At 71.9% G+C, this 57,437-nt stretch carries 48 protein-coding genes (1 of these 48 running past the window's edge); 22 read left to right on the top strand and 26 right to left on the bottom strand.

Annotated features, from left to right (window positions below; genetic code table 11):
* Together EIY87_RS03550 and EIY87_RS03545 are read left to right on the top strand one after the other, a co-directional pair.
* Positions 1-413 carry the 3' portion of a response regulator transcription factor gene (locus tag EIY87_RS03550; protein ID WP_125306195.1) on the top strand. It extends 232 nt beyond the left edge of the window, so only the last 413 of its 645 coding nucleotides appear in the window; its start codon lies beyond the left edge, outside the window; the stop codon is at positions 411-413.
* Positions 414-429: 16 nt separating this feature from the next.
* Complete coding sequence (locus tag EIY87_RS03545) at positions 430-840, top strand: secondary thiamine-phosphate synthase enzyme YjbQ (protein ID WP_086859956.1); 411 nt, start codon at positions 430-432, stop codon at positions 838-840.
* Here EIY87_RS03545 and EIY87_RS03540 read toward each other — a convergent pair.
* Complete coding sequence (locus EIY87_RS03540; protein WP_125306194.1) at positions 778-1,770, bottom strand: YhgE/Pip domain-containing protein; 993 nt, start codon at positions 1,768-1,770, stop codon at positions 778-780. The two genes, EIY87_RS03545 and EIY87_RS03540, sit on opposite strands and share 63 nt — an antisense overlap.
* Positions 1,771-1,871: 101 nt before the next feature.
* Here EIY87_RS03540 and EIY87_RS03535 point away from each other — a divergent pair, with 101 nt between their 5' ends.
* Both EIY87_RS03535 and EIY87_RS03530 read left to right on the top strand, forming a co-directional pair.
* On the top strand, positions 1,872-2,567 hold the full coding sequence (locus EIY87_RS03535; protein ID WP_125306193.1) for an HAD family hydrolase: 696 nt from the start codon (positions 1,872-1,874) through the stop codon (positions 2,565-2,567).
* A gap of 110 nt (positions 2,568-2,677) precedes the next feature.
* On the top strand, positions 2,678-4,801 hold the full coding sequence (locus tag EIY87_RS03530) for a bifunctional lysylphosphatidylglycerol flippase/synthetase MprF (protein ID WP_225439678.1): 2,124 nt from the start codon (positions 2,678-2,680) through the stop codon (positions 4,799-4,801).
* Here EIY87_RS03530 and EIY87_RS03525 read toward each other — a convergent pair.
* From EIY87_RS03525 to EIY87_RS03515, 3 genes are all read right to left on the bottom strand, one after another.
* On the bottom strand, positions 4,779-5,465 hold the full coding sequence (locus EIY87_RS03525) for a hypothetical protein (RefSeq protein ID WP_125306192.1): 687 nt from the start codon (positions 5,463-5,465) through the stop codon (positions 4,779-4,781). The two genes, EIY87_RS03530 and EIY87_RS03525, sit on opposite strands and share 23 nt — an antisense overlap.
* Before the next feature lie 63 nt (positions 5,466-5,528).
* Entirely contained in the window at positions 5,529-6,428 is a 900-nt protein-coding gene (locus EIY87_RS03520) for a hypothetical protein (protein WP_125306191.1), read from the bottom strand.
* Positions 6,428-8,176 (bottom strand): proline--tRNA ligase, encoded by a 1,749-nt coding sequence (locus EIY87_RS03515; RefSeq protein WP_125306190.1) that lies wholly within the window; start codon positions 8,174-8,176, stop codon positions 6,428-6,430. The genes EIY87_RS03520 and EIY87_RS03515 overlap by 1 nt, the downstream gene beginning before the upstream one ends.
* Positions 8,177-8,299: 123 nt before the next feature.
* Here EIY87_RS03515 and EIY87_RS03510 point away from each other — a divergent pair, with 123 nt between their 5' ends.
* Together EIY87_RS03510 and EIY87_RS03505 are read left to right on the top strand one after the other, a co-directional pair.
* The gene (locus tag EIY87_RS03510) at positions 8,300-8,653 is read left to right on the top strand and encodes a VOC family protein (RefSeq protein WP_125306189.1); all 354 of its coding nucleotides are present in this window, start codon (positions 8,300-8,302) and stop codon (positions 8,651-8,653) included.
* A 26-nt stretch (positions 8,654-8,679) separates the two neighbouring features.
* A complete protein-coding gene (locus EIY87_RS03505; RefSeq protein WP_125306188.1) occupies positions 8,680-9,582 on the top strand; it encodes a 2-hydroxyacid dehydrogenase in 903 nt (300 codons plus the stop codon).
* On the opposite strand, the gene EIY87_RS03500 is transcribed toward EIY87_RS03505, so the two are convergent.
* Positions 9,563-10,528, bottom strand: a complete 966-nt coding sequence (locus EIY87_RS03500) for a GNAT family N-acetyltransferase (protein ID WP_125306187.1) — start codon at positions 10,526-10,528, stop codon at positions 9,563-9,565. The two genes, EIY87_RS03505 and EIY87_RS03500, sit on opposite strands and share 20 nt — an antisense overlap.
* Positions 10,529-10,583: 55 nt before the next feature.
* Between EIY87_RS03500 and yaaA the strand changes: the two genes are divergently transcribed.
* Positions 10,584-11,330: a peroxide stress protein YaaA gene (gene yaaA, locus EIY87_RS03495; protein ID WP_125306186.1), complete on the top strand. Its 747-nt coding sequence runs from the start codon at positions 10,584-10,586 to the stop codon at positions 11,328-11,330.
* Here yaaA and EIY87_RS03490 read toward each other — a convergent pair.
* Together EIY87_RS03490 and EIY87_RS03485 are read right to left on the bottom strand one after the other, a co-directional pair.
* Complete coding sequence (locus tag EIY87_RS03490; protein ID WP_125306185.1) at positions 11,317-11,778, bottom strand: GNAT family N-acetyltransferase; 462 nt, start codon at positions 11,776-11,778, stop codon at positions 11,317-11,319. The genes yaaA and EIY87_RS03490 overlap by 14 nt on opposite strands.
* 47 nt (positions 11,779-11,825) lie before the next feature.
* On the bottom strand, positions 11,826-12,896 hold the full coding sequence (locus EIY87_RS03485) for an NAD(P)/FAD-dependent oxidoreductase (protein WP_191983937.1): 1,071 nt from the start codon (positions 12,894-12,896) through the stop codon (positions 11,826-11,828).
* 84 nt (positions 12,897-12,980) lie between these two features.
* Here EIY87_RS03485 and EIY87_RS03480 point away from each other — a divergent pair, with 84 nt between their 5' ends.
* Positions 12,981-13,535: a suppressor of fused domain protein gene (locus EIY87_RS03480; RefSeq protein ID WP_225439675.1), complete on the top strand. Its 555-nt coding sequence runs from the start codon at positions 12,981-12,983 to the stop codon at positions 13,533-13,535.
* Here the strand turns inward: EIY87_RS03480 and EIY87_RS03475 are convergent.
* Positions 13,532-14,395 (bottom strand): LysR family transcriptional regulator, encoded by an 864-nt coding sequence (locus EIY87_RS03475; RefSeq protein WP_125306183.1) that lies wholly within the window; start codon positions 14,393-14,395, stop codon positions 13,532-13,534. The genes EIY87_RS03480 and EIY87_RS03475 overlap by 4 nt on opposite strands.
* Before the next feature lie 82 nt (positions 14,396-14,477).
* Here EIY87_RS03475 and EIY87_RS03470 point away from each other — a divergent pair, with 82 nt between their 5' ends.
* Complete coding sequence (locus tag EIY87_RS03470) at positions 14,478-15,365, top strand: MBL fold metallo-hydrolase (protein WP_125306182.1); 888 nt, start codon at positions 14,478-14,480, stop codon at positions 15,363-15,365.
* 6 nt (positions 15,366-15,371) lie between these two features.
* Here the strand turns inward: EIY87_RS03470 and EIY87_RS03465 are convergent, their stop codons facing one another.
* Positions 15,372-16,904, bottom strand: a complete 1,533-nt coding sequence (locus tag EIY87_RS03465; RefSeq protein ID WP_125306181.1) for a phytoene desaturase family protein — start codon at positions 16,902-16,904, stop codon at positions 15,372-15,374.
* 274 nt (positions 16,905-17,178) lie between these two features.
* On the opposite strand from EIY87_RS03465, the gene EIY87_RS03460 reads away from it, so the two are divergent.
* From EIY87_RS03460 to EIY87_RS03450, 3 genes are all read left to right on the top strand, one after another.
* On the top strand, positions 17,179-18,144 hold the full coding sequence (locus EIY87_RS03460) for an RIO1 family regulatory kinase/ATPase domain-containing protein (protein WP_125306180.1): 966 nt from the start codon (positions 17,179-17,181) through the stop codon (positions 18,142-18,144).
* Between the two features lie 324 nt (positions 18,145-18,468).
* Positions 18,469-20,070 carry a DEAD/DEAH box helicase gene (locus tag EIY87_RS03455; protein ID WP_125306179.1) on the top strand — a complete coding sequence of 534 codons (1,602 nt, stop codon included), beginning with the start codon at positions 18,469-18,471 and terminating at the stop codon, positions 20,068-20,070.
* A gap of 101 nt (positions 20,071-20,171) precedes the next feature.
* Positions 20,172-21,347, top strand: a complete 1,176-nt coding sequence (locus EIY87_RS03450; protein ID WP_125306178.1) for an 8-amino-7-oxononanoate synthase — start codon at positions 20,172-20,174, stop codon at positions 21,345-21,347.
* 21 nt (positions 21,348-21,368) lie between these two features.
* On the opposite strand, the gene EIY87_RS03445 is transcribed toward EIY87_RS03450, so the two are convergent.
* Both EIY87_RS03445 and EIY87_RS03440 read right to left on the bottom strand, forming a co-directional pair.
* Positions 21,369-21,803, bottom strand: a complete 435-nt coding sequence (locus EIY87_RS03445; RefSeq protein ID WP_125306177.1) for a GNAT family N-acetyltransferase — start codon at positions 21,801-21,803, stop codon at positions 21,369-21,371.
* 17 nt (positions 21,804-21,820) lie between these two features.
* Positions 21,821-22,639, bottom strand: coding sequence for a S1 family peptidase (locus EIY87_RS03440; RefSeq protein WP_125306176.1), 819 nt, complete (start codon positions 22,637-22,639; stop codon positions 21,821-21,823).
* Between the two features lie 323 nt (positions 22,640-22,962).
* Between EIY87_RS03440 and EIY87_RS03435 the strand changes: the two genes are divergently transcribed.
* Both EIY87_RS03435 and EIY87_RS03430 read left to right on the top strand, forming a co-directional pair.
* The gene (locus EIY87_RS03435) at positions 22,963-23,646 is read left to right on the top strand and encodes a M15 family metallopeptidase (protein WP_125306237.1); all 684 of its coding nucleotides are present in this window, start codon (positions 22,963-22,965) and stop codon (positions 23,644-23,646) included.
* Positions 23,647-23,745: 99 nt separating this feature from the next.
* Positions 23,746-25,140 (top strand): mycothione reductase, encoded by a 1,395-nt coding sequence (locus EIY87_RS03430; RefSeq protein ID WP_125306175.1) that lies wholly within the window; start codon positions 23,746-23,748, stop codon positions 25,138-25,140.
* Between the two features lie 58 nt (positions 25,141-25,198).
* Here the strand turns inward: EIY87_RS03430 and EIY87_RS03425 are convergent, their stop codons facing one another.
* The 3 genes from EIY87_RS03425 to EIY87_RS03415 form a co-directional block, all read right to left on the bottom strand.
* Positions 25,199-26,983 carry a fibronectin type III domain-containing protein gene (locus EIY87_RS03425; RefSeq protein WP_125306174.1) on the bottom strand — a complete coding sequence of 595 codons (1,785 nt, stop codon included), beginning with the start codon at positions 26,981-26,983 and terminating at the stop codon, positions 25,199-25,201.
* Between the two features lie 85 nt (positions 26,984-27,068).
* The gene (locus tag EIY87_RS03420) at positions 27,069-27,965 is read right to left on the bottom strand and encodes an XRE family transcriptional regulator (RefSeq protein ID WP_125306173.1); all 897 of its coding nucleotides are present in this window, start codon (positions 27,963-27,965) and stop codon (positions 27,069-27,071) included.
* Between the two features lie 51 nt (positions 27,966-28,016).
* Positions 28,017-29,246: a CynX/NimT family MFS transporter gene (locus EIY87_RS03415; RefSeq protein WP_125306172.1), complete on the bottom strand. Its 1,230-nt coding sequence runs from the start codon at positions 29,244-29,246 to the stop codon at positions 28,017-28,019.
* Positions 29,247-29,294: 48 nt separating this feature from the next.
* On the opposite strand from EIY87_RS03415, the gene EIY87_RS03410 reads away from it, so the two are divergent.
* From EIY87_RS03410 to EIY87_RS03390, 5 genes are all read left to right on the top strand, one after another.
* Complete coding sequence (locus EIY87_RS03410; protein WP_125306171.1) at positions 29,295-29,978, top strand: FadR/GntR family transcriptional regulator; 684 nt, start codon at positions 29,295-29,297, stop codon at positions 29,976-29,978.
* 80 nt (positions 29,979-30,058) lie between these two features.
* Entirely contained in the window at positions 30,059-30,547 is a 489-nt protein-coding gene (locus tag EIY87_RS03405) for a hypothetical protein (protein WP_125306170.1), read from the top strand.
* A gap of 73 nt (positions 30,548-30,620) precedes the next feature.
* Complete coding sequence (locus tag EIY87_RS03400) at positions 30,621-31,463, top strand: DUF4097 family beta strand repeat-containing protein (RefSeq protein ID WP_125306169.1); 843 nt, start codon at positions 30,621-30,623, stop codon at positions 31,461-31,463.
* Between the two features lie 27 nt (positions 31,464-31,490).
* On the top strand, positions 31,491-32,447 hold the full coding sequence (locus EIY87_RS03395; RefSeq protein ID WP_125306168.1) for an ATP-binding cassette domain-containing protein: 957 nt from the start codon (positions 31,491-31,493) through the stop codon (positions 32,445-32,447).
* The gene (locus tag EIY87_RS03390) at positions 32,447-33,250 is read left to right on the top strand and encodes an ABC transporter permease (protein ID WP_191983934.1); all 804 of its coding nucleotides are present in this window, start codon (positions 32,447-32,449) and stop codon (positions 33,248-33,250) included. The genes EIY87_RS03395 and EIY87_RS03390 overlap by 1 nt, the downstream gene beginning before the upstream one ends.
* Position 33,251: 1 nt before the next feature.
* Here the strand turns inward: EIY87_RS03390 and map are convergent, their stop codons facing one another.
* From map to EIY87_RS03365, 5 genes are all read right to left on the bottom strand, one after another.
* Complete coding sequence (gene map / locus EIY87_RS03385; RefSeq protein WP_086860015.1) at positions 33,252-34,109, bottom strand: type I methionyl aminopeptidase; 858 nt, start codon at positions 34,107-34,109, stop codon at positions 33,252-33,254.
* A 23-nt stretch (positions 34,110-34,132) separates the two neighbouring features.
* On the bottom strand, positions 34,133-35,926 hold the full coding sequence (locus tag EIY87_RS03380; RefSeq protein WP_191983933.1) for a penicillin-binding transpeptidase domain-containing protein: 1,794 nt from the start codon (positions 35,924-35,926) through the stop codon (positions 34,133-34,135).
* 62 nt (positions 35,927-35,988) lie between these two features.
* Positions 35,989-36,843, bottom strand: a complete 855-nt coding sequence (locus EIY87_RS03375) for a GNAT family N-acetyltransferase (RefSeq protein ID WP_086860021.1) — start codon at positions 36,841-36,843, stop codon at positions 35,989-35,991.
* Between the two features lie 94 nt (positions 36,844-36,937).
* A complete protein-coding gene (locus EIY87_RS03370; protein WP_125306166.1) occupies positions 36,938-37,330 on the bottom strand; it encodes a VOC family protein in 393 nt (130 codons plus the stop codon).
* A gap of 1 nt (position 37,331) precedes the next feature.
* On the bottom strand, positions 37,332-38,132 hold the full coding sequence (locus tag EIY87_RS03365; protein WP_191983932.1) for a helix-turn-helix domain-containing protein: 801 nt from the start codon (positions 38,130-38,132) through the stop codon (positions 37,332-37,334).
* An 82-nt stretch (positions 38,133-38,214) separates the two neighbouring features.
* On the opposite strand from EIY87_RS03365, the gene EIY87_RS03360 reads away from it, so the two are divergent.
* Positions 38,215-38,469: a hypothetical protein gene (locus EIY87_RS03360; RefSeq protein WP_086860025.1), complete on the top strand. Its 255-nt coding sequence runs from the start codon at positions 38,215-38,217 to the stop codon at positions 38,467-38,469.
* Positions 38,470-38,537: 68 nt separating this feature from the next.
* Here the strand turns inward: EIY87_RS03360 and ispG are convergent, their stop codons facing one another.
* The 3 genes from ispG to dxr form a co-directional block, all read right to left on the bottom strand.
* Positions 38,538-39,689, bottom strand: coding sequence for a flavodoxin-dependent (E)-4-hydroxy-3-methylbut-2-enyl-diphosphate synthase (gene ispG / locus EIY87_RS03355; RefSeq protein ID WP_191983931.1), 1,152 nt, complete (start codon positions 39,687-39,689; stop codon positions 38,538-38,540).
* 114 nt (positions 39,690-39,803) lie between these two features.
* Positions 39,804-41,024, bottom strand: coding sequence for a M50 family metallopeptidase (locus EIY87_RS03350; protein WP_125306165.1), 1,221 nt, complete (start codon positions 41,022-41,024; stop codon positions 39,804-39,806).
* A 3-nt stretch (positions 41,025-41,027) separates the two neighbouring features.
* Positions 41,028-42,230 (bottom strand): 1-deoxy-D-xylulose-5-phosphate reductoisomerase, encoded by a 1,203-nt coding sequence (gene dxr, locus EIY87_RS03345; protein ID WP_125306164.1) that lies wholly within the window; start codon positions 42,228-42,230, stop codon positions 41,028-41,030.
* 212 nt (positions 42,231-42,442) lie between these two features.
* Between dxr and EIY87_RS03340 the strand changes: the two genes are divergently transcribed.
* Together EIY87_RS03340 and EIY87_RS03335 are read left to right on the top strand one after the other, a co-directional pair.
* A complete protein-coding gene (locus tag EIY87_RS03340; protein ID WP_125306163.1) occupies positions 42,443-42,700 on the top strand; it encodes a DUF2631 domain-containing protein in 258 nt (85 codons plus the stop codon).
* Between the two features lie 26 nt (positions 42,701-42,726).
* Complete coding sequence (locus tag EIY87_RS03335) at positions 42,727-43,386, top strand: peptidylprolyl isomerase (protein ID WP_125306162.1); 660 nt, start codon at positions 42,727-42,729, stop codon at positions 43,384-43,386.
* 9 nt (positions 43,387-43,395) lie between these two features.
* Here the strand turns inward: EIY87_RS03335 and EIY87_RS03330 are convergent, their stop codons facing one another.
* The 4 genes from EIY87_RS03330 to EIY87_RS03315 all read right to left on the bottom strand — a co-directional run bounded on the left by EIY87_RS03330 (position 43,396) and on the right by EIY87_RS03315 (position 57,110).
* Positions 43,396-43,848 (bottom strand): SUKH-3 domain-containing protein, encoded by a 453-nt coding sequence (locus EIY87_RS03330; protein ID WP_125306161.1) that lies wholly within the window; start codon positions 43,846-43,848, stop codon positions 43,396-43,398.
* Positions 43,836-52,991 (bottom strand): RHS repeat-associated core domain-containing protein, encoded by a 9,156-nt coding sequence (locus EIY87_RS03325; RefSeq protein WP_125306160.1) that lies wholly within the window; start codon positions 52,989-52,991, stop codon positions 43,836-43,838. The genes EIY87_RS03330 and EIY87_RS03325 overlap by 13 nt, the downstream gene beginning before the upstream one ends.
* Before the next feature lie 100 nt (positions 52,992-53,091).
* Positions 53,092-55,029, bottom strand: coding sequence for a tachylectin-related carbohydrate-binding protein (locus tag EIY87_RS03320; RefSeq protein ID WP_125306159.1), 1,938 nt, complete (start codon positions 55,027-55,029; stop codon positions 53,092-53,094).
* Between the two features lie 311 nt (positions 55,030-55,340).
* The gene (locus EIY87_RS03315; protein WP_125306158.1) at positions 55,341-57,110 is read right to left on the bottom strand and encodes an MFS transporter; all 1,770 of its coding nucleotides are present in this window, start codon (positions 57,108-57,110) and stop codon (positions 55,341-55,343) included.
* Positions 57,111-57,437 lie beyond the last annotated feature (327 nt).

Genomic DNA, 57,437 nt, shown 5'->3' with positions numbered 1-57,437 from the left:
CGATCCTGCTGTTCTCCCAGTACGTCGAGACGAAGTACGCGGCGCAGCTGCTGGCCGACCGCGCCGGCGGCGTCGGCTACCTGCTCAAGGACCGGGTCGCGGAGGTGTCGGACTTCCTGGACGCGCTGCGCCGGGTCGCGGACGGCGAAACGGTGCTCGACCCCGAGGTCGTCAGCCAGCTGTTTTCCGCCACACGCCAGACCGACGCGCTCGGCGGCCTCACCCCGCGTGAACGCGAAGTGCTGGGCCTGATGGCCGAAGGCCGGTCGAACTCCGCGATCGCGGCGAAGCTGTTCCTCTCGGCCGGTTCGGTGGAGAAGTACGTGACGTCGATCTTCGGCAAGCTCGGCCTGCCACCGTCCGAAGGGGACAATCGCCGGGTGCTCGCGGTGCTGCGCTACCTCGACTCCTGAGCCTTACGCTGGAGCCATGTACTCCACCGAGATCGAGGTCCGCACCGGCTCCGAAGCCGTCGTCCACGACCTCACCCGCGAAGCCGAAGCCTTCCTGCGCGACGCCGACGCGGCCGACGGGCTGCTGCACGTCTGGGTGCCGCACGCCACCGCCGGGCTGGCGATCCTGGAGACCGGCGCCGGCAGCGACGAAGACCTGCTGACCGCGCTCGACGAGCTCCTCCCCCGCGACGGCCGCTGGCGGCACCGGCACGGGAGCCCGGGTCACGGCCGTGACCACGTGCTCCCGGCACTGGTGCCGCCGTACGCGACGATCCCGGTGCTCGGCGGCGTGCTCGCGCTGGGCACCTGGCAGTCGATCTGCCTAGTGGACACCAACCTCGACAACCCGGTCCGCAAGGTGCGGTTCAGCCTGCTCGCGGGCTGACGGCCACAGCGTCACCACCAGGCCCGCGGCCAGCAGCGCGCCCAGCACCCACAGCCCGGTCGTGACGTCGGGCGCGTCCGGCACGCCCTGCAGCAGGCTGCGCAGGCCTTCGGTCGAGAAGCGGAACGGCGTCCACGACCACAGCAGCGCGCGGTAGGCCGGGTTCAGCAGCTCCGGCACCTGGCCGGCGACCGCGGGCGCGACCAGGTACAGCGGCCCCAGCACGGCCATCGCGCGCAGGCCGAGCAGGCGGAGCAGCCCGGCTTGCACCGCCGCGAACGCCGTCGCCGCGAGGAAGACGAAGCCGAGTACGCCGGCGTCGAGCGGCAGCGCCGAATCCCACAGCGCGAAGAACCCCGCGACGACCGCCGTGAGCAGCACACCGACGCCCACGACCTGCGTGAACCGCGCTCCCGCGCCGGTCCGGCGACCCGTCCGCTTCGCCAGCTGGGTCAGGCCGAGGCCGGCCACCAGCGCGCCGATCCAGGCCAGCGCGGACGCGGCCAGCGGCGCGGTCCGGCCGGCGAGGCTCACCGGGTGCAGCACCTCCTGCTTCGGCGGGCCGGCCAGCGCGGTCGCGGCGCCGGTGAGCGCCTGCTGCGCGACCTGCGTGCCGGCCGGGTTGACCGCGCCGGACGTCACGACCGTCGCGACCGGACCGAGTTCGAGCACGCCGTAGACCTTCTTGTCCGCCAGGAGCTGCCGCGCTTCAGCCGGCGTCGCGACGGTCCAGGCGAGCTGGCCCCCGCCGTGCGCGGCGATGCGCTGGGCGATCTCGGGCGGCCCGGCGACGGCGACCGGGACGCCGTCCGGCGCGACGGTGGCCTGCGCACCGAAGGTGAGGAACCCGAGCACCACGGCCACCAGCGCGCCGGCCACGGCGGCGACCAGGGCGAGCGCCCCGGCGGGGCGCCGGACAGGACCGGTCATGACTACCTCCAAATATTCTTCGCTTGTTGAATTCAACGCTAAGGCCTCGCCACCCTGGAAGTCAACACGCGTTGAATAGTGCCGCCGGTAACCTCGATCTCGTGACGAAGAAGCGGCTGGTGCTCTGGGACATCGACCACACCCTCGTGGACTTCACCGAACTGGGCTCGGCCTGGTACGCGACGGCGTTCACCGCCGCGACCGGGGCCACCCTGCGCGTCAACCCGGTGTTCGGGGGCCGCACGGAGCTCGCCACGACGACCGACCTGCTCACCGCGAACGGCTTCGAGGCCGCGCAGGAGACGATCGAAGCGCTGTTCAAGGCCCTGGTGGCGGAGTCCGAACGCGCGGCGCACCGCTTCCCGGCGGAGGCCCGCGTGCTGCCGGGCGCGGCCGAGGCGCTGACCGCGTTCGCCGGGCACGACGGCGTCGTCCAGACGCTGGTCACCGGCAACCTGCCGGAGATCTCCCGGCACAAGCTCGCCGCGTTCGGCCTCGAGGAGCACCTCGACCTGGAGATCGGCGGCTACGGCACCCTTTCGGTGCACCGCCCGGACCTGGTGCCGCACGCCGTGGGTCTGGCCACGGCCAAGCACGGCACCGGGTTCGAGCCCGGCGAGGTCGTCGTCATCGGCGACACCCCGAACGACGTCAAGGCCGCGCTGGACAACGGCGCGGTCTCCGTCGCCGTCGCGACCGGCCACTTCTCCGCCGAGGAACTGGCCGCGGCGGGCGCGCACACCGTCCTGCCGGACCTGGCCGACACCGACGCCGTCCGCGAGGCCGTGTTCGGCTGATCTCCTCCTGAGGAAGGGGGAACCCTCAGCCGAAAGAACGATTTCCCCTAGGGGAAATCTCGTTCCCTTGCCCGATGCCGCCGGGCGACGCGGCTCGCCAGACTCTTCCCATGACTCAAACAGGGGCGGCGGGCAAGCTCGCCGGAGGGGGACGCGTCCGGGGCACGGTCGCGGTGCTCAGAGCGCGATTGCCGTTCACCAGCACCGTCACGGCGGCGATGCTCGTGCTCGCCGTCGCGACCGGCGCGCTCTGGAACGCGGCCGAAGACCGCGCGGCCTACCCGTTCATCGCCTACGGACTGCCGTCGCTGGAGGCCGGCCGGTGGTGGACCATGCTCACCGGGCCGTTCTTCGCCGTCATCCCCTGGTACTACTTGCCGATGGTCGGCAGCTTCGCGCTCTTCGCCGGCTTCGCCGAATGGCAGCTGGGAACGCGGCGCGCGATGGCCGTGACCATCGGCGGGCAGATCGCGTCCGTCCTCGTCGCCACCCAGTTCCTCGCGCTGTGCCGCAACTCCGGCTGGCTGTGGGCCGAGCGGGTCGCGGGCAGCCTCGACGTCGGGTTCTCCGGCGGCGCGCTCGCCGCGGTCGCGGTCGCCAGCGCGACGCTGCGGCCGCCGTGGGCGCTGCGGCTTCGGGCCGGGCTGTGCGTGTACGCCGGCGTCGCGATCGTCTACGTCGGCACGCTGGCCGACCTCGTGCACTTCTTCGCGCTGCTGCTGGCGATCCCGCTCGGCAAGCGGCTCGTCGGCGGCCGGCGCGCGGACGGGTCTTCCGGCCCGAACCTGCGCGAGTGGCGGCTGCTGACCGTCGCCGGCCTGCTGCTGCTCACCGTCGCCGAGATCGTGATGTTCCTGGTGCCCGGCGACGGCCCGTTCGGCTCGGCCGAAGGCGTTTCGCTGTCGGCGCCGGAGCTGGCGATCCTCGTGGTGCTCGTGCTGCCGATGCTCAACGGGCTGCGCCGCGGCGGGCGCGTCGCGTGGCGCTGGGCGGTCGCGTTGTCGGCTTTCGTTACGCTGCAAGGGCTCGCCGTCGCCACGCTCGTCGGGCTGGCCGACGTCTTCGGCGGGGACTACGACACCGAGGGCCTGCCGCTGTTCTTCGTCGACAATCTCTTGTGGACGGCCGAGCTCGGCGTCCTGATCGCCGCGCGCCACGCGTTCCGGGTGCCTTCTCGACGTCGGCTGCGGCGCCACGCGCAGGGCCCGGGGCCGGCGCTGGCCCGCTCGCTCCTGGGGCGCCACGGCGGCAGCACCCTGTCGTGGATGACGACCTGGCCGCGCAACACCTACTTCGTCCGCGAAGACGGCCGGTCCTACCTCGCCTACCGGCGGCACGCGGGGGTCGCGGTCGCGCTCGGCGACCCGATCGCGCCGGACGGCACCGCGGCGGCGACGGTCACCGAATTCACCACGATGTGCGAGAACTCCGGCCTGGTGCCGTGTGTGTTCTCGGCGACGGAGGCCACCGTCGCGGCGACGCGCGAGCTGGGCTGGCAGCACGTCCAGGTCGCCGAGGACAACGTGCTGGACCTCGACGGCCTCGAGTTCCGCGGCAAGGCGTGGCAGGACGTCCGGTCCGCGCTGAACAAGGCCGCCAAGCAGCAGATCGACTTCCGGCTGGTCCGCTTGGCCGACCAGCCGGAACCCATCCTCGCCCAGGTCCGGGCCCTCTCGGAGGAGTGGATCGCGGACAAGGGCATGCCGGAGATGGGGTTCACCCTCGGCGGGCTCGACGAGGCGATGGACCCGGCCACCCGGGTCGGCCTCGCGGTCGACGCGGAGGGCACGGTCCACGGCGTGACGTCGTGGCTGCCGGTCCACACCGGAGCGGGCAAGATCGGCGGCTGGACGCTCGACGTCATGCGCCGCAGCGCGCACGGCTTCCGCCCGGTGATGGAGTTCCTCATCGCGTCCGCCTGCCTGGCGTTCCGCGACGAAGGCGCGCGATTCGTCTCGCTGTCGGGGGCACCACTGGCCCGCACCGGCTCCGGCCCGGCGCGTCCGGTCGACCGGGTGCTGGAGTCGCTGGGCCGCGTGATGGAGCCGTACTACGGTTTCCGTTCGCTGCACGCGTTCAAGGCGAAGTTCCAGCCGCGGCACGTCCCGCTGTACCTGGCGTTCCGCGACGAGGCCGATCTGCCTCGAATCGGGCTGGCGCTGAGCCGGGCGTACCTGCCGGACGTCCGGTTGCGGGAACTGGCGAAGCTGGTCAGTAGCTCTCGGGCACGCTGATCCGCTGGGGGAAGCGGATCTTTCGGCGGCTGACGACGTTCTGGTCCTTTTCGATCAGCCTGCCGTCGGTCAGCCGGAGCCAGTGGCCGTTCCGCGAATCGGTGAAGGCGAGCATCACCCCCGGCGTCAGGTCCGGGCGCTGCCACTCTTCGCGGATCGGCATCCGCCACTTCCCGGGCGGCAGGATGGCGTAGAGGTACTCGTCGTCTTCGATCACCGGCCCGCGGTGCAGCGTGGATCCGGTCATCGGCAGCTGCCGCACCAGGTCGAACGAGACGACGACGTGGTTGACCGCCTCGGCGTTCGCGTTCGAGACGACCATGTACCCGGCGGCGTCCGAGCCGGCCTCGGCGCGCTCGATCCACGCGGTGACCTTCGCGGCTTGCTCCTGCCGCTCGCGCAGATCCCGTTCCCGCCGGTCCTCGCGCGCGATCCGCCCGTCACGGATGGCGATCCACAACGCCACGACGACGGCGGCGATCGTGCCGATGCCCCCGACCCACTGCCCGGAAGCGCCCCACCAGTCCGCGTCCCGCGGCCGCACGAGCCAGCTCGCCACCTTCGCCAGCAGTGGCCCGAAGAGAAGCAGCACCCCGGCGACCCCCAGCACCGCGAACGCGCCGATCCTGATCCGCGCGAGCCGTCTGTCCGCATCCCCGCTCATGCGGGCAGCCTGCCGAATTCCGGCGCCCGGCGGTAGGTGATTCGACGAGATCCCGGTGTGCGGCTAGCGGTAGGTGGTCGGCGGCGGCGTGGTCGTGCCGCGGTCGGCCGCCGGGACGAACCGGTAGCTGCGAACGATCCCCACCAGGTCGTCGCGCACCGAGGGACCGCCCCGGTCGCGGTCCGCGTACGCCACCACGACCCCGGCCGTCCCGGCGTCGCCGCCGAACGCCATCGCCGCCACCAGCGCGCGCTTGGCCGCGCACTCCCCCGTTTCCGCGGGGACGACTTCCGCGACCACGATCCGCGACGGCGCTTTCGTCCCGTCGGCCTTCGTGAGCTGCGCGTCGGTACCGGCATCGGCGGTCACCGCGGCGAGCGGGCCGTTGTCCGGGCTGAACGCGCTCACGCCGAGGTCGGTCACCGCCTTGCGCGCCGCCGCGTCGAGATCGGCCAGCGGTTCGGTCGTGACGCCCGCACCGCCGAGGTTGCTGTCGCCGCAGAAGTCCTCACCCAGGAACGCGCTCGTGATCAGGCGGATGCCCGGGACCGCGCCGGTCTTGTCCCAGCCGTGCAGCGTGCCGGGCTGGGGCACCCAGTTCGGCGGGACGTCGTAGGCGTACGAGCCATCGCGGCCCGCGACGGACTGCCACCCCGCGACCACCGCCGGGACCGCGGCCCGCGGCGACGGCGTCACCACCACCGGCGACCGCGGCGTCGGCGCCGAGGACGCGTCCCGCGGCTTGCCGACCCCTAGCGCGTTCAGCACCCCGGCGACCAGCGCGATGAAGACCAGGCCGAACCACGGCGCGCGCCGCCACTTGAGCGGCTTCGCGGCGGCGCGGATCCGCTTCGGCCGCGCACGCGGGAGGTCCGGCGCGTCCGCGGGTTCGTAACCGCCGAACCCGCGGAGCGCCGCGTTGTCCTCGTACCCCGGCGTCGGGTCGTCCGGGCGCCGGGCCATCAGGACCGGACGAGCTTGACCAGGTGCTCGGCGACGGCGTCGACCGCGATCTCTTCGCGCTCGCCGGAGCGCCGGTCCTTGACCTCGACGACGCCGTTGGCCAGGCCGCGCCCGACCACCAGGATGGTCGGCACGCCGACCAGCTCGGCGTCGGCGAACTTGACGCCCGGGGTCGCCTTGCGATCGTCGAGGATGACCTCGAGGCCCGCCGCGTCCAGCTCGGCGGCGATCTTCTCGGCGCCGGCCGCGATCGCCTCGTCCTTGCCCGCGATGACGATGTGCACGTCGAACGGCGAGACCTCGCGCGGCCAGATCAGGCCCAGGTCGTCGTGGTTCTGCTCGGCGAGCACGCCGACCAGCCGCGAGACGCCGACGCCGTACGAACCCATCGTGATCCGGATCGGCTTCGAGTCGGGGCCGAGCGCGTCGAGCTCGAACGCGTCCGCGTACTTGCGGCCGAGCTGGAAGATGTGCCCGATCTCGATGCCGCGCGCGGCGACCAGGGTGCCCTGGCCGTCCGGCGACGCGTCGCCCTCGCGGACCTCGGCGGCCTCGATCGTGCCGTCCGGGGTGAAGTCGCGGCCGGCCAGCAGGTCGACGACGTGGTGGTCGACCTTGTCGGCGCCGGTGACCCAGGCGGTGCCGGGGACGATCCGGGGGTCGGCGAGGTAGCGCACGCCGTTGTCCTGCAGCGCCTTCGGGCCGATGTAGCCTTTGACCAGGAACGGGTTCTTCGCGAAGTCGGCCTCTTCGAGCAGCGCCACCTCGGCGGGCTCCAGCGACGCTTCGAGGCGCTTCATGTCCACTTCGCGGTCACCAGGGACCGCCACGCAGACCAGCTCCCACTCCTTCGCGCCCGGCTGCCGCGTCTTGAGCATGACGTTCTTCAGCGTGTCCGCCGCGGTGAACGTGCGGCCCAGGTCCGCGTTGTTCAGGAAGTTGACCAGCGTCTCGATGGTCGGCGTGTTCGGCGTGTGGTGCACCTGCGCCTCGGGACGGCCCTCGATCGGCTGCGCGGGCGGCGCGGGCGTGACGACGGCTTCGACGTTCGCCGCGTACCCCGACTCGGTGCTGCGGACGTAGGTGTCCTCGCCCGTCTCGGCGACCGCGAGGAACTCCTCGGACGCCGAGCCGCCCATCGCGCCCGACGTCGCCTTCACGACGACGTACTCGAGGCCGAGCCGGTCGAACAGCTTCGTGTAGGCCTCGCGGTGGGCCTGGTAGGAGCGCTCCAGGCCCTCGTCGTCGAGGTCGAAGGAGTACGAGTCCTTCATGACGAACTCGCGGCCGCGCAGGATGCCGGCGCGGGGACGCGCTTCGTCGCGGTACTTGGTCTGGATCTGGTACAGCGTGACCGGGTAGTCGCGGTACGAGCTGTACTCGCCCTTCACGGTCAGCGTGAAGAGCTCTTCGTGCGTCGGGCCGAGCAGGTAGTCGGCGCCCTTGCGGTCCTTGAGGCGGAAGAGGCTGTCGCCGTACTCGGTCCAGCGGCCGGTGGCCTCGTAGGGCTCCTTCGGCAGCAGCGCGGGGAACTGGATCTCCTGCGCGCCGATCTTGTTCATCTCGTCGCGCACGACGTTCTCGATGCGGCGCAGCACGCGCAGGCCCAGCGGCAGCCAGGAGTACCCGCCCGGGGCGACCCGGCGGACGTAGCCGGCGCGTACCAGGAGCCGGTGGCTCGGTACCTCGGCGTCCGCCGGATCCTCGCGCAACGTGCGAAGGAACAACGACGAAGTCCTGGTGATCACTGCGGGGCTCCCTGCGCCGGGCGGGTGTGAAAGTCCCGCTCAGGGTAGTCAATCCCCCGGCCGTGACTCCAACGGGTTACTCGGCGGCCCGTTTTTGTCGGGGGTCGCCGCTAGCTTCGGCGCATGGCGATCCACATGGGCATGATCACGATCGACTGCGCGGACCCGCGCGGTCTTGCGGAGTTCTGGACGGCGGCGCTGGAGACGACGGTGGCGCAGGACTACGAGGGCGAGTTCCTCATCCTCGCGCCCACCGACGGCGGCCTCCCGCTGGCGCTGCAACGGGTACCGGAGCCGAGAGCGGGCAAGAACCGGGTGCACGTCGACTTCGGCGGTGACGAGCGCGAGGTCGAGGTGAAACGCCTGGTCGGGCTGGGTGCGAAGGAGGTCGCGGAGCACCGGGTGCCGGGCCTGGCCTGGACGGTGCTGGCCGATCCGGAGGGCAACGAGTTCTGCGTTTCGGGAGGTGAGCACTGAGCGGGGGCGCCGGGTAGAAAGGCGGCATGAGCGCTCGCGTACTGCTGCCCTGGACCGACATCGAGGTGCCGGAGGGAGTCGAAGCCGCGTACTACGACGGTGGCGAGGCCGTGCCGGACGGCCTTGGCGAGGTCGAGTTCTACGTGCTGCCCTACGACCGCGGGCCGGAGCCGCCGAAGCTGATCAAGGAGCTGCCCGCGCTGCGGGTGGTGCAGTCGCTGTCGGCGGGCGTCGAGGCGGTGGTGCCGCTGCTGCCGGCGGGCGTCCGGCTGGCGAACGGGCGCGGGCTGCACGACCTGAGCGTGGCCGAGCACGCCCTCGCCCTGATCCACGCGGCCCAGCGGGACCTGCCGCGCTGGTTCGCGCAGCAGGCGCGGGGCGAGTGGGTGCGCGAGCACACGCGGTCGCTCGCCGACAGCCGCGTGCTCCTGGTCGGCCACGGCTCGATCGGGCAGGCGATCGAGCGCCAGCTCGTCGCGGCGGAGGCGGCGGTGACGAAGGTGGCGAGCCGCCCGCGTCCGGCGGAAGGCGTCCACGGCGTCGCCGAGCTGCCCGAGCTGCTGCCCGCCGCCGACATCGTGGTGCTGATCCTGCCGGACACGCCAGCCACCCGCGGCCTGCTCGGCCGCGCGGAGCTGGCCGCGCTCCCGGACGACGCCCTCGTGGTGAACGTCGGTCGCGGCACGGCGATCGACACCGCCGCGCTGCTGGCGGAGACCCGCACCGGGCGGCTGCGCGCGGGCCTCGACGTGACCGACCCGGAACCCCTGCCCGCCGACCATCCACTGTGGACGTCCCCGGGCGTGGTGATCACCCCGCACATCGCGGGCGGCTCGGCGTCGTTCTACCCGCGCGCGAAGAAGCTGGCGGCCGAGCAGCTGAGGCGGTACGTGCGGGGCGAGGAGCTGCTCAACCTCGTGGATCACTGAGCACGTAGACGTGCCACTCGTCGGCGACGCGGTACCCGCACCGCTCGTAGACGCCGAGCGCCCGGTGCGCGTTGTCGACGTCGACGTTGAGCGCCGACCGGTCGAACCCCGCGGCCTTCGCGGCCCGGAGCGTGTGGCCCAGCAGCCCGGACGCGACCCCGCGCCCGCGCAGGACCTCGCGCGTTCCGACCCAGGTGGCGTGGAGCTCGCGGACGCCCGTCGCCGCGGCTTCGGCCGCGTAGAAGTGGCACAGCACGAACGCCAGGACCTTGTCCCCGTCGAGGATGAGGAACGACAGGTCCGGCCGGAAGTCCTTCGAGCCGGTGACCAGGTGCCGCCACGCCGCCGGCTCGTAGATCGTGCTGCCCCAGTGGTCCGCGAAGGTGTCGTTGCGGGCATCGAGGACGGCGCCGTCGTACTCGAACCCGAACGGCACCGCCTCGAAGCCATCCGGCAGCGGCGGCTGCGGCGGCAGGTCCGCCAAGCCGACGCGCATGGTCACCATGGTCCGGCCGTGCCGGTAACCCGCTCCGGCGAGGACCCCGGCGATCCACCGCTCGTTCTCGTGGAGGCCGTAGTGCAGTTCCAGCGGCGCGCCCGGGAAGGTGCGCTCGTGGACTTCGCGGCTCGTCCGCGAGAACCACTCCGCCAGGTGACCGCCCACGACGTCGTCGCGGTGGTCCGGGTGCACGATCGACTGGAGCCGGATCATGTGCACGGGGTCGGCGGCGTCGCGGCGGCGGATCAGGCCGTACCCGACGAGCCGGTCGCCGTCCCAGGCGCCGGTCGTGGCGCGGGGCAGGTCGATGCTGGGACCTTCCAGCTCCTCGCGGAGGTCTTCCTCGCTGAAGTGCTCACCCGTCCGGTCGACTTCCTCGGCGGCCGTGTATAGGCGGGTCAGGGCCGGTACGTCGGCGAGCGTCAACGGGCGCCAGGTCAGGTCCATGCCGGGAGGCTAGGCCGGACGGCGGCGCCCGCGCACCCCGATTTACGCTCGGCACGTGCTGGTGCTCCTCCCCCCTTCCGAGACCAAGGCCGACGGCGGCCGCGGCGGCCCGCTCGACCTGAGCGCGCTGTCGTTCCCCGAGCTGAACCCGGCCCGCGCGAAGCTCGCCGACGCGCTGGTCGAACTGGCCGCCGACGTCCCGGCCAGCCTGGCGGCCCTGGGCCTGACCGAGCGCCAGTCCGGGGAGGTCGCGCGCAACGCCGAGCTCTGGATGTCCCCGACGATGCCGGCCCTGCGCCGCTACACGGGCGTCCTCTACGACGCCCTCGACGTGAAGAGCTTCACGAAGGCGGGCCTGGAGAAAGCCCACCGCCGCCTGGCGGTGACGTCCTCGCTGTTCGGCGTGGTCTCGGCGACCGACCCGATCCCGGCCTACCGCCTTTCGGGCGGCAACTCCCTGCCGGCGCTGGGAACCGTCCGCGGCCTGTGGAAACCGGTCCTCGAACCGGTGCTGCAGGCGGTCGAAGGTCTGGTCGTGGACCTGCGCTCGGGCACGTACTCGGCCTTCGCCAAGCTCCGCCCGGACGCGGTGACGGTCCGCGTGGTCACCGAAAACGCCCGCGGCGAACGCGTGACGGTCAGCCACTTCAACAAGGCGTACAAGGGCCGGCTGGCCCACGTGCTGGCCGCCACCCGCGCCGAACCGTCCACTGTGGAGCAGCTGGTGAAGGTGATCACGAAGGCGGGCCTGGTGGTCGAGCGCACCGGCGACCACGCGCTGGAACTGGTCACCGAAGGCTGACGGCCCGCTCGAACAAGGCGCCGGAACCCCCGGCTCCATCGGCGATCCGCACCAGCCGGAAGCCCTGCCGCCGGTAGTAGGCGTGCAGGCGGGCGTTGCTCTTCCACGCGTCGAGCCGCAGCCACCGCTTGCCCCGCCGCGCGGCCTCCGCCGCGGCCTCGTCGAGCAACCACGCGCCGACGCCGAGCCCGGCGAACGCGCGGTCGACCGCGAGGTGGCTGAGGTAAAGCGCGGCGGAACGGTCGTCCGCCGGCCGCCAGCAGGGCGCAGCTTCCTCGCCGAGGGTCATGGTCGCGACCGGCACGCGCGGCGGGTCCGCCGTCTCCGCCACCCGGAGCGCGCCGGTCGCGAGACCCGGCCGCAGCTCGTCGGCGCGCCACGGCGATCCCGCCCACTGGTCGAGCCCCTGGGAGCCGAGCCACGAGACCGCGCCGTCGAGGATCGCCACCAGCGCGGTGAGGTCCGCCTCCGTGGCCGGGCGGAGGCGGTGGCCGTTCAGAAGCGGTCCGGGGCGAACGGGGCCAGGTCGAAGCCCGGGTCCTCCCCCACCGCCAGTGCCGCGACGAGCTTGCCCGCGAACGGCGCGTTCGTCAGGCCGCCCGCGCCGAAGCCCGTCGACACCGCCAGCCCGGGCCGGAGCAGGCCGAGGATCGGCAGGCCGTCCGGTGTGCCCGGGCGGAAGCCGACCCGGGTCTCCGCCAGCGTCGCGTCCGCGAGGCCGGGCGCGACCGCCAGCGCGTTGTCCAGGACCTCGCGCTGCCCGGCGGCCGTGACGCGGTAGTCGAAGCCGGCGTCCGCCTCGCGGGTCGCGCCCGCGACGACCCGGCCGCCGCCGAACGCGAGGAGGTAGTGGCTGGTCCGCGGCAGGACCACGGGCCACGCTGCGGTGTCCGTGCCCGGCAGGTCGAAGTGGCTGATCTGGCCGCGGTGCGGCGTCACCGGCAGGTCGATGCCCAGCGGCGCGAGCAGGTCACGGCTCCACGCGCCGGCCGCGACCACGACGCTGTCCGCCTCCAGCTGTCCCCCTTCGCCCGCGACGGTGCCGTCGGCCCGGAACGCGACCTCCCCTTCGACGAACTTCGCGCCCAGGCGCTCGGCGTCACGCAAGAGCGCCCGGCGCAGCTCGTGCCCGTCGACGCGCCCGGCGCCGGCCAAGTGCACCGCACCCAGCCCCGGCGCCAGCGCCGGGAAGAGCTCACGTGCCTGCGCCGGGTCGAGCCGGCGGACCTCGCCGATCTCCGGAGCGCCCGCCGCGCGCTGGTCCAGCCGATCCTGTGCCTCGGCCAGCTCGGCCTCGTCGGCCGACACGATCATCCCGCCGACCACCTCGAACGACGAGCCCTCGAGCTCCGCCGTGAATTCGCGGTAGTAGCGGCCGGCGGCCGAAGCGAGCGGGTACAGCGCGTCTTCCCACTTCGACGTCCACGGGCTGACGATCCCGGCGCCGGCCTCGGTCGCCGTCCCCGGCCGCGCCGCGTCCGCCACGACCACTTCCACGCCGCGGCGTGCGAGGTGCCAAGCCGTCGCCGCGCCGCCGATTCCGCTTCCGATCACGAGCACTCGCATGGTTTCCACCCTGCCCGAACGTGCCGCGCCCGGGCCAGCGGGATTGTTCCGCGCCACTGCCCGGTCGGTCGTATGCTGCGCGCCATGCCGAGCCGTGCCGAGCGGTATGTCGCCCATCTCGACACCCTGACCGGGACCAGCGAACCCCGCCTGCAGCCGATCCCGTCGACCCACGACGGGCTCGACGACGTCATCTCGTTCGTCTACGCCGACGAACCGGAACCGCGCTACATGACGGGCGCGACCTACGGGCTTTCGCTGGCCGAGCACCCGGACTGGCACGGCATGAGACCGGAGCTGTGGATCAGCGTCCGGTCCGACGACCCCACGTGGGCGCTGGCGATCGGCTACCTCGCCGAGCAGCTGCGGGGCACCTGCCCGTTCGTCTACGGCGACACGATCGACTTCGGGCAGCCGATCGCCGAGGAGTCCGCGATGACGGCCTTCGCGGTTTCGGCACCCGCGGGGCTGGACGCGCACCAGTACACGCTGATCGACGTCGGCGGCGCGCCGATCAGCATCGCCGGCTGCTTCCCGGTGCACGACACCGAGCGGAAGTTCATCCGCGAGCACGGCATCGACGCGTTCTGGCAGCTGGACTGGGACCTCTACGACGTACGCCGCGCTCCAGTGGTCTAGACCTCATCGCGGGTGCGGTACGCGGCCATCGCGATGTGGGCGAACGAGCGGACCAAGGGGTTCGCGTTCCCCTGCTGCCACGCCATGACCACCGGGCTCGGCGGCATCGCGGGCAGCGGCACCACGACCAGGTCTCCAGGTGGCTGGTGGCCGAGCGGCATCAAGCCGACCGTGCCGTTCCAGAGGACCGCCTGCAGGCACTCCTGGACCGCGCGCACCACCGGGCCCTCCCGGGGTTCGCCGCCGTGCCAATAGGACTGCCAGCGCGGGTCGGTGCCGTCCGGGAAGCGGAACCAGCGGCGGCCGGCCAGGTCGGCGAGGTCGAGGTGGTCGCGGGCGGCCAGGGGGTCGTCGGCGCGCAGGACCGCGCCCACCGGGTCGGTGCGCAGTTCGTGCACCGACAGGCCGGTTTCGTCGAACGGCCCGCGCGTCAGCGCCACGTCGACCAAGCCCGTGCGCAGGCCGCAGGTGGGGTCGGTCAGGTCGGCGTCGCGGACGCGGACCTCGACGTCCGGGTGGCGCCGCCGGTAGGTGTCGGCGAGCCGGACCGCGTGCGGGTCGGTGCTGTCGCCCAGGATGCCGACGGTGAGCACCGCTTCACCCGCCGCCGCGGCCACGCGCACGCGGGCGCGGTCGGCCTGGTCGAGCAGGGACCGGGCTTCCGCAAGCAGGGCCGCTCCGGCCGGGGTGAGCGTGACGCCCGTGGCGGAGCGCAGCAACAGCACGGCACCGACGTCGCTCTCCAGCTGCTTGATCGCCCGGCTCAGCGGCGGCTGGCTCATGTGCAGCCGCGCGGCCGCCCGCCCGAAGTGGAGTTCTTCGGCGACGGCCACGAAGTACCGCAGCGTGCGCAGCTCCATGACCGGCGACGATAGCCATCCGGTATCGGCGCCACCGAACCGGTCTTGGACGTCCGCCGCCGGCCGGCGGTGGAATCGGGGCATGACCGAACTGACCGATCCCGCCGTGCGCGTCGACGGCGCCGAGGAGATCGCCCCGGACCTGCTGGTGATTCCCAACCACCGGGTCGAGCTGGTGCCCAACATCGGCGTCGTCGGCGGCTCGGAGGCCGTCCTCGTGATCGACACGGGCATCGGCACCGCCAACGCCGAGCAGGTGCTCGCCTTCGCGACCGAAGTGGCGAAGGGCCGTCGCCTGTACCTGACCACGACCCACTTCCACCCCGAGCACGCCTTCGGCGCGCAGGTGTTCGCCGGCGAGGCCACCTACCTGGTCAACCGCGCCCAGGCCGACGACCTCACCACCAAGGGTCCGGGCTACCTGGAGATGTTCCGGGGCCTGGGCGAGGTGATCGCCCGCCGCCTCGAGGGTGTCCGGTTGCCCCTTCCCGACCACGTCTACGACGACGGCTACGACCTCGACCTGGGCGGCCGGACCGTGCGGCTGCGCCCCACCGGCCGTGGCCACACCCGGGGTGACCAAGTCGTCGAGGTGCCGGACGCCGGTGTCCTGTTCACCGGCGACCTGGCCGAGACCGGGCAGTTCGCGATCTTCCCGTGGTTCCCGCCGCACGACACCGATGTCTCGGGCGTCGGTTGGCTCGCCGTCCTCGACCGGCTGGCCGCCGCCGGGCACCGCGTGGTGGTTCCCGGGCACGGAGAGGTCGGCGGCGGTGCCGTACTCACCGACGTCCGTGCCTACCTGCGGGAACTGCGGGACGAGACCTGGCAGCGGCGGGACTCGGCGATGGGCGTGGACGAGGTCGTCGCCGAGGTCCGCTCGCTGCTCGTCGAACGGCACCCGGACTGGGCCGGCCGCGAGTGGATCGAGCCAGGCGTCGCGTGTCTGTGCACCGAACACGACGCCTGACCCGGGTCACCGGGCGCCGAGCACCGCCATGGCCGCGTTGTGGCCGGGGATGCCGCTCACACCACCTCCTCTCGCGGCTCCCGCGCCGCACAACAGGACGCGTTCGTGCGGTGTTTCCACGCCCCAGCGGCCGGCCTGGGCCGGATCCTCGGCGAACGGCCAGGAAAGGTCCCGGTGGAAGATGTGCCCCGCCGGCAAGCCCAGCTCGGCTTCCAGGTCCAACGGGGTTTTGGCTTCCACACAGGGTTTTCCCGCGGGCGTGGACAGCAGGCAGTCCTCGATCGGCTCGGCCAGCACGCTGTTCAGGGAAGCCAGCGTCGCGCGCAACGCCGCTTCCCGCGCCTCTTCGTTGCGCCCCTCGAAGAGCCGCGCGGGCATGTGCAGGCCGAACAGGGTGAGGGTGTGCGCCCCGGCCGCGCGTTCGGCCGGGCCGAGGATCGACGGATCCGTCAACGAATGGCAATAGATCTCGCACGGCGGCAGCGTGGGGATCCGGCCCGCTTCCGCCTCGCGATACGCCGCCTCCAACTGGGTGAAGGTCTCGTTGACGTGGAAGGTGCCACCGAACGCCTCGGCCGGGTCGACGTCCGGGTCACGCAGCCTCGGCAGCCGCGAGAGCACCATGTTCACCTTCAGCTGCGCGCCTTCCGGCCGGCTCGGCGGCTCCTCGCCCAGCAGCCTCGCCAGCGTGGACGGCGCGACATTGGCGAGGACGTGCCCTCCGGCGACGACGTGCTCGGCGTCGTCACGCCGGTAACGCACCTCGCCCCCGGGATCCACCGAGAGCACCTCCGCGCCGGTCACCAGGCGCGCGCCCGCGGCGGCCGCGGCCGTCGCGAGCGCGCCGGTGACCGCGCCCATGCCGCCGACCGGGACGTCCCAGTCGCCGGTGCCGTTGCCGATCACGTGGTAGAGCAGGCACCGGTTCTGCCGCAGGTCCTCGCCGTCCGCCGGGGCGAACGTGCCGATCAGCGCGTCGGTGAGCACCACGCCGCGCACCGTGTCGTCGCCGAACCACGACGTGAGCGCTTCGCCGATCGGCCGTTCGAACAGCAAGGACCACGCCCGGTCGTCACCGATCCGGTCGCGGAAGTCCACTTCGGACAGCAGTGGTTCGGTGAGCGTCCCGAACGCGCGCCCGGCGACGCGCTCGGTCAGCTCGTAGAACCGCTGCCAGGCCGCGAAGTCCGAAGTGGACCCGGTGACGGCCCGGAACGACGACGCGGTCCGGCCGTCGTCGCCCGTGTCGACAAGAAGACCGGAACCGCCCGACGGGGTGTACGACGACATCCGGCGCCGTCGCAGCTCCACGTCGAGGCCGAGATCGGCCACGATCTTCTTCGGCAGCAGGCTGACGAGGTACGAGTAGCGCGAAAGCCGGACGTCCACGCCCTCGAACGCGCGGAACGAGACGGCGGCGCCACCGGTCTCTTCCCGTCGTTCGAGCACGAGCACCGACCGGCCCGCCCGCGCCAGGTACGCGGCCGCGACCAGGCCGTTGTGCCCGCCGCCGACGATCACCACGTCGTACGCGTCCATCCACTCCTCCTCGGGTCTGCCTGCCGGTTCATCGTGGCCACGACGGCGAGCGAAATTCAAGGAAACGTCACGAACGGACCGTTCGCGCTATTCGGTTGCGCGGCCCGTGACCGGTCCGGCAAGCTGAACGGGTCCGGCAGGGAGCCGGTGTACGTGAGAGCGGGGAGGTGCCTGTCGTGATGGATGTCCGGGCCTTTTCGCGCCCTTGCCCACCTGCCCCACGGAGCTGACCACGCGCCCGGTGGGGCATCCCTGATCGAGGAGAAACCCACCAGTGCGCCAGCACGACTTCGAAGACTTCGACAGTTTCGACGAACAGCCCTCCCGCCGCCGCGCAGCGCGTTCGCGCCGGCGTGGGCGGTTCGACGATCCCGAGCCCACCCGCAGCGGGCGGCTCACCGAAGGCGAGCGCGTCCGGCTCGCCAAGCTCCGCGACGACGCCTACACCGAAAACCAGCTGCCCGACGGGGCCGACCGCTGGTCCACCTGGGACGACGCCGAACACGGCCCGCTGCCCCGGCCGGACTGGGTGGTCACCGAGCTCGCCGCGGTCGACACCGACCTCGGGGTGCTCAAGACCGGCAAGGAGGCCGACGTCCACCTGCTGCGGCGCGGGCTGCCCGGCACCGGCGGCACGCTGCTCGCCGCGAAGCGCTACCGCAGCGACGAGCACAAGCTGTTCCACCGCGACGCGGGCTACCTCGAGGGACGGCGGATGCGCCGCTCCCGCGAGATGCGCGCGATCGAGCACCGCACCGCGTTCGGCCGCAACCTGATCGCCGAGCAGTGGGCCGTCGCGGAGTTCGCCGCACTGGGTCGCTTGTGGACGCTCGGGGCGCCGGTCCCCTACCCGGTGCAGCGCAACGGGACCGAGCTGCTCCTCGAGTTCCTCGGCGAGGAGGACGGGACGGCCGCGCCGCGGCTGGCCCAGGTGCGCCCGGACCCCGAGGAGCTGACGGACCTCTGGTTCCAGGCCACCGCGGCGCTCGAGCTGCTCGCCGCCGAGGGGCTCGCGCACGGCGACCTCTCGGCGTACAACCTGCTCGTGCACCGGGGCCGGCTGATGGTGATCGACCTGCCGCAGGTCGTCGACGTCGTGGCCAACCCCGGCGGCGCCGAGTTCCTGGCCAGGGACGTGCGCAACCTGGCCGGCTGGTTCCACGGCCGCGGGCTCGGCGAGCACGTGACGAACACCGGTGAGCTGCTGGCGGAGCTCGTGACCGCCGCCGGGCTCGGGTGACGCGGGGCGGCGTCGCGGCTGTGGCGCGGAACACGTCTGCGACGCCGCCCACAACCGGTGACCTCGATGCGAAGTCCCAGCTCCGGCTCGGGTACAGTATGTACAGACCGCAACCGGCGGCGTGGATGAGTTGGTGTCCGTCGCCTCCAGAGCCACCGAATGGCTCGCGGTGATCCGTAAATCCCATGCGGCGCGCAGTGTCGGCAAGTGCAAGACACGGTGTGCCGGGTCCGTCCCTGTGAACGCCCACCGCACACCATCTTGCCCTGCCTGCGCGCGGGCAGCCCGGGCCTCCTTGCGACGAACCGCGTCCGAGAGGCATTTGTGACAGTCACGTTCAACTCCGGCCACACCTCGACGTCCGCGCGCGCGGACCGTCCCGACCGCAAGCCGCGCCAGCGGCCCGCGGGTGGGGACATGCTGCGCGACGACGCGGTCGAGACCGTGGCCACCAAGACGTTCGCCCAGCTGGGCCTGCCGGAGCCGCTGCTCCGCGCGCTGGCCGACGCGGGCATCAACAACCCCTTCCCGATCCAGTCCGCGACCATCCCGGACGCGCTGGCCGGCCGTGACGTGCTGGGCCGCGCCCAGACCGGCTCCGGCAAGACCCTCGCCTTCGGCCTGGCCATGCTGGCCCGGCTCGACGGCGGCAAGGCCCGCCCGAAGCGCCCCCGCGCGCTGATCCTGGTCCCGACCCGCGAGCTGGCCATGCAGGTCGCCGACTCGCTGACCCCGCTGGCCAAGGCGCTCGGCCTGTGGTGCCGCACGGCCGTCGGCGGCATGGCCTTCGCCCGCCAGGCCGACGCGCTCTCGCGCGGTGTCGACCTGCTGATCGCCACCCCGGGCCGGCTGTCGGACCACGTCCGGCAGGGCACCGCGCACCTGGGCGACTGCAACTTCATCGCCCTCGACGAGGCCGACCAGATGGCGGACATGGGCTTCATGCCGCAGGTCCGCGAGATCCTCGACCTCACCCCGCCGGGCGGGCAGCGGCTGCTGTTCTCGGCGACGCTCGACGGTGACGTCAACCGCCTGGTCCGCCAGTACCTGACCGACCCGGTCACGCACTCGGTCGCGCCGTCGACCGCGAGCGTCGACACCATGGACCACCACGTGCTCCAGGTGTCGTACCAGGACAAGCAGGACATCATCACGCAGATCGGCGCCCGCGAGGGCCGCACGATCATGTTCGTGCGCACCAAGCACCACGTCGACCGCCTCACCGAGCGGCTGCGCGAGCAGGGCGTGCACGCGGCGGCGCTGCACGGCGGCAAGACGCAGGGGCAGCGCAACCGCGTCCTCGCCGACTTCAAGGACGGCCACACCCCGGTGCTGGTCGCCACGGACGTCGCCGCGCGCGGCATCCACGTCGACGACATCTCGCTGGTGCTGCACGTCGACCCGGCGGCCGACCACAAGGACTACCTGCACCGCGCGGGCCGCACGGCGCGCGCCGGGGCGTCCGGTGTCGTCGTCACGCTGGTCACCAACGACCAGCGCCGCATGGTCAAGCGGATGACCGACCGGGCCGGCGTCCGCGCCGAGTCCACGATGGTCCGTCCGGGCGACGACGCGCTGACCCGCATCACCGGCGCCCAGGAGCCCAGCGGCGAGCCGGTCGTCGAGCGGCGGCGCGAGAACCCGCGTCGCGGTGGCGGCTTCCGCGGTGACCGCGGCTTCGGCGGTTCGGGTCGCGGTGGCTACCGCGGCGACCGCGACCGCGGCGGCGACCGGGGCAGCTACAGCGGCGACCGTGGTGACCGCGGTGGCGACCGCGGCGGTTACGGCCAGGGCTCTCGTGAGGGTCACGGCCACCGCGAAGGCCGTCCCGGCGGCTTCGGCGGCCGCGGCCGTCAGCCCCGGTCGGGCAACGGCGGGGGCTACGGCCGCCCGAGCCGTGGCCCGCGTCGCGGCTACGACAGCTGATCGATCCACCTCGGGAGCCCCGGACCACCAGGTCCGGGGCTCCCGGCGTTTTCGAGGCCCGCCACACGACCTCGCGAGTCATGGATGGGAGACTGCGGGACGTGACTACGCCGCCGACGCTCCCGCCCGATGAGGTTTTCGACTGGCTCGACGTCGAAGCGGAAAAGCGGGCGAACGCGGGGCTCGTGCGGCAGCTGCGACCGCGGCCCGCACAGGCCGACGAGCTGGACCTGGCCGGGAACGACTACCTCGGGCTGGCCCGCGACAAGCGCGTCGCCGGGGCCGCCGCGGCCGCCGCGCTGCGCTGGGGCGCGGGGGCGACCGGGTCCCGCCTCGTCACCGGGTCGACCGAGCTGCACACCGAACTCGAGCTGGAGCTCGCCCGGTTCTGCGGCGTCCAGGCGGCGCTCGTGTTCTCCTCCGGCTTCGCGGCGAACCTGGGGGCGGTGACCGCGCTGTCGGGCGCCGAGTCCGCGATCGTCACCGACAAGTACATTCACGCTTCGCTGATCGAGGGCTGCCGGCTGTCGCGCGCCGATGTCGCCGCGGTCGCGCACTCGACGCCGTCGGCGATCAAGCACGCCCTCTCGACGCGGCGCAAGCCGCGGGCGCTCGTGGTGACCGACTCGGTGTTCTCGGTGGACGGCGACCTCGCGCCGCTCGGCGAGCTGGCCGGCATCTGCCGCGAGCACGGGGCCGCGCTGCTGGTCGACGACGCGCACGGCTTCGGCGTCCTCGGCGAAGGCGGCCGCGGCGCGGTTCACGCGGCCGGGCTCGCGGGTGCGCCCGACGTCGTCACGACGTTGACGCTGTCGAAGTCGCTCGGTGCCCAAGGCGGGGCGGTGCTCGGGCCGCGTCGCGTGATCAAGCACCTCGTGGACACGGCGCGCAGCTTCATCTTCGACACCGCGCTGGCGCCGGCGAGTGCGGCCGCCGCGCTGGCGGCGCTGCACGCGCTGAAGGAAGAGCCCGGACTCGCGGGGAAGGTCGCCGAGAACGCGGGCAACCTCGCGATGTCCTTGAAGGCGGCCGGGCTGAAGGCGAGCCTGCCGGACGCCGCCGTCATCTCCGTTCAGGCGCCTTCGGCCGAGACGGCGGTCGCGTGGGCGGCGGCGTGCGCGGAGCAGGGCATCCGCGTCGGGTGCTTCCGGCCGCCGTCGGTGCCGGACGGCATCTCACGGCTGCGCCTGACCGCGCGGGCCGACCTCACGGAGGCCGATGTGGACCGCGCGGTGAAGGTGATCACCGCGACGGCGCCGCGGGGCGCGACCGCCTGACGCGGCTCGCGTGAAAAGGGGTCAGCGGGCGAGGCGGCGCATGCGGATGTGCGGGATGCCGTCTTCGTCGGTGTACTCCGCGCCTTCGGCGACGAAGCCGTAGCGCGCGTAGAAGCCCTGGACGTAGGTCTGGGCGTCGAGGACGTACTCGCCCGGGACCGTCAGCGCCTCTTCCATGAGCCGGGCCGCCAAGCCCTGGCCGCGGGCGTTCGCCGCCGTGGCCACGCGGCCGATGCGGCGGATGTCGCCCGGGTCGAGCAGGACTCGCAGGTAGGCCAGCACGCCTTCGTCACCCTCGAACCACAGGTGGCGGGTGTCGGGCTTCAGGTCACGGCCGTCGAGTTCGGGGTACGCGGCTTTCTGCTCCACCACGAAGACGTCCACGCGCAGGCGGAGGATGTCGTGGAGCTGGGCGGCCGTCAGTTCGGGACCGGTCGCGTCGTGCAGGGTCGGCATACCCCTGCTTACCACGCTCAGGGGAAGAGCGTGCGCGGCCTGGCCTGGGCTTCGATGTCGTCGGTGTAGGCCGAGACGCGGGTGTAGACCCCCGGCTTGCCCGCCTTGCCGCAGCCGTCGCCGAAGGACACGATGCCGATCAGGGTGTCGCCCACGACGAGGGGGCCGCCGGAGTCGCCCTGGCAGGCGTCCTTGCCGCCCTCGGGGTAGCCCGCGCAGACCATCGTCTTCTGGTTGTAGACGTTGTAGTCGGCGCTGCACTCGCTGTCGGAGACCAGCGGGACGTCGACGCTGCGCAGGTAGTCGGAGCGGGCGCCGCCGTCGGCGACGCGGCCCCAGCCGAGGACCGTCGCCTTCGTGCCTGTCGCGTACACGCTCGTGTCGTCGCTGCCGGGCAGCTTCGCCGGGCGGTAGTCGAGCTGGCCGCGGACGGTCAGGACCGCGACGTCGTCGCCCTGCGTCGGGTCGCTGTAGCCCTTGCTGATCCAGACCTTGGAGACGCCGAGGACCTGGCCGTCGTCCGTGCGCTTGTCCTCGCGGCCCGCGACCACCCGGATGTCCTGCTTCGCGACCGCCTTCGCGCAGTGGGCCGCCGTCGCGACCGCCGTGGAGCTGACGATCACCGCGCCGCAGAACTGGTTGCCGCCGCCGTCGGTCAGGAACACCGCGTACGGGTGGTCGCCGAGCGAGGCCTTTTCGCCGCCGACGATCCGCGCCTGGTTGCCGGATCCGGGGTCCGCCGACGCCGTGCCGACCACGACCGGGACGGTCACCGCGGCCACGGCGAGGAGCGCGCCGCTCGCGAGCAGCAGGGATCGACGGGACTTCACGGACATGGGACGTTCCCCTCATCAGACACGGCGAAGAACAAGCGCTCGGCACCCGGGCGACTCCGGTGCGTGAACGTCGTTGCGCTGAATACCCTAATCGGAGTGAGCCCAAAGCGGTGTCACTGGAACGGGTGGACTCCGCGCTCCGCGACCGGCCGTGCCAAGCTGGCCGGATGCGGCGGACGGTGGTGGTGCTCGGGGCGGTGCTGACCCTCGCGCTGACGTCGTGTGCTGCCGAAGAACTGCCGTCGGCGCCGCGGCCGGCGCCGCCGAGCCCGACCACGACGGCTCCGGTGACGGCGTCCGGCGCGCCCGCCGTCACCTGGCAGGTGGGTGCCCGGCCACTCCCCCGGCGGTCCGACGGCTTCGGCGAGATCGAACCGACGCCACCCGAACTGGTGAACCGGGCACTTCCGACAAAAGACCTCCTGCCACCGCCCGCCGGGGACCGGTACGCGTCGACGATCGGCGCGGTGCCCGCCGACGTCCTCGCGCGCAGCACCTGGCAGGCCGCGTGCCCGGTCAAGGCGACCGACCTGCGCTACCTGACGATGTCGTTCTGGGGCTTCGACGGCCGCGCGCACACCGGCGAGATGCTGGTCAACGCCAAGAGCGCCGCCGGGATCACCCAGGTCTTCGGGCAGCTCTTCGCGACGCGCTTCCCCCTCGAAGAGATGCGCGTGACCAGCCCCGCCGAACTCACCGCGCCCCCGACCGGCGACGGGAACTCGACCAGCGCGTTCGTCTGCCGCCCGGCGCGCGGGCAGACGAGCTGGTCGGCGCACGCCTACGGCCTCGCCGTCGACGTCAACCCGTTCTGCAACCCCTACACCCAGGGCGACCTCGTGCTGCCCGAGCTGGCCTCGGCCTACGTCGACCGCTCGAACCGCCGGCCGGGCATGGTGCTGGCCGGCGACGCGACCGTGCGGGCGTTCGCCGCGATCGGCTGGAGCTGGGGTGGCTCGTGGTCCAGCCCGAAGGACCGGATGCACTTCACCGGCAACGGCCACTGACCACGTAATACGACGTTAAGCACATCGGGGAACACCAGCTCGCCGGAGCCGGTTGGCTAGGGTGAATCGACCGGAGCCGACCCCCCCGCGGAGGATGCAGTGCCCCACTACGACCTGGTGATCGTCGGGACGGGATCGGGGAACTCGATCCTCGGCCCGGAGTTCGCCGGCAAGAAGACGGCGATCGTCGAGAAGGGCACGTTCGGGGGCACCTGCCTCAACGTCGGCTGCATCCCGACGAAGATGTTCGTGTACGCCGCCGACGTCGCGTACACGCCTTCGCACAGCGCGAAGTACGGCGTCGACGAAGAGCTGAAGGGCGTGCGCTGGCGCGACATCCGCGACCGGGTCTTCGGCCGGATCGACCCGATCGCCGCGGGCGGCGCGGAGTACCGCCGCAGCCACGAGGACAACGCGAACGTCGACGTCTACGACGGCACCGCCCGCTTCACCGGGCACAAGGAGCTGCGCGTCAGCTTCGCCGACGGGCGTCCCGACGAGGTGCTGACCGCCGACAAGTTCGTGCTCGCCGCGGGCGGGCGCCCGGTGATCCCGGAGATCCCCGGCCTCGACACCGTCGAGTACCACACCTCCGACACCGTGATGCGGCTCGACGAGCTGCCCGAGCGCCTCGTCATCCTGGGCGGCGGGTACATCGCGGCCGAGTTCGCGCACGTCTTCGCCTCGTTCGGCGTGCACGTCACGCTGGTCAACCGCTCAGGCAGGCTGCTGCGGTCGGAGGACGACGACGTCAGCGAGCGGTTCACCGAGCTGGCCGCGCAGCGGTTCGACGTCCGGCTCGACCGCAAGACCGTCCGGGCGCGCAAGACCGAGCACGGCGTCGCGCTGGACCTCGAAGGACCGCAGGGCGCCGAAACCGTCGAGGCCGACGTGCTGCTGGTCGCGACCGGGCGACGGCCGAACTCCGATCTGCTGGACGTCGCCACCACCGGGGTGACCACATTGGACAGTGGGCACGTCGTGGTCGACGACCACCAGGAGACCGTCGTCGAGGGCATCTACGCGCTCGGCGACCTTTCCTCGCCGCACGAGCTCAAGCACGTCGCCAACCACGAAGCCCGGGTGGTGCAGCACAACCTGCTGCACCCGGAGGACCCGATCACCGCCGACCACCGGTTCGTGCCGCACGCGGTGTTCACGCACCCGCAGGTGGCGTCGGTCGGGCTCACCGAGCGGAAGGCGCGCGAACAGGGCGTCTCGTACGTGACCTCGAAGCAGGACTACGCCGGGATCGCGTACGGCTGGGCGATGGAGGACACCACCGGCTTCGCGAAGCTCCTGGCCGACCCGGCGACCGGGCAGCTGCTCGGTGCGCACATCATCGGGCCGCAGGCGTCGTCGGTGATCCAGCCGCTGATCCAGGCGATGAGCTTCGGCCTCGACGCGCGGAGCATGGCGCGCGGGCAGTACTGGATCCACCCGGCGATGCCGGAGCTGATCGAGAACGCCCTGCTCGGCCTGCCCCTGGACTGATGTTCCTGAAGGCCACCTTGAGGAACGTAGAGTTCCTCAAGGTGGCCTTCACGGCTTTTCAGAGGGTGAGGGACCAGGTGTCGAGGGTGCCGGTGTCGCCGGGGCCGTAGTCGGTGACGCGCAGCTGCCAGCGGCCACCGGCCGGAGACGCCGCGGGGACGGTGAAGGTGCGGGCGCCAGTCCACGCGGTGCAGGTGCTGCCGCCGCTGTACTTGAGCGCGTACGCCTTGCCGTTCGGGTCCAGCAGCGTGACGCCGAGGTCTTCGGCGCACGTGTGGCGGATGGTCACCGCGACCGTCAGCGGCGTCGCGGCCTGACCGGTCAGGGTGGACGTGACCGGGCTGAACACCTGCTGGTAGTCGCGGATCGCGAAGTCGGTGTCGTTCGTCAAGGTCCGGCCGCCGTCCACCTGGGTCCGTGCCGGAACCGCGGTGCTGGCCGGTGACACGTTCCCCGCGGCGTCGCGCGCCTTGACCGTGAACGTGTACGCGGTGTCCGGCGCGAGACCGGTGACGGTCGCCGAAGTCCCGGTGACGCTCGTGGCGAGCGCGGAACCGTTGTAGACGTCGTACGCGGTGACGTCGCCGGTGGACGCGTCCCAGGCCAGCGAAACGCTGGTGGCCGTCGTGCCGGTGACCCTCGGATTGGCCGGGGCGCCCGGCAGCGTCGTGCCGCCGCCGGTGACGAGCGTGAGCTGCCACTTGCCCAAGGCCTCGAGCACCGGCTGGAACAGGGACAGGTCGCCGTCGGACGGGTTCTCGACGCACTGGGACGGGCCGCCGTCGTGCAGGCCGGTCGCCTTGTCGCCGAGCAGCCAGCCGCCGCCGGAGTCGCCGCCGAGGGAGCACGCCGTGGTCCAGGTGAGGTCGTCGATGACCAGGCCACCGCCGTAGTCGACGGACTTGTGCGTGTACTTCACCTCGCCGCACTGCCAGTGCGAGGTGTTGCCGGAGTGGCAGACGCGGTCGCCGACCATCGCCTCGGCCGCGCCGGACAGCGTGATCGCGGACTGGCCCCAGGTGTTGACCGACGCCGACAGGTTCCAGCCGGGCTCCGTCACCGCCACGACGCCCATGTCGCCTTCGCGGGCGTTGACGCTGTGCGTGCCGCCGACGTTCGAGGTGCCGATGCGGTTCTGCTGGCCCGAAGCGCCGTACGCGGCTTGGTCGCGGTCGTTCGTGCAGTGGCCCGCGGTCAGGAAGTGCTTGGCACCCCCCGAATCCGTCACCGGGAAACCGACCGAGCAATTGCTTTCGCTGCCCGGCCACCACGGGTTCCCGGTCTGGATCGTGCCGGACTGCTGCCTCGGTGACGACGCCGTCTCGGTGATCCGGACCCCGAGTTCCCGCACCCGGGAAAGGAAACTCTCGGTCGCCGCGGTCTTCTTCGTCCGGTCGACGTCCACGCCGACCTCGTTGCCGCGGACGTCGACACCCCAGCCGTAGACGCCGGGTACGCCGGTGCCGACCAGGGCGCGGACGGACGCGTCGGTGCGGTCGAGGTCGGCCCGACTGCGCGCGACCACCCGAGCCGTCGCCCCCACGGCACGCGCCTGCTCGGCCGCTTCGGGCGTCGTGACGGCGACGGTCAGCTTCCCGGCGGCGGCGTCGAACCACTGCCCGGCCGACCGCGCGCGCACCGAAACGGGCAGGGCGGCGGCCAAGCGGTGGGCGTCGTCCTGGGCGGCGAGCTGGGCGCGGGCTTGGCCCGCGGTGAGGTTGAAGGCCGCGGCCACGCCCGCCACCTCGGCGTCCGGGTGCCCCGGTGCCGCTTCGGCGGGCGAGACGCCCAGCCCGAGCGCGGCCAATGCGGCCACGCCGGCGGCGGATACGAATCTGCGCATCGATTTCTCCTCGGATCGGCGAGTGGAGTGCGCAGACGGTAAGCCGCCGGAAACCCCGCGGCGCAGATCCGGAAGTCCTTAACAGTTAACTGGCGGGCCAATCCCATTCGAAGCCGTACCGGCCGGGACCGAAGTTGAGCGCGACCCCGTGCACCGCACCGGATTCCGGGACGATCTCGGTTTCTTCGCCGGGCTCGGCGAAACGGCGGCAGACCGGCGGGACGGCCTCGGGCGAGAACCGGATTTCGAGCACGTATTCGCGGACCGGGAGCCGAAATTTGCGTTCGTAGTTCGTCGCGATCGGGTACGGCGCGCGGTTCACGAGCGTGTGCTCGGTGATCACCGTTTCGCCGCGTTCGAGCGGCCGGGCGAAGAGCAGTTCGACGACGAGGAGGCCGTCTTCGGGCTTCACCACGGTGCGGCCGGGCCGGCAGCCACGCAGCGAGCGCAGTTCCGGCAGCGGCCGGTCGTGCTCGTCCAGGTGCAGGATCACCACCCACCGGTCCGGGCCGTCGGCTTCGGCCCGCAGCACCTGCCGCGACCGGATCTCCCGTTCCTCGCGGCCGGCGCCGACGAGGACGACGTCGTGCTGGCTGAGCCGGGTCAGCCGCTCGTCCCACCGGGTGTCCACATCGGACACCGCGGCGGCGATGCGCCGCCCGTCCGGCCAGAACCGGCCGATCTCGGCGGCCGCGGACCGGCGGGCCCGGGGCGGGCCGAGCAGCGCGGCGAGCGAGCCGGCCGGTACTTCCAGGACGGCTTCGAGCTGCCTCAGCCCCCGTACCGAATCACGCCGTTCGGGGCGGCTGCGGCCGGACTGCCAGTAGCTCAGCGTCGCCGTCGTGACCGAGACGCCGCGGGCGCGCAGGTGTTCGCGGAGCCGGTCCAGGCTCAGCCCGCGGGCGCGGATCGCCGCGCGCAGGGCGGCGTCGAACGGGCCCTCGCGCAGCAACGCCCCGAGGTCGGGGGACGGCACGGCCACCGAAAGATCTTAAGCCGCGCCGACCCGGCGAAAGGTGTTAACAGTTAAGAATCAGACGAACCGGCGGCGCCCGGCGAGCACGCCGAACACCACCTGCACGACGAGGAGGCCGAGCAGCATCGCCAGCGGCACGGTCCAGCCGCCCGCGAGGTCGTGCAGCAGGCCGAAGAGGAACGGCCCGAGCGCGGCGAACAGGTAGCCGAAGCCCTGCGCCATGCCGGACAGCCGGGCGGTGTCCGCGCCGGTCCGCGCCCGCAGCGCGATCACGGTCAGCGCCAGCGAGAACACGCTCATGCCGAGCCCGATCAGCAGGCTCCACAGCAGCGGCGACCACGCCGGGGCGAACAGCAGCCCGGCGGTCCCGGCGAACCCGACCACGCCGAGCGCGGCGATCCACGGCCCCTGCCCGCGCTGCCGGGCGGCCATCGGCGCGACGAAGAGGCTGATCGGCACGGCGATCAGCGAGACCAGGCCGAACAGCAGGCCGGCGTCGTCGCGCGACACGCCCGCGTCCATCAGCACCTGCGGGAACCAGCCCATCGCCGCGTAGGCGTAGAAGGCCTGCAGGCCGAAGAAGACCGTGACGATCCAGGCGAGCCGGTTGCGCAGCAGCGAACGGCCGCCCGCGGCGGCGTCGGCGTGCCTCGGCGCCCGGCCGGTGCCGCGGGCTGCGAGAATCCACGCCAGCAGCGCGACGACGGCCACCACGGCCCAGCTGCCCAGCGCCGGGCGCCAGCCGCCGAACGCGTCGCCGAGCTGCGGGGTCACCGCCGACCCGAGCGCGCCGCCGCCCTGCAGGGCCGCGGTGTAGACGCCGGTCATGACGCCGATGCGGGCCGGGAAGGAGTCCTTGATGACCACCGGGATCAGCACGTTGATCAGGGCGATGCCGGCGGTGGCCACCAGCGTCCCGCCGAGCACCACGGCCGGGCCGTCGAGCACGCGCAGCACGAGCCCGGCCGCGAGCGTGCTCAGCGCGATCGCGATGGCGGCGCCGATTCCGGCCCGGCGGGCGAGCAGCGGCGCGGCCAGCCCGGCGCCCGCGAAGCACAGCGTCGGCAACGTCGTGAGCACGCCGGCCCAGACCCCGGAAGTCCCGAGGTCCTGCCGCATTTCCGCGAGCATCGGGCCGACGCCGGTGATGGCCGGGCGCAGGTTGAGGGCGGTGAGCACCACCGCGACCGCCAGCAGCGCCCCGGCGGCGACCACGCCCGGGGTGCGGAACTCCACGGCGCCGTCGAGTTCGGGTTCGAGGGCGGATTCACGGTGTTCGACGTGCATGACGGCTACTATCGCATACGTAGGATGATTGGATGAAGGGATAATACTGTGCCTCTGGCCACCACCCGGCGAGCAGGCCTCGTCGACCAGGTCATCGACCAGCTGCGGACCGCGGTCACGCAGGGCGAATGGCCCATCGGCGAACGCATCCCCACCGAAGCCGAGCTCGTCGACCAGCTCGGCGTCGGGCGCAACACCGTGCGCGAAGCCGTGCGCGCGCTCGCCCACACCGGCCTGCTGGAGGTCCGGCAGGGCGACGGCACATACGTGCGCGCCACCAGCGAGGTGTCCGGCGCGATCCGGCGGCTCTGCGGGTCGGAGCTGCGCGAAGTCCTGCAGGTCCGGCGCACTCTGGAGGTCGAGGGCGCACGCCTGGCCGCCGCCGAGCGGACCGACGACGAGGTCGCCGAGCTGTGGGACCTGCTGTCCCGCCGGGAGACCGAGCTGCGCGAGGGGCGCTGGGAGGACTTCGCGCGCACGGATGCGGAGTTCCACTGCGCCGTCGTCCGCGCCGGCCACAACCGGCTGCTCACCGAGCTCTACCGCGGGCTGACCGAGGTCATCACGGCCAGCGTCGCGGCGACGTCCAGCATCACGCCGGGCGCCGAGCACGTGCCCGAGATCGGCCACGAAGGGCTGGCCCGCGCCATCGCCGAGCGGGACGCGGAGCGGGCGGCCGCCGAGGCGTGCGGCTTCCTGGACGAGCTCCTGCAGCGCATCGAACCCTCCTGACCTGCACCGACGCCACTTTGAACCCCTAAGGGTGCCATTTCAGGGTTGTCGTGGCACCACTATGGCGCCATAGTTGTGCCATGGACCTGACGCCCTTCGTGGACGAACTCCGCCGGGAGCTCGCGGTCGCCGCCGAAGCGGCGGGCGAGGAAGCCGTCGCCCTGGCCGAGCGGCTCACCGCGCCGCTCGAATCGGCGATCCGGCTCACCCTGCTCGACGCCCTTTCCGCGGCGGCCGACGAAATCACCCGCGACCTCGCGCCCGGCTCCGTCGAGGTGCGCCTGCGCCGCCGCGAAGCCGAATTCGCCGTCGCGCTGCCCGCCGCACCCGAGCCGCCGCCCCGGGAAACACCGCCGGCGCCCCCGGAAACCGACGACGGCGCCGTCGCCCGGGTCAACCTCCGGCTGCCCGAAGCGCTCAAGCAGCGCGTCGAAGAAGCCGCGAACCGGGAAATGCTCTCGATCAACGCCTGGCTCGTGCGGGCCGCGAACGCCGCCCTCGGTCCCGGCAAGGGCCAGACGCAGCGCCGGTCGGTCTTCGGCGAGAAGTACACCGGCTGGGTTCAGTAACCCACCCGTCTCTTTCACCTACACGTCTCCGACCTGCGGAGACGCCACCCGAGCACCCCAGGAGGGCGCAGCCATGCCCGTTTTCGCCACCCCCGAGCCGATCTCGGCCACGATCGACGTCAGCGTCGCCGACATCCGGATCGTCGCCGGCGAGCGCGCGGAAACCACCGTCGAGATCGAGCCCGCCGACCCGTCCGAACCCGAAGACCTGAAGGCGGTCGCCAAGACCCGCGTCGAGTTCGCGAGCGGCGAGCTGCTGGTCAAGGGCCCGAAGTACGCCACCAAGCTGTGGGGCAAGGGCGGCTCGCTGCACGTCACGGTCGAGCTGCCCGCCGGCTCGCGCCTCAGGTCCACGGCCGCCATGGGCGACATCCGGGTCAGCGGCCAGGTCGGCGACAGCCGCATCAAGACCTCGGTCGGCGACATCCACCTCGACCGGGCCGCCCGGCTCGAGGCGAGCACCGCCACCGGCGACGTCACCGTCGAACGGGCCACCGGCCACGTCGAGGCCCACACCGGCTCCGGCGAGCTGCGGATCCGCGAGATCGACGGCACGGCCGTGCTGAAGAACTCCAACGGCGAGACCCGCGTCGGCGAAGTCACCGGCGACCTGCGGGTCAGCACCGCGAACGGCGACATCTTCGTCTCCCTCGCGCACGCCGGCGTGCACGCCAAGACCGCGTCCGGCGACATCCGGCTCAACGAGGTCATGCGCGACGCCATCATCCTCGAGACCGCCGTCGGCGAGATCGAGGTCGGCGTCCGCGAGGGCAGCGCCGCCTGGCTCGAGCTCAACTCCCTGACCGGTTCCGTGCGCAACACGCTCACCCCCTCCGAGGGCCCTGGCGGGACCACGGAAACGGTCGAGGTCAAAGCCCACACCTACACCGGCGACATCGTCATCCGCCGGGCCTGAAGTCTCCACGCGAAGAAGGGGAAGACCATGCCAGACGCCATTGTGGCCGAAGGGCTCGTCAAGAAATACGGCTCCGTCACCGCCCTCGACGGGATGGACCTGCGGGTCCCGGAAGGCACCGTGCTCGGTGTGCTCGGGCCGAACGGCGCCGGGAAGACGACCACCGTGCAGATCCTCACGACGCTGCAGAAGCCGGACGCGGGCCGCGCGACCGTCGCCGGGTTCGACGTCGTGAAGGACGCGCACGTGCTGCGCTCGCACATCGGCGCGTCCGGCCAGTACGCCGCCGTCGACCAGGAGCTGACCGGGGCCGAGAACCTCGAGATGGTCGGGCGGCTCTACCACCTCGGCACCAAGCGGGCCAAGGCCCGCGGCCGGGAGCTGCTGGCCCGGTTCAGCCTCGAAGACGCCGCCGACCGGCCGGTGAAGGGCTACTCCGGCGGCATGCGGCGCCGGCTCGACCTGGCCGGCGCGCTCGTGGCCAACCCGCCGGTGCTGTTCCTCGACGAGCCCACGACCGGGCTCGACCCGCGGGCCCGCACCGAGCTGTGGGACGTCATCACCGAACTGGTCGCGGGCGGCACGACGCTGCTGCTGACCACGCAGTACCTCGAGGAAGCCGACCGGCTGGCCGACAGCATCGCCGTCGTCGACCACGGGCGCGTGATCGCCCGCGGCACCGCCGACGAGCTCAAGGACCTCGTCGGCGGCGAGCGGATCGAGCTGACCGTCGGCACGCACGCCGACGTCGAGGTGGCGCGGCGAGCGCTGGCGCGGCTGGCCAGCGGCGAGCCGCAGGCCGAGGCGTTCCGGCTCACCGTGCCCGTGACCCACGGCGCGAAAGCGCTTACCGAAGCGCTGGCCCTGCTCGCCGCCGACGGCGTCGACGTCCGCGACGTCGGCGTCCGCCGCCCCACCCTCGACGACGTTTTCCTCACCCTGACCGGCCACGAAACGGCCGAACCCGCGAAGGAGGCCGTGTGATGAACGCGGTGCAGATGGCCGTCACCGACGGCGTGACCGTCGCCAAGCGCAACTCGATCAAGATCGTCCGGTCACTGGACCTGCTCGGGTCCATCGTGTTCATGCCGGTGATGTTCGTGCTGCTCTTCGGCTACGTCTTCGGCAGCGTGATCGACATCCCGGGCATGTCCTACCGCGAGTTCATGCTCCCGGGGATCTTCACCCTCGCGGTGGCGATGGGCAGCATCGTCACCGGCTACGGCCTGACCGACGACCTGCAGAAGGGCATCATCGACCGGTTCAGATCGCTGCCGATGTCGCCGGCCGCGGTGCTGATCGGGCGGACCACGGCGGACCTCATCCTCAACGTGACGAGCCTGCTCATCATGGGCCTCGTCGGCCTGCTGGTCGGCTGGCGCATCCACACCGGCGTCTTCGAGGCGCTGGGCGGCGTGCTCCTGCTGCTCGCCTTCGCCTACGCGCTGTCGTGGGTGATGGGGACGCTCGGCCTCGCCGTGCGCAAGCCCGAGGTGTTCAACAACGTCTCGAGCGTGGCGATCTTCCCGCTCACGTTCCTGGCCAACACGTTCGTCGACAGCGGCAGGCTGCCCACCCCGCTGCGGGTGATCGCGGACTGGAACCCGGTCTCGGCGATCACCCAGGCGGCGCGGGAGCTGTTCGGCAACACCAGCGCGGCGATGCCGGTGCACGACGTCTGGCCGATGCAGCACGCCGTGCTCGCGTCGGTGCTGTGGATCGCGGTGCTGCTGGTGGTCTTCGTGCCGCTTTCGGTGCGCTGCTACAAGAAGGCCACCAGCCACTGACTCACGGCAGCGTGAGGATCTCGCTGCCGTCGGCCGTCACCACGAGGGTGTGCTCGAACTGGGCCGTCCACTTCTTGTCCTTCGTGGTGACGGTCCAGTCGTCGGACCAGATGTCGTAGTCGATGGTGCCCAGCGTGATCATCGGCTCGATCGTGAAGGTCATGCCCTCCTCGATGATCGTGTCGACGGAGGGCTCTTCGTAGTGCAGGACCGTCGGCGGCGTGTGGAACGCGGGGCCGACGCCGTGGCCGGTGAAGTCGCGGACCACGCCGTAGCCGAAGCGCTTGGCGTAGGACTCGATGACCCGGCCGATGACGTTGAGCTGGCGGCCCGGCCGGACCGCCTTGATCGCCCGCATCGTCGCCTCGCGGGTGCGCTCGACCAGCAGGCGGGCCTCTTCGGAGACGTCGCCGGCCAGGAACGTCGCGTTCGTGTCGCCGTGGACGCCGCCGATGTAGGCGGTGACGTCGATGTTGCAGATGTCGCCGTCCTCGATCACCGTCGAGTCCGGGATGCCGTGGCAGATGACCTCGTTGAGCGAGGTGCAGCACGACTTCGGGAAGTGGCGGTAGCCCAGCGTCGAGGGGTAGGCGTGGTGGTCGAGCAGGAACTCGTGCACCACCTTGTCGATGTCGTCCGTCGTGGCGCCCGGCTTGACCGCCTTGCCGCCCTCCTCCAGCGCCTGCGCCGCGATCCGGCTCGCGATCCGCATCGCCTCGATCACCTCGGGCGTGCGCACGCCGTTGCCGGTGTCCCGCTTCGGCGCCGGCTTGTCCACGTACTCGGGACGGGCGATGGAACTGGGGACGTCGCGGCGCGGCGTCTGGACGCCGGGAACCAGCGGGGCACGAACGGACATGCCCCCACTTTACGACGGCCCGCTCAGCCGACCCCGGCCAGGAACCGGTGGGCGGCCTGCACCGCCGGTTTCGACGAACCGGCCTCGGTCAGCAGCACGGCGAACGCCAGGTCGCCGCGGTAACCGACGAACCAGCCGTGCGCGCGGGAGCCGTCGCCGAACTGGGCGGTGCCGGTCTTGCCCGCCACGTCGGGGATGTCCCGCAGGCCGGTCGCGGTGCCGCTGGTGACGACCTCGCGCATCATCCCGCGCAGCGCGTCGAGGACGTCCTGCGAAGGCGCGTCGCCGACGTTGTTCGTGCTCGCCGGCATGCCCTTCACCAGCGACGGCGTCGGCACGTGACCGGCCTGCACGGTCGCCGCGACCAGGGCCATGCCGAACGGGCTGGTGACCACCGTGCCCTGGCCGAAGCCGTTTTCGGCGCGCTGGACGGCCGAGTCGCTGGCCGGGACGGCGCCGGTGACCGTGGTCAGGCCGGGGACCACGAAGTCGGCGCCCAGCCCGAACGAGCGGGCGGCGTCGGTCAGCGCCGGGGCCGGGAGGCCCGCGGCGAGCCGGGCGAAGGTCGTGTTGCAGGACCGCGCGAACGCCGTCTTCAGCGGGACCCGGCCCAGGTCGAAGCGGCCTTCGTTCGGCACCACCCGGTTTTCGACCGTCGTGGTGCCGGGGCAGTCGACCGGGCTGCCCGCGTCGACGTCGCCCGCCGACAGCGCGGCCGCGGCCGTCACGATCTTGAACGTCGATCCCGGCGGGTAGCGCCCGGACAGCGCCAGCGACCCTTCGTCGTCGGCGGCGCCGTTCTGCGCGACGGCGAGGATGTCGCCGCTCGACGGCTGGATCGCCACCAGCGCGGCCGGGTACTCCTCGGTTTCGAGGGCCTTCTCGGCGGCGGCCTGGATCCGCGCGCTGAGCGTGCTGGTCACGGCGGGCGCGGGCCGCGGCGGCTCGGCCTTGAGCTCCGCCGACTCGCCCCCGGTGACGTCCCGGGTGACGATCCGCCAGCCCGCCGCCCCGGCCAGCTCCTGCTCGACCAGCGCGCGGATGCCCGGCAGGACCTGCTGACCCGACCCGCGGGTCACCGGCAGCAGCCGCTCCTGGCTGGCGAAGCGGACGCCGGGCAGGTCGTAGATCACCGGCTTGACCCGCTGGTAGTCGCCGGCGCGCAGGCTGATCACCGGGTAGGCGTCGCCGGGCTTGGTCTTGTTCATCCCGTCGAGCACCGAGCGGCCGGTGACCGACGGCTCGTACCGGTGCAGCGCCTTGGCGAGCGTCCCGGCGACCGCGCTCGGGTCGCCGGCCTTCTGCGGGTCGACGACCACGCCGATCACGGTCTGCGGGCGCATCAGCGGCACGCCGTCGCGGTCGAGCACCGGTGCCGTCTCGGGCAGCTGGGGCAGCAGGCCGAGGGTCTGGCCGACGGCCAGCTGCGGGTGCACGACGGTCGGCTGCCAGTGCACCTGCCAGCCGGTTTCGGCCGCGCGCAGCTGCGCGTCGGCGCGGTAGGACCAGCTCCGGCCGTGCGGCAGGTGCCAGGTGAGCTGGTAGCCGGCGGTGACGACGTCGCCGTCGGGCTGCTTCACCTCTTCGTCGTCGACGTCGAGCGACTCCGGGTCGAGCACGCCGAGGACCTGGCTCAGCACGGTCTTCGCGGCGTCGGGCGAGTCGGTGTTCGCCGCCGCTGCGGCAACGTCCCCGGACGCGACCGCGTCCAGGAATGCGGAGAGGGCGTCCTCGGGACCGTCGCCCGAGCACCCGGCCGTGGTCGCGGCGGCGAGCAGCAGCACCGCGAGCGCACCACGGCGTCGACGTGCACTCATGGCGGGATAATGCCCTGGTCAGCGCGTGTCTCCCGGGCTGAAACGCGGCCACGGAAGAGTGACTAGAAGAGCACCGTCGCGTACTGGCCGACCTGCTGGAACCCGATCTTGCGGTAGGCCGCGAGGGCGGGGGTGTTGAACGCGTTGACGTAGAGGCTCGCGGTGCGGCCCAGGCCGCGGACGAGCCGGTTGACCACGGCGGCCGTGCCGGCGGTGCCGAGCCCGCTCCCCCGGCGTTCAGGGTGCACCCAGACGCCCTGGATCTGCCCGACGGTCGCCGACATGGCGCCGATCTCGGCCTTGAAGACGACTTCGCCGTTTTCGAACCGGGCGAACGCGCGCCCGGCGCCGATCAGCTCCGTGACGCGGGCGCGGTAGCTGGCGCCGCCGTCACCGCTGCGCGGGTCGACGCCGACCTCCTCGATGAACATCGCGACGGCCGCGGGCAGGTACCGCTCGAGTTCGTCCGGCCGGACCGGGCGCACGAGGGGGTCGGCGGCCACCAGCGGCGTGCTGTCGAGTGCCATCAGCGGCTGGTCGTCGCGGACCTCGCGGGCCGGGCCCCACTCGTCCTCGAGCTCGTCCCAGAGCCCGAGGACCTGCTCGGCCGGGCCGACGAGCGACGAGCACGTGCGTTGCCGGCGCAGCGCGCGGTCGGCGAAGGACCGCAACGCGGGCGCGTTGCCGCGCAAGGGGATCAGGTTCGGCCCGGAAAAGCACAGCCCTTGGAGCCGCCCGGCACGAACCGGGCGGCTGTCGGCGGCCCAAAGCTCACCACCGAGCCGCCACGGATCGAGACCGGCAGCCTCGACCCGGGCGCTGACCATGCAGCTGCCCACCGGGTCGGCGGCGAGAGCCGCACGCACCGCCGGATAGTCCCGATCATCGAGCAGCCGTGCACCTGCAAGCCGCAACACGGGCTCCAGGGTGCCAGATTCCGCGGGTAAACGGAACGCGAGGCCGTCGACACGCTGAGATGAACGCCCGGAGCGGATGCAGTGGTGGACGGCGTCAGGGCGCGCCGCGGTAGGTGCCGATCGTCCAGGAGTTGCCCTCCGGGTCACGCAGGCTGAACGTGTGCGAGCCGTACTCGGTGTCGGTCAGCCCGGCCGTGATCTCCGCGCCGGCGGCCCGCACGCGCGCGTGGATCTCGTCCACCCGGTCCGACACCACGTACACCGCGCCCGTGCCCGGCTTCATCGCGTCGTGGACGCCGTCCGGCGGGCGGACGCTGCCCAGCATCACCGCGCCGCCCTCGGGCCAGCGCAGCTCGGCGTGCGCGATCAGGTCGCCTTCGGGCACCACCAGTGCCTCGGTGAAGCCCAGGACGTCGACGAGGAACCGGACCGCGGCCGGGGCGTCGTCGTACCGGAGGGCGGGCCAGACGTTCGGTTCAGGAGTCATGTCACGAGTCTTGCCCGGCGGCCTCCTCCTGGTCTTGGAGGAACGGGAGCTCCTCGGCGATCCACGTGCCCGGCGTGCACCCGGCCAGCGCGCGCCACTCGTTGGTCAGGTGCGCCTGGTCGTAGTAGCCGCACTCGACCGCCAGCGCGGCCAGGTCCGCGCGGCCCCGGCGCAGCAGCCGCGCGGCCCGCTCGAACCGCAGGACCCGCGCCGCCTGCTTCGGCGCCAGGCCCAGCTCCGCGCGGAACCGCTCGCCCAGGTGCCGCCGGCTCCAGCCGACCTCGCCGGCGAGGTCGGCGACGCGCACCTGCCCGTCGGCGCCCCGCATCCGGCGCCACGCCTCGCCCAGCTCGGGCGGCGGCGCCACCGGCTCGACGGCCCGCGCGGCCAGGACGTCGTCGAGCAGCGCGAACCGCTCCGCCCACGTGGGCAGCTCCCGCAGCCGGTCGGGCAGCGAGCCGAGGCCGAACGCGGCGAGGTCGGCCACCTCGCCGCTCAGCTCCGCCGCCGTGACGCCGAAGAGCGTGCGCACGCCCAGCGGGTCGAGCTCCAGCTGCAGCCCCTCCTGCACGCGGTCCTGCCGGATCAGCACCGCGCTCGTGTGCAGCCCGCCGACCAGCGCGCGCAGGCTGTGGCCGGCCATCCGCACCGGCCCGGCGAGGCTGATGACCAGGGTCACGTGCCGGGACGGCAGCCCGCGGTGGACCGGCAGCGTCACCTCGCTCTGCGCGTACCCGACGTAGCGCGTGACCAGGGGCCGCACCACCGGGTGCGGCTGGTGAATGGCCCAGGTCACGTTCACGAATGCCAGCGTAAACGTCACCACCGACAGTTCCGGGTCTGATAACACGGAGGGGCGTCCCCGCCGCGGAAGGAACCACCCGATGACGATCCAGGAACAGGCCCAGCAGCTGGAGCTGCTCGCCGACCAGGTGCCCACCGGCATCGCGCTCGCGACCAAGAGCGACCTCGAAGACCTGCAGGCCCAGGTGCTCGGGCTGCTCGGGGAGACGACCACCGCGACCGCGATCCAGGGCGCCATCCAGCTGGCTTCGCAGCAGATCGACGAGGTCGCCGCCGCGCTGGAGAACGTCCGCCTGCAGATCCGCGACGCCGCGCAGCACCACCTGCAGGGCTGAAAACGCCGTGAAGGCCTCCTTACCGGTCATAAAAGCCGGTAAGGAGGCCTTCACGGCACTTCGGAAGCTCAGCCCGCGGTGACGACCGGGGCGCCCTCGCCGAGGCTTTCGCCCGACTCTTCGGCGATGCGCATGGCCTCTTCGATGAGCGTCTCGACGATCGCGTGCTCGGGCACGGTCTTGATGACCTCGCCCTTGACGAAGATCTGGCCCTTGCCGTTGCCGGACGCGACGCCCAGGTCGGCCTCGCGGGCCTCGCCCGGGCCGTTGACGACGCAGCCCATGACGGCCACGCGCAGCGGGATCTCCATGCCCTCGAGCCCGGCGGTGACCTGCTCGGCCAGCGTGTAGACGTCCACCTGCGCGCGCCCGCACGACGGGCAGGACACGATCTCCAGCTTGCGCGGCCGCAGGTTCAGCGACTGCAGGATCTGGGTGCCGACCTTGACCTCTTCGACCGGCGGCGCGGACAGCGAGACGCGGATGGTGTCGCCGATGCCCTGGCGCAGCAGCGCGCCGAACGCGACGGCCGACTTGATGGTGCCCTGGAACGCCGGCCCGGCTTCGGTGACGCCGAGGTGCAGCGGGTAGTCGCACTGCTCGGCCAGGATCTCGTACGCGCGCACCATGACCACGGGGTCGTTGTGCTTCACCGAGATCTTGATGTCGTGGAAGTCGTGCTCGGCGAACAGCGACGCCTCCCAGAGCGCCGACTCCGCGAGCGCTTCCGGCGTCGCCTTGCCGTACTTGTCCATGATCCGCTTGTCCAGCGAACCCGCGTTGACGCCGATCCGGATCGGCGTGCCGTGGTCCTTCGCGGCCTGCGCGATCTCCTTGACCTGGTCGTCGAACTTCCGGATGTTGCCCGGGTTCACGCGCACCGCCGCGCAGCCGGCCTCGATCGCCGCGAAGACGTACTTCGGCTGGAAGTGGATGTCGGCGATCACCGGGATCTGCGACTTCTTCGCGATCGCGGGCAGCGCCTCGGCGTCGTCGGCCGACGGGCACGCGACGCGGACGATGTCGCAGCCCGCCGCGGTGAGCTCGGCGATCTGCTGCAGGGTCGCGTTGACGTCGGAGGTGAGCGTCGTCGTCATCGACTGGACGGAGATCGGGAAGTCGCTGCCGACGCCGACCGGGCCCACCTGGAGCTGGCGGGTCTTGCGGCGCTCGGAGAGGACGGGCGGGGGCAGGGCGGGCATACCGAGTGCGACGGTCACGGTTTCCAGCGTACCTACCCCGACCGGGCCACCTTCACCATGTCAACCGTCACGGTGAGCAGCATTACGGCGGGTGTGAACCGCCGGGGAGGGGCCGCAACCCCTCCGTGGCGGCTACTGCCCGATCCGAATCGGGTTGACGATGTCCGCTGTCACCGTGAGTAGCGTCACCGCGCCCCCGATGAGCACCAGGACCATCGTGATCCCGGACAACCGCGTGTAGTCGACGGGCCCGCCCGCCGCCTTGCCCCGCTTGGCGCGGATCCAGTCGCGGACGCGCTCGTACCAGACCACCGCGATGTGCCCGCCGTCGAGCGGCAGCAGCGGCAGCAGGTTGAACACGCCGATGAAGAAGTTCAGGCTGGCCAGCAGGAAGAAGAACAGGATCCAGATGCCGTGCTCGACCGCTTCGCCGCCGAGCCGGCTCGCGCCGACGACGCTCACCGGGGTGTTCGGGTCGCGCTCGCCGCCGAAGATCGCGGTGACCACGGCGGGGATGCGCTGGGGGAACTCGACGAGCCGCTGGGCCGTCTCGGCGAACATCGTGCCGGTGAAGCCGAACGTGGCACCGACCGCGGCGACCGGGCCGTACTGGATGGTCTTCGCGGCGTCCTGCGGCGAGGCGCCGATCATCCCGACCTCTTTGACTCCTTCGCCGGTCCAGCGCTGCACCTTCGGCACGTCGACGGTGAGCGTCAGCCGCTGCTCGCCGCGCTGCACCTCGAACGCGGTCGGGCCGCTGGTGGCCTGGACCGTGGTGAGCATCTCGTCCCAGCTCGCGATCGGCTTCCCGCCGACGGACAGGACCTTGTCGCCCGGCTGCAGCCCGGCCGTCTTCGCCGGGGTCAGCGCGCCCGGCGCGCACGTGGGGTTCTTCGCCTGCTCCTTGGCCTGCGCTTCGGTCGTGATCGACTGGGCGCACGACGTCGCCGACAGCACCGCGGGGGCCGGGGTGAGGTTCGGCAGGCCCATCGTCACGGCCATCAGGTAGAGCACCACGAAGCCGAGGATGAAGTGGGTGACCGACCCCGCCGACATCACGACGGTGCGCTTCCAGGTCTTGAACCGCCACATCGCGCGCGGCGCCTCGTCCGGGGTGACCTCGTCCAGCGCGGTCATGCCGGCGATGTCGCAGAACCCGCCGAGCGGGATCCACTTCAGGCCGTACTCGGTTTCGCCGCGGCGCCAGGAGAACACCGTGGGCCCGAAGCCCACGAAGTACCGGCGGACCTTCATGCCGAAGGCCTTCGCGGTGACCATGTGCCCGGCCTCGTGCAGCGCGACCGAGACGCAGATCCCCAGCGCGAACAGCACCACACCGATGATGTAGGACACCCGCTACTTCCCCTCGATGATCGAACCGGCCCGCGCGCGAGCCCAGCGCTCGGCGGCGAGAACGTCGTCGACGTCGCGCGGTTCGCGACGCCACTCGTCGGCGGCTCCCACCACCTCGGAAACAGTGTCCACTATCGACGTGAAGCTGGTGTTCTGCGCCAGGAAAGCGGACACGAGCTCCTCGTTCGCCGCGTTGTAGACGGCGGGCAGGCAGCCGCCGGCGGTGCCGCAGTGGCGGGCCAGCTCGACGGCCGGGAAGGCGTCGTCGTCCAGCGGCTCGAACGTCCAGGTCGCGGCCTTGTCCCAGGTGCACGCCGGCGCGGCGTCGGGCACCCGGTCCGGCCAGTGCAGCGCGAGCGCGATCGGCAGCCGCATGTCGGGCGGGCTGGCCTGGGCGATCGTCGAGCCGTCGGTGAAGGTCACCATCGAGTGCACGATCGACTGCGGGTGCACGGTGACGTCGATCCTTTCGGGCGCGATGTCGAACAGGAGCGCCGCCTCGATCAGCTCCAGGCCCTTGTTGACCAGGGTGGCGGAGTTGATCGTGATGAGCGGGCCCATCGACCACGTCGGGTGCGCCATCGCCTGTTCGACGGTGACCCCGGCCAGCTCGGCGCGCTTGCGGCCGCGGAACGGGCCGCCGGAGGCGGTGAGCACGAGCCGGGCCACCTCGTCCTTGCGCCCGGCGCGCAGGGCCTGGGCGATGGCGGAGTGCTCGGAGTCGACGGGCACCAGCTGGCCGGGCTTGGCCGCGGCGAGCACCAGCGGCCCGCCGGCGATCAGCGACTCCTTGTTGGCCAGCGCGAGGGTGGCGCCGGTGGCGAGCGCCTTGAGCGTCGGCTCGAGGCCGCGCGAGCCCGGGAGGGCGTTGAGGACGGTGTCGACCTCGACGGCGTCGATCAGCTCGGTCACGGCGTCGGAGCCCGCGAACAGCCGCGGCAGCTTGAACTCGCCACGGGCGTAACCGCGCTTCTGCGCCTCGGCGTACAGCGCGAGCTGCACGTCTTCGGCGGCCGTCGCCCTGGTCACGGCGACGGCCTCGACCCCGTGGGCGAGCGCCTGCGCGGCGAGCGCGGCCGGATCCGCCCCGCCCGCGGCGATCCCGGCCACCCGGAACAGGTGCGGGTTGCGGGCCGCGACGTCGAGGGCCTGCACACCGATGGACCCGGTCGAGCCGAGCACGAGAACGCTTCGCGAGGTAGTCATCGCGGGTCATTGTCGCGCGGGCCGTGTCCGCGGCGCACCCGGAGGTTCCCCGGGGCGAGGCCGGTGGGGTTCCCGGGCGCTCTCGGAGGTCCGCGGCGCCGCTCGTCGCCGTCGCGACGGGTGTCCAGCGCCACGCGGGCCGTGTCCGCGGCGCACCCGGAGGTGTGGGATCATCGGCGCGTACGAGGTTCACGGGTCTTGAGGAGTTCATCGTGGCAGGCAAGGCGGTCGAGAAGAGGCGGCCCGAGGTCGACCCCCGCGACGAGCCGTCCGCGGCCTGGGGCTGGCACGGCACGTTCCCGAAGGCCACCCGCATCGCCGGCTGGGTCAGCGCGATCATCCTGCTGGTGATGATCAAGGGCAACCACGAGAACAACACCGAGAACGTGTGGCTCGTCGGCCTGTCGCTCGGCCTGATCCTGCTGCTCGTGCTGGACATCCGCAAGCGCCGCACGGCCTGGCGCAAGTAGTCCGTTTTTCGCTAACGTCTCCGGCCATGAAGCTGCGCTGGGGTTTGGCCGTCGTCGCAGTCCTGGGTGCGTTGGTGGTCCCCGCCACCCCGGCGGCGGCTTCCGCACCGGTGGTCCCGTGCACGTTCACGCCCACCCCGGAGAACCCGGCGGCCCGCCCGGTGGTGCGCCCGCTGCCGTTCGCGCTGACGCGCGGGACCGTGGACGTGACGTTCCGGTTCAACTACGGGCCGGTGACCGTCCGGTTGAACCGGGCCGGAGCCGCGCCGTGCGCGGTGCACAACATGGTTTCGCTGATCGCCCAGCGGTTCTACGACCGGTCGCAGTGCTGGCGGCTTTCGAACTCTTCCCGGTTGGGTGTGCTGCAGTGCGGGGACATCTACGAGGTCGAGAAGGGCGGGCCGGGGTACAAGTTCCCGGACGAGGTGACCGGAACCGAGACTTACCCCCGTGGGACCGTCGCGATGGGGAACCAGGGGCCGGGGACGAACGGGTCGGAGTTCTTCATCGTGCATTCGTTCGCGAACATCCCGGCGAATTACTCAGTGCTGGGGACTGTGGTGCGGGGAATGTCGGCCATTGATCGCATGGTGGCGGACGGGATCATCCCGACCGATCCCGACGGGCCGCTGGACGGGGCACCGGCCAAGCCGGTGAAGATCCAGCGGGCCACGGTCGGGCGCTGAGAACGGCCTTCAGGCAAGCTCGTCGGGTTTGACGCCCAAGATGAGGTTCTCCAACGCCGCATCGCCGATTCCGAAAGTGGCGACCCAGGTCTCCACCAAGAGGATCTCACCGAGCTCGGAAATACCGAGGAAGAACCGGCCCCCGTCGAGTTCCCCGATGGGGAACAAGGATTTGCCGAGCCTCGCGCCCCATCCGGCGAACCGGCCTTCCTCGCCGTGCAGGTCCCACGGGTTGAACTCGAACGGCTCCCGCGCGGACGAAACCCCCGGTCCAGAGATCTTCACCTTGAGACCGCCGAACTCACCGAGGAATCCTTCGGCGGCGGCGTGCATGTGCACTTCTCCCGTCGCTTCCAGCTGGTTGCGCCAGGCCGTCGTGTCGACACGACGGCCCGGCTCCCAGCCGGCGGCGCGGAGATCGTGCTCAGTCTGCTGCGAAAACCTCGCCATCAGGGCGTCCACCACTCCAAACCTTCGGTGACGAAGTTCAAACCGAAGTAATCGGCAAGCACTCTACAACTGTCGCACGGGCCCAGGGGCTGGTTGTGCTTCGGGTGCCCGGCGTTGTTCCTGATGTTGAAAGCAGCAGCGTCGGCGCCGACGGGATCCAGCCCTTGGTCCAAAGCGTCGCTGAGGCAATAGACGAGACCGCACTTGCCATGCCCCCTACCCCGCAGATCGAGCGGAATCGAGTCCAGCACGAACTGGACGGTGGAGTTGACCGCGGGCAGATTGCTCCCGCGGACACTCGTGTGCGTCAGCACTTCGCCCGTCAGCAGGCGGATGCCCTCGGCTACCCCCGGCCGGTCTTCGTCGGGCCGGATGGGTGCGTTCTTGTCCGCGAGCCCGCGAACCTCCCCGATCAAGGGGTCACACAGGTAGTTCGTTCTCCTGGTCCCGCCGTTGAAGTCGTCGCGCAGGACGCCGCCACCGCAGTTGTCCCAGGCCGAAACCTGGGTCGGCAGCAACGGGGATGGGACCGGCGGGTCCACGTCGTGGACGACCGGGTTCTTCGGGTCCAGGATCTGTTCGACGAAGCCCTGGTAAATGCTCACCAGGTCCTGCAGGTCTCCGAGCAACCCCGCGACCACACCCGCCGGAAGGTCCGGGTCCGACGAGACCCCACCGCCGCCGTAGTACGGGTTTTTCGCGCCGTCCGGGATCGGGTCGGCGACGGTGCGGGCCTTCTCGTTCTGGTCGATCCGCGCCTGGATGCCCGGCGGCGGGGGCGGGGGCGGCGGCGGGCACCAGCAGCCCCGCGGCGGCGGCGAGCAAGCCCTGCAGCCGCCCGGCTGCGGTGGGTTGCCCGGTTGCGTACCCGCGTCCGGGTTCCAGGACGGGTTCCAGTCGCGGTCGCTGGACGGGTCCACCCAGTAGCTGCCACCGCCCGAATTGAAGTACCGGACGGACCCCCTGGTCGCCGTGCCGACGGACGTCTTCTGGATCTGGAACAGGAAGCCGTAGGGCAGGAACCCGAGGAAGTCGTTGAGCGGGTCGGAACTCACCCTGGTGCCGCGGACGCCCGGCAGGTTCGGCGTCGGCTTGGGAATCCGGAAGTGACCGTCCGGATCGACGTGATCGACCGGGGCGCCCCCGCCGTAGACGTACCGGTTCGCCATGCCGGACGGCGTCACGGGCAAGTCGATGTCGTCACGGGCGCTGAACGTGCCCGTGCCCGGCGTGTACCAGCGGGCGCCCATGTCGACCGCGCCGGTGGCCGGGTCCGTGTAGTCCGACTGGAAGCCCAGCGGCGACGTCGTCCCCGACTGCGCCACCTTCGCTCCGAAAGGGTCGAAGGTCGCCGATCCGGTCAGCGCGCCCGTCGGGGACAACCCGCCGATGACGTCGGCGTGCTGGTCCGTGACCGCGAGCTGGCCGGTCCCACCCATGCCCTGGGCCTGCAGGTCGCCCTGCGTTCCCCGCGCGAAGGTCGACGTGCCGTCCGAGGTCAGGTCCAGCGACGTGCCGTCGTACGACAAGGTCTGGTCGTTCCGCGACGACGCCCGATCGAGACCGTCGTACGCGTAGGTGACCGAGCCCTGCTTCACCGCCCGGTCGAACGCGTCGAACTCCGACGTCGTCGTCCCGGCCGGGCCTGTCCGGGCGTTCAACGTGCCCCGCGCGCTCCACGTCAGCGTGTCCGTGCCGTCCGTGAGCTGCCGGTTGCGCTCGTCGAACGTGGCCGTGCGGTCACCCGCCTGTACGCGGTTGCCCGAGGCGTCCCACGTGTACGACGTCGTCTTGCCGCCGACGGTCCACGACGTCAGGCGGCCCGCCTGGTCGTAGCCGTACGTGTTGTCGCCGGCTCCGGCCACACCGGTCGTCTTTTTGCCGGTGAGGCGGTCGTCGAGGTCGTAGCTGTAGGCGAGCGCCGCGAGGGAAACGCCGCCGGCGGCCTTCAGCTCGTCGCTCGTCTGGCGGCCGAAGTCGTCGTAGCCGTAGGTGCGAAAACGGCCGCTGCCGTAGTCGATCGACGCGAGGTTGCCCGCGTCGTCGTAACCGAGCGTCTGCTTGACTCCGGTCAGGCCGTCCTGCTGGGTCGACAGGCGTCCCTGCTGGTAGGTGAACACCGCCGTGCCCGCGCCGTCGACGCGCTGGGTCAGCCGGCCCGACCCGTCGTAGGAGTACGCCGACGTGCCCGACAGCGGTCCCGTGCTGGTGAGCAGGTCACCGCGGTCGTCGTAGGTGAACGTCTTCTCGCCGCTGGGCGCGTTCACCGCCAGCAGGCGCCCCGCCGGGTCGAACCGCTGGACGCGGTCCGGGGTCGGCTGGGCCGCGCCGGTGCCGGTTTCCAGCGTCAGCCGCCCCAGCGCGTCGAACGTCCGCTGCCGGACCACGCCGCCCGGTGCCTGGACGCGCTCCGGGCGGCCGGCGAGGTCGTACGAGGTCGTCCACGTGCGGTCCGCGGCGGCCGGGTGGGCCGCCGTGGCCGGTTCGAGCACCGACTCGGGCAGGCCCAGCGCGTTGTACGTCTCGATCGTGCTGTTGCCGCGGCCGTCGGTCGAGCGCGTCCGGTTCCCCGCCGCGTCGTAGCCGAACGATGTGGTGATCGACGTCGTGTCGGTGGTCGGTTCCTGCTGCCGGACCAGCAGGCCGCGGGAGTCGTAGTCGAACCGGGTGGTGCGACCCAGTGCGTCCGACGCGGTGACCTTGTTGCTGTCCGCGTCGTAGCCGACCGAGCTCTTGCGCAGCACGCGTTCGGCCGGGTCGAGGCTGTAGAACCCGGTCGCGCGGCCCGCCGGGTCGTAGCTGACGTAGCCGGTGCGGCCGTGACCGTCGGACTGGCGCACCTGGCGCCCGGCGAAGTCGTAGCCGAACCGCGAGACGACGCCCGCCGGGTCCGTGGTGGTGGTCCGCTGCCCGAGCACGTCGTACTCGTTCTTCGTCAGCTCACCGGTCGGCGCCGTCGACGACACGAGGTTGCCGGCGTCGTCGTAGCGGAGCTTCGTGGTGTACGCGGCGGGTGCCGGACGGCGCTCGAGCCGGGTCGCCGTGACCTGCCGCCCGAGGTCGTCGTAGGTCGCTTCCACCCGCGAACCGGTCGGGTCCGTGGTCGAGAGCAGCTCGCCCTCGGTCGTGTAGCCGTAGCTCCACACCCCGCCGGGCTGGTCGCCTGCCGCCGGGTCCGGGTCGGTGCGCTCGACCGGGCGGCCGAGCTGGTCGTACCGGTAGCGGGTGACGGCGCCGGCCGGGTCCGTGACGTTCAGCAGGTTGCCGAGCGCGTCGTACTGCCGGGTCGTGGCGGCCTTCGCCGCGGTGGTCTCCCCCGGTTTGCGGTAGTCCGGCGACGCCACCTTCACGATCCGGCCGTCCCGGTCGTAGGTGATCGTCCCGACGTTGCCGTTCGGGTCCTTCGTTTCGGTCTGGTTCCCGAAGGTGTCGTAGCCGCCGACGACCTCCGGCCGCACCTGCGCGGCCGCCGCTCCCCCGGACTCGGCCGCGACGAGCGGCTGCGTGGTCCGGATGAGCCGGCCGAGCTTGTCGTAGGCCAGGTTCGTCGTGAACGCGACCGGATCGGCGCCGCGGGCGTTGCCGCGTGGCGCGGTGACCGCGGTCGTCAGGCCGCGCTCGTCGTACTGGTAGGTCGTGGTCAGCTTTTCGGTCGCGCTCTTGGTCACCGACCGGCTGGTCTGCCTGCCCGCCGTGTCGTAGCCGTACTCGACGGTCTCGCGGTTACCGAGGTCGAGCCGGGTGCTGTTCGAGCTCTGTCCGGTATGGACGGTCTTGACGACGTCCCCGCCGGGGCCGTACGTCCACTCGGTCCGGTTCGCCAGCCCCGCCGGGTCGGTGGTTTCCGCCGTCCCGCGGCCCGCGGCGTCGTACTCGAACGTCGTGACGCGGCCGCCGGGCTCGGTCAGCTTGGTCTTCTGGCCCGCGGCGTCGTAGGCGTACTCCTGCAACGTGACGTCGCGCTTGGGCGCCGCCGGGTTGAAGGGGTCGCGCACGTCGTGGGCGACGACCTTCCAGACCTTCCCGTCGCCGAAGTACCGGTAGCGGGTGGTGCGTCCCATCGAGGCGGTTTCCCGCACCCGCCGTCCCGCGAGGTCGTAGGCGTAGGACGCGAGGACCAGGGTCGGTGCCGAAGTCGTGTCGCCGGCACCGTCGGTGTCGCCTGCCCCGCTCGCCGGGTCGACCGCCTGGCCGTTCCAGGCCCGCAGCCGGACTTCGGCCAGCGCGTTGCGCGCGGTGTAGCCGTACTCGTACTTGTTGCCGCCGGCGTCGACCATCCAGACGCGGTTGCCGAAGGGGTCGTAGCCGGAGGAGGTGACCCCGCCCTCCGGGTCCACAACCCGGCTCGCGCGGCCGAAGTCGTCGTAGTCGGTCGTCGTGACCCGGGCGGTGTCCCCGCCGGTCAGGTCCTTCTCCTCAGTGCGCACGACGTTGCCGTCGGCGTCGTAGCCGGTGAGCGTCTGCGCGGTGTGCGTGACCCCGGTGATCGCGTTGACCACGCCGGGACCGGTCACGGCGGTCTGGTGCGACCGCGAGTCGTAGGCGTAGGTCGTCGTCACCCCGGCCGGGTCCGAGGCGCTGCTTCGGGTCTCCGTCTTCTTGCGGCCGAAGACGTCGTACGTGTACGCCGTCGTCAGGCCCGCCGGGTCGGTGACCTTCGCCAGGTCCCCGTTCTTGTAGTAGGCGTACGTCGTGACGCCGTTGCGCGGGTCCGTGGTCTGCAGCAGCAGGCCCGCCGGGACGTTGCCGCCGCCCGCCGCCGCTTCCGTGCCGGTCGCGTACTGGTGGCGGGTGACGCCGCCGTCCGGGGTGGTCTCCGTGGCCAGCAGACCCCGGACGCCCAGGTCCGTGTACGTGTACGTCGTCGCGTACGCCGGGTCGTCCGCGTTCGCCGAACGGGCGTCGCGGGTGGACAGGAGCTTGTCGTTGCGCGGGTCCGTCACGTCGGCCGCGTTGAGGTAGTACGTCGAGTACGACGTCTGGCAGTCGCCCGGGGCCACGCGGCACGTCTTGCGCGCGAGCACGTTGCCGCGCTCGTCGTTGGTCAGGACGACGGTGTTGCCGAGCTCGTCGCCGATCGTGGTCTGGAAGCCCTTGTCGTCGTAGTCGTAGGTGCGGACGCCCTGGCCGTTGACCGGGCCGCCGACCCACGTGCCGTCGCCGCCGACCGGGCCGCCGCAGTACGACGGGTCGGCCGGGTCCTGGGGTGCCGACGGGTCACAGGTCGGGTTCTCCGGCGGCAGCGGGTTGCCGTCGCCGTCGCGGCGGTCCTCCGGACGGATGCCTTGGCCCAGCGGGGCGATGTAGCGCAGGATGCGGCCGCGCACCGGGTCGTAGTCGTAGAAGTGCGGGCGGTCGCCCGGATCCGTGACCTGCGTCGTGCGCACGAGGTTGGTCTCGGTTCCGGTCACGACCGGCTTCCCGAGGCGCCAGTGCCCGCCGTTGCGGTCGACGACCTCGGTGAGGCGGTCGGCCGCGGTGTCGTAGCTCAGCTGCGCGGCGACGCGGCCGCTCGGCAGCGTGATCTTCGTGAGTGAGCTGGCCGCTGCGCGCGCCTGGTAGTGCGCGGCCGCGGTCGTGGGGCCGACGGCGTACTCGTAGAACGCCGCTTCGGCGATCTGCCCGGAGAAGAACCGGCGCGCGTCCGTGCCCCAGCCCGGCCACGCCGACGGCGGAACCGTGTACGCCGCGCCGATCTGGTTGTACACGACGTCGTCGTGCGCGATCTCGCCCTGCGCGGTGCCGACCGCCTTGCCGTCGAGGTAAAGGGTCTGGGTCGCGAGGGCGCCGGAAAGCACCACGTGGTGCCACGCGTTGTCGTTGACCGTCGCCGCCGACGTGATCGGGGCCGCGCCGCCGTTCCAGAACTGGCCGCGCAGCTTGCCGTCCGTGCCGACGTACAGCACCGGCACCGCGCCGGTGGGCGTGCCGCTGATCGGCGCCTTCTGGTAGCCGAAGAGCGGACCGCCCGCCGTGGTCTTGAACCACATCTCGATCGCGAGGTCGCGGTTCTTGCGCACGGTGCCGTCCGGCAGCGTCACCACCGACGACGTGCCGTTGAACGTCGCCGCGGTGCCGGTGCCGGCCAGCGGGCCCGGCTGGCCGAGCGCGACGTCCTTGTAGGTCCCGGCGTCCTTGCCGAGCTTGAGCCCGTTTTCGCTGGCGGCCGAGGTGCCGGACGTCTCGCCGAAGCGCCAGAACGACGACGGGCGGGCGTCGACGACGGAGCTGCGGTAGTGCGAACCCGTGGTGTAGTCGTAGCCGGTGCAGCCGTTGTCGGGATCGCACACCTTCGTCAGGCGGTCGCCGTCGTAGGTGTAGGTCCAGGTGAGCTGCTTGCCGTCGATCGGGTCGGTGCTCACCGACGTGACGTGGTTGCCGGTCCACTTGAAGTACAGGATCCGGTCGCTGGTCAGGCTGATCGCCCGGCTGAGGTGCTCGGGTGTGCCGTAGTCCAGCTGGACGTGGTGCCCGGCCTGGTCGTAGATCTCGATCAGCCGGCCGTCGGGGCGGAAGCGGTACAGCGCGGCCGCTTTGTCGTTCAGCACCCAGCCGCCACCCGCGGCTTCCGGTTCGATCCGGAAGTTCGCCTGCCTGCCGGGCGGCGGCGCGAACGTGCCGTCGCTGTTGCGGCCGAACCGGACCTGCTGGCCGTCCGGGTAGGTGATGACGACGTTGCCCGAACCGTCGTTGTCGGGCAGGACGCGCATGTCGTAGCGGGTCGACCAGCCGGCGCCGAAGGCGAGGTCGGTGCGCGGGTCGAGGCTGTTGTAGGTGCGGGCGACGGTCAGTTCCGGCCCGGTCACCTGCAGCGCGGCGTCGACCGCGCTGGAGAAGTAGTTCCCGGTCTGCGGGTCGAAGTCGCGCTGCGCGCCGCTGTAGGGCGCGTTCGCCAGGTGCGACGTGATCTCCGGCTGCGGGACCGCCGTCAGGAGGTGGCTCGGCGTGAGCTTCTCGCTCTCCGAGTTCCCGTCGTAGGCGAAGACGCGCCACTGGTAGTCCTTGCTCCAGCGCAGCGCGCCCGTCGGAACCGTCCACGTCCGCTTGGTCACGTACCCGGAGTCCACACAGGACACCCCGGTCAGCGTGCCGTCCGGCTTGGCGACGTACTTTTCGCAGACTTCGAAGCGGTACTTGAGGGTCGAGGACACCGGGGCGTCGACGTCGACCGCGTCGGCCCACAGCTGCGGGGTGAGCGTGGGCGCGGAGAAGCCGTTCGGCGGGTACTGCGCCTTGACGATCGGCGGGACGTCGAACACGGTCATCGACAGGCGCGTCGGCGGGATCTGCTCGTCGGTGAACCAGGCACCGCCGCGGCGCAGCATGCTGAAGTCGAACAGGTACTGGCCGGGCTCGATGGCCTTGATGGTGGCGTCGAGCGTCACCGAGGCACCGCGCGGCACGTCGTTCGGCAGAGACGCGGCTTCGACCGCCCCGACCGGCGCGCCGGCCGCGGTGAAGACGCGGTAGCCGAGCGCGAAGTCCGCCGCGGTCCAGGTGCCGGCGCCGCGGTTGGTGACGGTGATCTTGACCTTGCCGGCCTGCGTGCGCGTCACCGGAGGCTGGGGAACCCCGCGGTCGACGCGGTATTCGGCGTCGTAGGCGGTGTGCGTGACGAACAGGCGCGGCGGGTTCGCCGTCCGGTTGCCGGTGAACTTCTTCCAGCCGTAGGGGTCGGTTTCCGACGCGCGGACCGCGAGGCCGTAGTTGGCCTGCGCGCCGGTCACCCAGCGCTGCACGAGGTCGCGGCCGGCGGTGCCGAGCGGGATCAGCTCGGTCGCCGACGGGCAGCTCGACGCGTGCTGCTGGAGGCCGATGTACCCGTGTGCGAAGGATTCCTGCGCGAGCGCGGGACCGAAGGCGGGGCCGGGGAAGCCGGACGCGGTGTTCCACGGCGCGGTGACCCCGTGCACGGTGACCGGACGCGGCTGGCAGGACCACGACCAGGTGCTCTTCAGCGTGAGCTGGGCACCGAGGATCTTGTGGTCGCGCAGCCGGCTTTCCACGCCGCTGAAGGACAGGTAGCTCGCGGCCTTGACCGACCCGGTCGTGCCGATCCGCAGCTCGGTCGAGCCGTCGAGCCGGGAACCGCCCTGGAACACCGCGCCGCCGTCGGACGCGGTGGTCTCGACGCTGGGGTCGACCTCCACCGGGTAGACGCGCGCGGAGTCCTTGAGCCAGTCCGGGTCCAGCTTGACGCGGAGCACGAACGCGCCGGCGTTTTCGAGCAGTTCGTAGGTCACGCCCTCGGACCGGGCGGGGTCGCCGGTCGCGGGATCACGCCGGGAGTCGGTCATGAACCCGGCCGGGATCCGGGCGCGCTCGGCCCCGGACGCGTCGGTGAGGGAGATCCGCCCGTCCACAAGGGACGGCCGAAGCCCCTTCAGCCGCAACGGGAAGTCCCACGTCGTCGCGGTTTCCGGCGAGTTCAGGACGAGCGTTTCCTTGACGCCGCCGGGCACCACGTCGAGCCGGAGGTCGGCACCGGGCCGCACGCCCGGGTAGACGATGCGGCTGCCGGAGACGGCACCGGTCGTCGGCACGGCACCGCCCACGCCGTAGCCGAATTCGTGCTCGCCGTCCAAGGTGACGTGGACGAGGTCGGTTCCACCGGCCTTCGCGGCGAAGGTGAGCCGCTCGGCGTCGGCCGCGTTGGACCAGCCGGTGCCGGCGGGGACGATGGTCGTGTCGATCGGCTGGTAGCTGCCGTCCGGCGCGCGGAAGTTGATCGGTTCCTGGCCGAACTCCGTGGTGAGCGTGCCATCGGTGTTGGCGTAGGTCTTGTCCGTGGCGGTGCGCCGGTCCGGCAGCTCCCGGCTGGTCTTCTCGTCGAACCCGGTCACGTGCGCGGGCGCGCTCCGGACCTGCACGGCGTTCGCGGCGACCTTCGCCTCACCGGCGGCGACCGCCGGGTACTTCGACTGCAGCGACTTCGGGCCGGCGGTGTTGGCCGGGCCCGCCGGGTCGTCCCCCGGTTCCCCCGCCGTCCCCGCCAGCTGCTTCGGCGCGAGCGCCATCGCCTGCTGGAGGAGGTTCGCGCCGGCGTCCGGCCCGGCCGGGATGGCGGGTCCGACGACTCCCGCCGTCAGCGCGACGACGAGGACCAGCAACCCGGCCCGGCCGGCGTGCCCGGTCTTGCGACGTGGAGAAAACATGGGGAATCCCGCCTCATCGGTCGAACGACTGCACGGCAAGGGGACAGCCGGGCGGGCCCCGGACCACGTCGGGGCCCGCCCGCCCGTCGGGCGAACTGCGTCAGAGAGCCGGCTTCGGCAGCGGACCGCCGGTGAACACCGTCGCCGGGTTCGCGCTGCGCGCGACCGCGGTCGTGACCGGGAGCCCCGACCCGAAGGCGTAGGTGACGCCGTCGCTGTCCCGGTAGGTCACCACCACGCCACCGGCCGCGAGCCCGGTGAACGAGGGGTCCGTGGCGGACTGGTAAGCCGCGCCGGTCCGGGAGTCGACCAGCTTCTGCCAGGCCTGGTAGCCGGTGCTGCCGGGCGCGTTCTGCTGGGTCACGTACACGTAGCCGTCGGTGCCGCGGACGGCCACGTGGACCACACCGCCGCTGTCGACGGCGGCGGCCGGCGAACCCTGCGCGGTGACGCCGGCCAGCGGCTGCCAGGTGCCGGTGAAGCCCGCCGCCTGCTCGCGCTGGGTGACGACCACGCCGTCCGGCTGGACGGCGAAGGCTTCGAGGGTGTTGTCCGGGTTCGCCGTCGCGGCGAGCTTGCCGGTCCAGCCGGTGCCGGGCACGGCGCTCCAGGCGCTGAGCGTGCCGTCGAGGTAGGTCGCCTTGGTGTAGGTGCCGCTGGTGGTGCGGGCGACCAGGTCGATCCCGTCGGCCTGGGCGACGGCGGTGAGGTCCGCGGTCAGCCCCGACGAGGGCAGGACCCGCCACGGCAGGAACTGCTTGGTGTTCGCGTCCTGCGGGCGGGCCAGGAGGCGGCCCGCGCTGTCCACGGCGAACGCCGTGCCGGTGCCCGAACGCTGGACGAGAACGGCCGCGCCGGGCGTCCAGCCGCCGAACCCGCTCGCGGCGGGCCAGGTCGTGGTGGCTGCGGCCTGGGTGCTGCTGCGGGTCTCGCTGTCCTGGCCCAGCGCCGTCACCAGCAGGCTGTCGTCGGCGGCCCGGAGCGCGCTCGGGGTGCCGGTGTACTCCTGGTAGCCCGGGACCACGGAGAAGTCCACGACGGTGATGTCCGTCGAGCGCTGGCGCCCGTGGATGAGCCTGCCGAAGCCGTCGACGTAGAAGTGCTGGAGCTTGCCGCCGGTGCCTTCGACGACGGCGCTCGGGGCGTCGGCGACGACCGGGACCGCGGGCCGCGTCGGCAGGCCGGGATCGACCAGCTTGCAGTCGTCGGTCGTGACGCTCAGCTGGTAGTCCGTGCCGATCGTGCCGATCACCTTCCAGCCCAGCCAGCTGCCGCCGCCCAGGTAGCGGTACCACTTGATCTGCCCGGTGTTCTTGTCCAGCGCGTAGAGCACGTCACCGCCGGCCGAGGCGATCTGGGCGTAGTTCTGCCAGCCGCCGCTGCCGACCAGCCGGGCGTACTCGAGCCACCGCTGGCTGACCGGGTCGTACTGGAACCGGTAGAGGTTGCCGCCGGGGGTGCGGGCGTAGAACACGCCGGCGCCCGCGCCGACGATCATGTCGTACTTGGTCAGGGTCCAGCCCGTGTCGATCAGCCGGCTGGTCCAGACCTTCGTCGTCTCGTCGTAGCGGAGCCACGCGAGGATGTTGTCGTGCGACCAGTAGAAGTCACCGGTCGCGTCGACGGTGATCCGGTTGCGCTGCGAAGCCAGGGTCACGCCGTTCCAGCCGGTCGCGATGATCTGCCCGGTGCCGCCGTTCTCCCAGCCGGTGGCCAGCCGCCGCTGGCGCAGGACGCTGCCGTTGTCGGAGATGAGGTACATCCGGCCGTCGGGGCCGGCGAGCGTCTTGCCCGCCCACGTGTAGCCGATCGTCGCGCGTCCCGTCCAGGAGACGGCGCCGGTCTCGGGCTCGTTGTGGCGGTCGAGGTCGAGGTGGGTGTCGGGGAGGGTGTAGAAGACACCGGCGCTGGCGCGGCAGGTGATCGTGTCGGCCGCGGCGGCCACGTTCGCGCCGGTCACGCTCACCGCACCGGTGAGGGCGACGGTCAAAGCGCAGCCGAGGACGGCGGATCTCCGGGCGAAGGGTCTCTGGCGCATGGACTACCCCTTGTCGTGAAAGCGTTTTCGAGCAGCGCGAAAGAAGCCCGGCGGCGTGCCGGGCAGCGGGTCGGCGGTCGGTGCGGGGCCCGGGATTCGGGCAGATTCCCCCCGGTGCGCGGCACCTCCCATGCCGCGCGGCGACGAGCTCGCCCTCCCGCGAGCCATTCGATCTCCCCATCCGATCTTCGTGCGGAGGCGTTACCCGTTCCCGGGTGATTGCCCCGTTCGGCCCACGACCGAGGTAGGGAAACGGAAACGGGCCGGGTGCCACCGCGAGGGTGGCACCCGGCCCGTTTTCCGTGCGCTTGCTAGCGTTCGCTCGACGGCGACACCAGTTCGCTCGGCCCGCCGCCGGATTCGCCGGCCACCGCCGCCAGCTCTTCGCCGACCGATTCGCGGTCCTTCGGGCGGGCGTCCTTCGTCAGCAGCGAAGCCACCGCGCCGATCAAGCAGACCGCGATCGCGAAGCCGAACGCCACCGCCAGGCCGGACTGGAACGGGCCCGAGATCAGGTTCGGGAAGAAGCTGCGGCCGGTCAGGAACGACGCCTGGTCCGGCGGCAGGGACGCGAGCTGGCCGCCCAGGAGCTGCTGGATCGGGTTGTAGCCCAGGAACGCCGCGAACAGCACCGCCACCGCCGGCAGGTTCGCCACCTGGGAGGCCGCCGCGTCCGGGACGCCGTGGGAGACCAGGCCGTCGTGCATCGTGGCCGGGAGGCTGCTCGAGAGGCCCGAGATGATCAGGCTGAAGAAGAAGCCGATCGACAGGACCATCGCGGCGTTCTGGAACGTCGTCATCATGCCCGCCCCGGAGCCGCGCGCGTCGGCCGGGAGGCTGTTCATCACCTCGGCGCGGTTGGGCGAGGAGAACATGCCCATGCCGATGCCGTTGATCAGCAGGATCGCCGCGAACGCCCAGTAGTTGAAGTTCACCGGCAGGATGATCAGCAGCAGGAACGTGATCGCCGTGATGAGCAGGCCGCCGGAGGCCAGCAGGCGGCTGCCGATGCGGTCGGCGAGGATGCCCGACGTCGGCGCGGCCACCAGGAACCCGATCGTCATGGGGAGCATGTAGATGCCCGCCCACAACGGCGTCTGCTCGAACGTGTAGCCGTGCTGCGGCAGCCAGATGCCCTGCAGCCAGATGATGAGGATGAACTGCAGGCCGCCGCGGCCGAGCGACGCCGTCAGGTTCGCGATGTTGCCCCAGGTGAACGACCGGATCTTGAACAGCGACAGCCGGAACAGCGGGTTGTCCACCTTGGTCTCGATGACCACGAACGCGACGAGCACCGCGACGCCGCCGATCAGGCAGCTGAGCACCATCGGGCTGGTCCAGCCGGTCTGGGACGTGCCGTGGGGCTGGATGCCGTAGGTGATGCCGACCAGCACCGCGATCAGGCCGACGGCGAAGGTGATGTTGCCCCACCAGTCCATCCGCGCGTGCTTGCGGACGCCGGTGTCGTGCAGCTTGAGGTACGCCCAGATCGTGCCGATCACGCCGAACGGCACCGAGACGAGGAAGATCAGGTTCCAGTCGACCGGCGCGAGCACCCCGCCGACGACCAGGCCGAGGAACGAGCCGGCGATGGCCGCGACGCCGTTCATGCCGAGCGCGAGCCCGCGCTGGTTGGCCGGGAAGGCGTCGGTGAGGATCGCCGAGGAGTTCGCCATCAGGAAGGCGCCGCCGACGCCCTGCACGATCCGCCAGCCGATCAGCCACAACGCGGCCGCGTCGCCGCCGAACCACGTGATGGCCAGCATGATCGAAGAAACGGTGAAGACGGCGAACCCGAGGTTGTACATCCTCGCGCGGCCGTACATGTCGCCGAGCCTGCCGAAGCTCACCACCAGGACCGCGGTGACCACGAGGAAGCCCATGATCATCCACAGCAGGTAGCTGGTGTTGGCCGGTTCCAGGGGGTTGATCCCGATGCCCTTGAAGATGTCGGGGAGCGCGATCAGCACGATCGAGGAGTTGATCGTGGCGATCAGCATGCCCAGCGTCGTGTTGGACAGCGCGATCCACTTGTACCGCGGCCCCAGTTCCGCGATCGAATACGTCCGGCGTTCCGCCACTGTGCAACCCTTCTGCTCGCCAGTCCCTTAGCTAGGCTAAGCAAGTTGCTTGCGTATGGCAACCAAGTGGGCGAAACGCATGGGAGAGCATGATCACAGTGGCTTGACTGTCCTTTGTGGATCCTTTACCGACGCCGGGTCCCAGGTGTCTTGAACGAGTCATTCAGGTCACCGGAGGTCTTGATCGCGGCAAAGTCGGGCAGCACGGCCGATCCGCCCCTCCGCAAATGTCATGAAAGGGTCGTTCACCTCGCCAGACGACATGAACGACAGAGAGGATGGGGGTGAGCACCTCCCGCCAGGGTCTGACCCTATGAACGACTGACC

The organism is Amycolatopsis eburnea (assembly GCF_003937945.1).
Lineage (GTDB): Bacteria > Actinomycetota > Actinomycetes > Mycobacteriales > Pseudonocardiaceae > Amycolatopsis > Amycolatopsis eburnea.
Note: the sequence above shows the minus strand (reverse complement) of the source record. Positions and strands in the feature narration are given on the sequence as shown.

Coding starts and splice junctions, on each gene's coding strand:
- EIY87_RS03440 (WP_125306176.1), bottom strand. CDS start 22,639: ATGTCCGTGAAGTCCCGTCGATCCCTGCTGCTCGCGAGCGGCGCGCTC.
- EIY87_RS03360 (WP_086860025.1), top strand. CDS start 38,215: ATGACGATCCAGGAACAGGCCCAGCAGCTGGAGCTGCTCGCCGACCAG.
- EIY87_RS03380 (WP_191983933.1), bottom strand. CDS start 35,926: ATGAGTGCACGTCGACGCCGTGGTGCGCTCGCGGTGCTGCTGCTCGCC.
- EIY87_RS03500 (WP_125306187.1), bottom strand. CDS start 10,528: ATGGACCTGACCTGGCGCCCGTTGACGCTCGCCGACGTACCGGCCCTG.
- EIY87_RS03505 (WP_125306188.1), top strand. CDS start 8,680: ATGAGCGCTCGCGTACTGCTGCCCTGGACCGACATCGAGGTGCCGGAG.
- EIY87_RS03470 (WP_125306182.1), top strand. CDS start 14,478: ATGACCGAACTGACCGATCCCGCCGTGCGCGTCGACGGCGCCGAGGAG.
- EIY87_RS03530 (WP_225439678.1), top strand. CDS start 2,678: ATGACTCAAACAGGGGCGGCGGGCAAGCTCGCCGGAGGGGGACGCGTC.
- EIY87_RS03445 (WP_125306177.1), bottom strand. CDS start 21,803: ATGCCGACCCTGCACGACGCGACCGGTCCCGAACTGACGGCCGCCCAG.
- EIY87_RS03465 (WP_125306181.1), bottom strand. CDS start 16,904: ATGGACGCGTACGACGTGGTGATCGTCGGCGGCGGGCACAACGGCCTG.
- EIY87_RS03520 (WP_125306191.1), bottom strand. CDS start 6,428: ATGGCCCGGCGCCCGGACGACCCGACGCCGGGGTACGAGGACAACGCG.
- EIY87_RS03390 (WP_191983934.1), top strand. CDS start 32,447: ATGAACGCGGTGCAGATGGCCGTCACCGACGGCGTGACCGTCGCCAAG.
- dxr (WP_125306164.1), bottom strand. CDS start 42,230: ATGACTACCTCGCGAAGCGTTCTCGTGCTCGGCTCGACCGGGTCCATC.
- EIY87_RS03475 (WP_125306183.1), bottom strand. CDS start 14,395: ATGGAGCTGCGCACGCTGCGGTACTTCGTGGCCGTCGCCGAAGAACTC.
- EIY87_RS03320 (WP_125306159.1), bottom strand. CDS start 55,029: ATGCGCCAGAGACCCTTCGCCCGGAGATCCGCCGTCCTCGGCTGCGCT.
- EIY87_RS03480 (WP_225439675.1), top strand. CDS start 12,981: ATGCCGAGCCGTGCCGAGCGGTATGTCGCCCATCTCGACACCCTGACC.
- EIY87_RS03415 (WP_125306172.1), bottom strand. CDS start 29,246: ATGCACGTCGAACACCGTGAATCCGCCCTCGAACCCGAACTCGACGGC.
- EIY87_RS03325 (WP_125306160.1), bottom strand. CDS start 52,991: ATGTTTTCTCCACGTCGCAAGACCGGGCACGCCGGCCGGGCCGGGTTG.
- EIY87_RS03405 (WP_125306170.1), top strand. CDS start 30,059: ATGGACCTGACGCCCTTCGTGGACGAACTCCGCCGGGAGCTCGCGGTC.
- EIY87_RS03425 (WP_125306174.1), bottom strand. CDS start 26,983: ATGCGCAGATTCGTATCCGCCGCCGGCGTGGCCGCATTGGCCGCGCTC.
- map (WP_086860015.1), bottom strand. CDS start 34,109: ATGTCCGTTCGTGCCCCGCTGGTTCCCGGCGTCCAGACGCCGCGCCGC.
- EIY87_RS03525 (WP_125306192.1), bottom strand. CDS start 5,465: ATGAGCGGGGATGCGGACAGACGGCTCGCGCGGATCAGGATCGGCGCG.
- EIY87_RS03540 (WP_125306194.1), bottom strand. CDS start 1,770: ATGACCGGTCCTGTCCGGCGCCCCGCCGGGGCGCTCGCCCTGGTCGCC.
- EIY87_RS03335 (WP_125306162.1), top strand. CDS start 42,727: ATGAAGCTGCGCTGGGGTTTGGCCGTCGTCGCAGTCCTGGGTGCGTTG.
- EIY87_RS03395 (WP_125306168.1), top strand. CDS start 31,491: ATGCCAGACGCCATTGTGGCCGAAGGGCTCGTCAAGAAATACGGCTCC.
- EIY87_RS03510 (WP_125306189.1), top strand. CDS start 8,300: ATGGCGATCCACATGGGCATGATCACGATCGACTGCGCGGACCCGCGC.
- EIY87_RS03400 (WP_125306169.1), top strand. CDS start 30,621: ATGCCCGTTTTCGCCACCCCCGAGCCGATCTCGGCCACGATCGACGTC.
- EIY87_RS03545 (WP_086859956.1), top strand. CDS start 430: ATGTACTCCACCGAGATCGAGGTCCGCACCGGCTCCGAAGCCGTCGTC.
- EIY87_RS03370 (WP_125306166.1), bottom strand. CDS start 37,330: ATGACTCCTGAACCGAACGTCTGGCCCGCCCTCCGGTACGACGACGCC.
- EIY87_RS03485 (WP_191983937.1), bottom strand. CDS start 12,896: ATGCGAGTGCTCGTGATCGGAAGCGGAATCGGCGGCGCGGCGACGGCT.